The following is a 57,671-nucleotide window of genomic DNA, read 5'->3' as shown; positions in this document are numbered from 1 at the left end:
TCTCGAGACCGGCCTGCGCCGCGCCAACGTGACGGGGCTGCGGTGGTCGCAAGTCGACCTCGCGCGGCGCGTCGCGTGGATCCACCCGGACCAGGCGAAGGCGCGCAAGGCCATCACGGTGCCGCTTTCGGACACCGCGATCGCCGTGCTGCGCCGCCAGCGCGCGAACCCGCGGGCGCCGGCATGCGCGGACAGCGTGTTCACCTATCGCGGCAAGCCGGTCTACCAGACGGCCACGGCCGCCTGGGCCAAGGCGCTGCAGCGTGCCGGCCTGAGCGATTTCCGCTGGCACGACCTGCGCCACACGTGGGCGAGCTGGCACGTGCAGCGCGGCACGCCGCTGCAGGTACTCAAGGAGCTGGGCGGATGGGAGACGATGGAAATGGTGCAGCGGTACGCGCACCTGTCGGCCGACCACCTCGCGCAGTGGGTCACGCCGCTGACGGCCGAGCCCGAGCCCGTGACGGTGCCCGCTGCAATTCAGCTGCAACGAGACAATGCGACGAAGGGAGAAAACCGCTGAGAGCCTTGATAGGCTTGGCGCGCCCGGCTGGGATCGAACCAGCAACCCCTGCCTTCGGAGGGCAGTACTCTATCCATTGAGCTACGGGCGCCTGTGACAGTGAAGCGACCCCAATATACAGGCCACCCACGATTGGCAAGACGGCAAGGATACCCGGTTTCCCATGACGCGTCCACCTTGCCCGACGAATCCCCGCCGGGCCGGGCCGCGTGCGGGTAAACACGCGCCATCGCACCGCTCGCCGTGATGTAAACGTTCCGTCTATAATCGACCGGGCTTCATTGGACTGCCATTTGCCGTTGCACCGCGCTCACAATTCCTAATCACGGAGACGAGGCAAGCATGAGCGAAGCACCCCACGAATCTCCCGTCAAAACCCCCGGGCAACTGATTGCCGTCATCATCGCGTCGTTCGCGATTCCGATCATCCTGATCGTCCTGTTCGCCAATTATGCGAACCATGCGTTCCGTGCCGGCGCCGGCACGGACGCGCTATCCGACGAACAGGTCGCCGCACGTGTCGCCCCGCTCGCCAAGGTCGACGTGAAGGACGCTAACGCGCCCCGCACGTACAAGACCGGCGAGGAAGTCTACAAGGCCGTCTGCGTGACCTGCCACGGCACGGGCGCCGCCGGCGCGCCGAAGTTCGGCAACAAGGACGACTGGGCGCCGCGCATCTCGCAAGGCTTCGACACGCTGCTGAAGACGGCGCTGGCCGGCAAGGGCGCGATGCCGCCGCGCGGCGGCACGAGCCCCGACGACGTCAGCGACTATGAAATCGCCCGTGCGATCGTCTACATGGCGAACAACGACGGCGCGAACTTCCCCGAACCGGCCGCGCCGGCCGCCAACGCGGCGCAACCCGCCAGCGGCGCCGCAGCCGCGTCGGGCGCGGCGGACGCCGCCAGCGCGCAGGTCGCCGCGGCCCAGGCTGCGATCGCCGCGATCCCGAAGGCCGGCGAAGCGCCCGCGGCAGCAGCCGCCCCGGCCGGCGCCGACGCCGGCAAGGCGCTGTACACGTCGACCTGCCAGGCCTGCCACGCGGCGGGCGTGCTCGGCGCGCCGAAGTTCGGCAGCAAGGAAGACTGGGCGCCGCGCCTGAAGGACTCGATGGACACGGTCTACAACTACGCGTTGCACGGCAAGGGCGCGATGCCGCCGAAGGGCGGGTCGAACGCGTCGGACGCCGACGTGAAGGCCGCCGTCGACTACATGGTCAACGCGTCGAAGTAACCCCGCCCGGCCGTCAGTAAAAAACCCCCGCGACGCATACGCATCGCGGGGGTTTTGTTTTGTCGGCGGACCGCCGGATCGCCGGACCGCCGTGCGCGCGGCGGCGGCACCGCCAGGTCACTTCTGCAGCAACGCCTTCAGGCTCGCGAGCCGGTCCTTCGGCGACATCGGCGCCTCTTCCGGTGTGGGCGGCGGCGCATCGTCGAGCCCCATCTCCGGGATGAAGCGCGACGGTTCGCACACGACCGTCTCGCGCGCCCGCTTGCGTTTCTTGCACCAGTTCAGGTGCAGGCTGCGCTGCGCGCGCGTGATCGCGACGTACATCAGCCGGCGCTCCTCCTCGATCCGCTCGTTGTCGATCGGGCCGTCATCCTCGGAGCTGCCGCGGTGCGGCATGATGCCTTCCTCGACGCCGACCAGGAACACGTGCGGATACTCGAGCCCCTTCGACGCGTGGACGGTCGACAGCCGCACGGCGTCCGGATCTTCATCCTTGCCCTCGAGCATCGACATCAGCGCGACGGTCTGGATCAGGCCGAGCAGGTTCTTGCCCGTATCGGCCAGGCCGTCCGCGTTGTGGAAGCCTTCCGCCTCGCCGTCGACGGCCTCCTTCTCGGGCTTGGTGCCCTTGCGCTTCAGCCATTCGAGGAATTCGAGCACGTTCTGCCACTTCGACTGCGCCTGCCGTTCGTCGAACGCGTCGTACAGGTACGCCTCGTAGTGGATCGCCTCCATCATGTCGTCGAGCACAGCGGTGGCGGGATCCTTGTCCGCACGCTCGGTCAGGCGCTGGATGAAGTCGCAGAACATCCGCAGCGGCTCGACCTGGCGCGCGGACAGCCGCGCCTCGATCCCGCCCATGTACACGGCCTCGAACAGCGACACCTTCGCCTGGCCCGCGAACGAGCCGAGCGCTTCGAGCGTCGTGTTGCCGATCCCGCGGCGCGGCGTGGTGACCGCGCGGATGAACGCGGGATCGTCGTCGGCGTTCGCGATCAGCCGCAGGTACGCGCACAGATCCTTGATCTCGGCCTTGTCGAAGAACGACTGGCCGCCCGACAGCACGTACGGAATCCGCTCGCGGCGCAGCACCTGCTCGAAGATCCGCGCCTGGAAGTTGCCGCGATACAGGATCGCGTAGTCGCGGAACTGCGCGCGCCGCTCGAACTTGTGCGCGGACAGCCGGAACACGACCGATTCGGCTTCATGCTCCTCGTCGTTGCACGGCGTGACGGTGATCGAATCGCCCATCCCGTGCTCGGACCACAGCTTCTTCTCGAACAGTTTCGGGTTGTTCGCGATCACGTTGTTCGCGGCGGTCAGGATGCGCACCGTCGACCGGTAGTTCTGCTCGAGCTTGATCACGTGCAGCTTCGGGAAATCCTTGCCGAGCTGCGCGAGGTTCTCGAGCGTCGCGCCGCGCCAGCCGTAGATCGCCTGATCGTCGTCGCCCACCGCCGTGAACGCCGCGCGCGGGCCGGCGAGCTGCTTCAGCAGCTCGTACTGGCACGCGTTGGTGTCCTGGTATTCGTCGATCAGCAGGTAGCGCAGCTTGTTCTGCCAGCGGTCGCGCACGGGCTCGTTCTTCGCGAACAGCTCGGCGGGCAGGCGGATCAGATCGTCGAAGTCGACCGCCTGGTACGCATGCAGCGTCGCGACGTAGTTGCGGTAGACCAGCGCGGCCTGGTGCTCGTCCTCGTTGGCCGCGATCGTCATCGCCTCGTCGGGCATGATCAGGCCGTTCTTCCACAGCGAGATGGTGCTCTGGATCTTGCGGATCAGGCCCTTGTCGGTCGTGCCGATCTGCTCCTGGATCATCCCGAAGCAGTCGTCCGAATCCATGATCGAGAACTGCGGCTTCAGGCCGACGTGCTCGGCCTCCTGGCGCAGGATCTGCACGCCCAGCGAGTGGAACGTGCAGACGGTGAGCTGGTTGACGGGCACCTTGCGGCCTTCCTTGCCGGGCGTGGTGAGCGTCTTGCCCTCGAGCAGCTTCGACACGCGCTCGCGCATTTCGGCGGCCGCCTTGTTCGTGAACGTGACGGCAGCGATGTGGCGCGGCTCGAAGCCTTTCGCTTCGATCAGGTGCGCGATCTTCTGCGTGATCACGCGGGTCTTGCCGCTGCCCGCGCCGGCGAGCACGAGACAGGGACCGTCGAGGTAGCGCACCGCTTCGTTCTGGGCGGGATTCAGGCCTGCGGACATGATGGCGGATGGTGTTGCGGTTGACGGCGGAACGCCGGGAGGATGCCGTGCGCGGCGGGCTGGCGAAGCAAGCGGACACGCGGGCAGGACGCGCATGTTAACACGTCGGCGGCGCGCTTTTCGGGAGCGCCGCCGGACGGGGCTGCGCGGGCCGACCGGCCGGCCGCCCCCTGTCCGTCCGGCCAATCCGGCCCCTTTCGCGCACCGATCGGCCACAATATGCCCACTCCGGCGCCGCCCCGCGCCGGCCCGTTTGCGTCACCTGAATCGCCACCGGATCGACATCATGGGATACCCGTTCGCCACCGCCGCCCTCGGCCCGCTGCTGTTCGCGCAGGGGCGCTACGTGCGCCGCGTCACGCCGCGGCTGCCCGAGGCCGCCGGCCCGCGCGACGGCGTGGCGGGCGACGGCCCGCCGCTGCGCGTGCTGGTAGTCGGAGATTCGGCCGCCGCGGGCGTCGGCGTCGCGACGCAGCGCGACGCGCTGTCCGGGCAACTGGCGAGCGCGCTCGCGGCCACCCATCGCGTGAGCTGGAAACTGCTCGCGCGCACCGGCCTGACCACGCGGGAGCTCGTCGACTGGCTCGCCGCCGAGCCGGCCGAGCCGTTCGACGTGGCCGTCACGTCGCTCGGCGTCAACGACGTGACGGGCGGCGTGCCGCCGGCCCGCTGGCAGGCGCAGCAGGCCGAGCTCGTCCGGTTGCTCGCCGCGCGCTTCCGGGTCGGGCACGCGATCCTGTCGGCGGTGCCGCCGATGGAGCGCTTTCCGGCGCTGCCGCAGCCGCTCGCGTGGTATCTCGGGCTGCGCGCGAAGCGGCTCAACACGGCGCTCGCCGGGTGGGCCGCCACGCAGCCGCACTGCACGTTCCTGCGCGTCGCGCTGCCGCTCGAGCGCCACCTGATGGCCACCGACGGCTTCCACCCCGGCGCGACCGCCTGCGCGGTGTGGGCCGAGCAGGTCGCCGCCGCCATGCGGCAGCGCGCAACCGTATGACGCCGGGCGGCGCCCCGGCGGCAGCCGTTCACCGCACGGGCAGACAGGCAACCCCGCCCGCACGGCACACGGAACCGCGCAAAATGCCGGCTTTCCTTGCGCAAGCGCCGCATCGCACCGCGCATTTCGCCCGGACGCGCCGATGCAAGCGGCGGCGCCATGCCAAAATAGCCGGTCGTCTTCGCGCCGTCTCGGCGCGCCATCCTTTAGTTTCCTTCGCAGCCAGGAATTGCCATGTCGTCATTGCTCAGGATTGGTTTGATGGGTTTCGGTTTCGCCGGCGCGACGTTCCACGCGCCCGTGATCGCCACGAGCGGCCGCACTGAAGTCGCCGCGATTGCGACGGGTCAGCCCGATCGCGCGCAGGCTGCGTATCCGGGCGCGCGCGTCGTCCCCGACCTCGACGCGCTGCTCGGCCTCGACGACATCGAGTGCGTGGTGATCGCCACGCCGAACGACACGCACTTCGCGCTCGCGCGCCAGGTGCTCGAAGCCGGCCGCCACGTGGTCGTCGACAAGCCCGTCACGCTCACCGCCGACGAGGCGCTCGCGCTCGCGCGGCTCGCGAATGCGCGCAGCCGGCTGTTCGCGCCGTTCCACAACCGCCGCTGGGACGGCGATTTCCTCACCGTGCGTCGCATCGTCGAATCGGGCGAGCTCGGCCGGCTGACCTTTTTCGAGTCGCACTTCGACCGCTTCCGCCCGACGCCACGCACGCGCTGGCGCGAGGAGCCGGCCCGCGGCGGCGGCCTGCTGCTCGACCTCGGCCCGCACCTGATCGATCAGGCGCTCGCGCTGTTCGGCCTGCCGGAAACGGTGAGCGCGACCGTCAAGACGCGCCGCGACAACGGCACGGCGCCCGATTTCGTGCACCTGCAGCTCGGCTATCCGGACAAGGACGTCGCGCTGCATGCGAGCGCGCTGTCGGCGATCGAACCCGCGCGCTTCACGCTGCACGGCACGCGCGGCAGCTACCAGAAGTTCGGGCTCGACACGCAGGAAGACCAGCTCAAGGCCGGCCTCACCGCCGACGACGTCGAATTCGGCGGCGGCAACCCGCCCGGCCTGCTGCGCGTGCTCGACGGCGAAGTCGACGTCGAGGTCGAGCGCCCGGTGCCGACGCTCGATGGCCAGTACGCGGAGTTCTACCGCGCGCTCGCCGCATCGATCCGCGACGGCGCGCCGTTCCCCGTCACCGCGCAGGACGCCGTCGACGTGATGACGATCATCGAGCTCGCCGCGCAGAGCGAGCACGACGGCCGCCGGCTGCCGTTCGTGCGCCGCACGATCTGACACCGCGCGGCGGCCGGTGGCATCCGGCCAGCGCCGGTGCAGGGGATCAACCGGAACATTCGGTTACAAATGCCGGGGGAACGAAAGTCAGCGGCAGACTGGTCTGATGCGTTTCTCGAAAAAGTCGATCCGACACCAATCCGTCAGGAGAATGTTGATGCAACGGTTGATTCGCGCAGCAGTGTGCTGCGTGCTGGTTTCCTCGCTTGCGGCCTGTATCGTGCAGCCGCAGCAGCCGGTCCGCCCGGCGCCCCCGCCGCGGCCGAATCCGCAGGTCGTCGCGAACGAGCGGATGCAGCAGATCCAGGGCCGGATCGACAACCTGCACCGCCGCATCGATGCACGCGTGAACGGCGGCTACTACCCGCCGCCGTACGGCGCGCAGCTTCATCATCGCCTCGACGTGATCCGCCAGGAATCGAACGACATGTCCGCGCAGCACAGCGGCGGCCTGTCCGGCGACGAGCAGCGCGTGCTGAACCAGGAACTCGACACGGCCGCGCGCGCGATCGGCGAGTAACGCACCGGCGCCCGCCGGAGCGGAAAAGCGGCGGCACCGGCTGCCGCCGCTTGTCGCGAAGCGACATTCTTTTGCTCAAATTGACAAGGCCCACCCGCTCGCGTACAGTCGCCCGCACGCGTCGGGAGAGCGTGTAACCGGGCTGTTTCAGCCGGTTGCGCCGCCGAAGGGGCACACCCGCAAACTCTCAGGCAAAAGGACCGACCGCGTCGGGGAATCCCGTCCGCGCATTGCGCGGGCCACACTCTCCCCGCACTCTGGAGAGCGGCAGTAGCCCGCAGCGCATCCGCTGCGCGGGCAAGCTGCCCACCGAAGGGGCGCGCGTTCGCCAGGCCTGGCCGGCAGCGCAATCTCTCAGGTATCGAGGACAGAGGGGCATGTACCGGATCGCTCGCAGGCCATCGGCCGCGGTGGTCGGCACATGGCCGTTCTGATCCGCGCGCAAGCGCCTTGCCTGAGGCCTCGATGACTGCACTGAATCACACCCCGCTCAACGCCGCGCACCGCGCGCTCAATGCCCGCATGGTCGACTTCGGCGGCTGGGACATGCCCGTCAACTACGGCTCGCAGATCGAAGAACATGAAGCCGTGCGCACCGACGCCGGCATGTTCGACGTGTCGCACATGTGCGTCGTCGATTTCACCGGCAGCCGCGTGCGCGCATTCTTCGAGCATGCGATCGCGAACAACGTCGGCAAGCTCAAGACGCCCGGCAAGGCCCTCTACTCGTGCCTGCTCAATCCGCAGGGCGGCGTCATCGACGACCTGATCGTCTACTACTTCACCGAAGAATTCTTCCGCGTCGTCGTCAACGCCGGCACGGCCGAGAAAGACATCGCGTGGTTCAACCAGCTGAACGAGCAAGGCGGCTTCGGCGTCACGATCGCGCCGCGCCGCGATTTCGCGATCATCGCCGTTCAGGGCCCGAACGCCCGCGAAAAGGCCTGGACGACGGTGCCCGCCGCGCGTGCCGCCACCAGCGAACTGAAGCCGTTCAACGCCGCGCAGGTCGCCGGCACGCCGTTCGGCGATCTCACCGTCGCGCGCACCGGCTACACCGGTGAAGACGGTTTCGAAGTGATCGTCCCGGCCGTGCACGTCGAAGCGCTGTGGAACGCGCTGCAGCAAAACGGCGTGCGCCCGTGCGGGCTCGGCGCGCGTGACACGCTGCGCCTCGAGGCCGGCATGAACCTGTACGGCCAGGACATGGACGACACCGTCTCGCCGCTCGACGCGGGCCTCGCGTGGACGGTCGATCTCTCCACGCCGCGCGACTTCGTCGGCCGCGCCGCACTGGAAGCCAACGGCACCCGCGCCGCGTTCGTCGGCCTGATCCTGCAGAAGGAAAACGGCAAGGCAGGCGGCGTGCTGCGCGCGCACCAGAAAGTCGTCACGCCGCACGGCGAAGGCGAGATCACGAGCGGCACGTTCTCGCCGTCGATGCAGGAATCGATCGCGTTCGCGCGTGTGCCGGCCGCCGTCCAGATCGGCGACCTGGTCCAGGTTCAAATTCGAGACAAGAATCTTCCCGCGCGCGTGGTAAAACTGCCGTTCGTGCGCAACGGCAAGGTCCTCGCTGCGTAACGGCCGGGAGGCCCGCCTCCCGGGAAGCCGGGAGATGGCGCCCGGCGCAACACCACACCCGGCGCGCCCCGGCGGCGCGCCAGCAAAACGAACACACCCTTTTATCAGGAGCATCCGATGAGCAACGTCCCGGCCGATCTGAAATATACCGACGAACACGAATGGATCCGCACCGAGGCGGACGGCACGCTGACGATCGGCATCACCGATCACGCGCAGAACACGCTTGGTGACATCGTGTTCCTCGAGTTGCCGAAAGTCGGCACGCAAGTGAAGGCAGGCGACGCGATCGGCGTCGTCGAATCGGTGAAAGCCGCGTCGGACATCTACTCGCCCGTGACCGGCGAAGTCGTCGCGATCAACACGGACGTGGCCGACAGCCCGGAAGACGTGAATGGCGATGCGTATGACGCATGGCTGTTCAAGATCAAGCTCGCGGCCGGCGCGTCGACCGACAACCTGCTCGACGCTGCCGCCTACAGCAAGCTGATCGACTAACCCTCCCTGAATCGCGCGGGACGGGTCAGCCACCCTGCCCCGCGCGGAACCCGGGCCGGCGTCAAGGCGCCGCTCCGGGTCGACCGCAAAGCATGGGGCCCGAGTCGGCGCTGAAGCGCCAGCCTGGGCCGACCAAGGAACGCCATGAAGCTCGAACACCCGGACCGCCTGATGAACCGCACGCCCCTCTCGCTCGCCGCGCTCGAAACGCACGACGCGTTCGCCGAACGCCACATCGGCCCCGACGCCGCCAGCCAGCAGGCCATGCTCGACACGCTCGGCTTCCCGTCGCGCGCCGCCCTGATCGACGCCGTGATCCCGGCCTCGATCCGCCGCGCCGAAACGCTGCCGCTCGGCCCGTTCGCGCAGCCGAAGAGCGAAGCCGAAGCCCTCGCCGCACTGCGTGCGCTCGCAGACAAGAACCAGGTGTTCCGCTCGTATATCGGTCAGGGTTACCACGACACGCACACGCCGGCCGTCATCCTGCGCAACGTGCTCGAAAACCCGGCGTGGTACACGGCCTACACGCCGTACCAGCCCGAAATTTCCCAGGGTCGCCTCGAGGCGCTCCTGAACTTCCAGCAGATGGTCGCCGACCTGACGGGCCTCGCGATCTCGAACGCGTCGCTGCTCGACGAAGCCACCGCCGCCGCCGAAGCGATGACGCTGCTGCAGCGCACCGGCAAGCCGACGTCGAACGTGTTCTACGTCGCCGACGACGTGCTGCCGCAAACGCTCGAAGTGATCCGCACGCGCGCGCTGCCGGTCGGCATCGAGGTCAAGACCGGCCCGGCCGCCGACGCCGCGCAAGCGAATGCATTCGGCGTGCTGCTGCAGTACCCGGGCGTGAACGGCGACGTGCGCGACTACCGCGCGCTCACCGAAGCGATCCACGCGGCCGGCGGCCACGTGGTCGTCGCGGCCGACCTGCTCGCGCTGACCGTGCTCACGCCGCCGGGCGACTGGGGCGCGGACGTCGCGATCGGCAACACGCAGCGCTTCGGCGTGCCGATGGGCTTCGGCGGCCCGCACGCCGCCTATCTCGCGGTGCGTGACGAATTCAAGCGCCAGATGCCGGGCCGCCTCGTCGGCGTGACGGTCGACGCGCAGGGCAAGCCCGCGCTGCGCCTCGCGCTGCAGACGCGCGAACAGCACATCCGCCGCGAGAAGGCCACGTCGAACGTGTGTACCGCGCAGGCGCTGCTCGCGATCATGGCCAGCATGTACGCGGTCTACCACGGCCCGCACGGCCTGAAGACGATCGCGCTGCGCGTGAACCGCATCGCGGCGCTGCTCGCCGCCGGCGTGAAGCAGCTCGGCTTCGCGACCGTCAACGACACGTTCTTCGACACGCTGACGATCGACACCGGTGCGCGCACCGCGCAGGTTCACGAATACGCGAAGGCGAAGCGCATCAACCTGCGCCGCGTGAGCGACACGCAAGTCGGCGTGTCGGTCGACGAAACGACGACGCGCGACGACCTCGCCGATCTCCTCGCCGTGTTCGCGCAAGCCGCGGGCGGCACCGCACCGGCCGTCGACGCGCTGGACGCGGGCCTCGCCGGCGTCCCCGCGCTGCCGGCCGGCCTCGAGCGCACGAGCGCGTACCTGACGCACCACGTGTTCAACCGCCACCATTCCGAAACCGAAATGCTGCGCTACCTGCGCAGCCTGTCGGACAAGGATCTCGCGCTCGACCGCTCGATGATCCCGCTCGGCTCGTGCACGATGAAGCTGAACGCGACGTCGGAAATGCTGCCCGTCACGTGGCCCGAATTCGGCGGCATCCACCCGTTCGCGCCGGCCGACCAGACCGTCGGCTACCGCGAGATGATCGACCAGCTCGAGCAGATGCTCGTCGCGGCCACCGGCTACGCGGCCGTGTCGCTGCAGCCGAACGCGGGCTCGCAGGGCGAGTACGCGGGCCTGCTGATCATCCACGCTTACCACGCGTCGCGCGGCGAAGCCCATCGCGACGTGTGCCTGATCCCGGCGTCCGCCCACGGCACGAACCCGGCATCGGCGCACATGGCCGGCATGAAGGTCGTGGTCGTTGCATGCGACGCGCAGGGCAACGTCGACATCGCCGATCTGAAGGCGAAGGCCGACGCGCACGCGAAGGACCTCGCGGCAATCATGATCACGTATCCGTCGACGCACGGCGTGTTCGAGCAGAACGTCCGCGAGATCTGCGAGATCGTCCATGCGCACGGCGGCCAGGTGTACGTCGACGGCGCGAACATGAACGCGATGGTCGGCCTGACCGCGCCGGGCCAGTTCGGCGGCGACGTGTCGCACCTGAACCTGCACAAGACCTTCTGCATCCCGCACGGCGGTGGCGGCCCGGGCGTCGGTCCGGTCGCGGTCGGCGCGCACCTCGCGAAGTTCCTGCCGAACCAGCGTTCGACCGGCTACACGCGTGAAGAAGACGGCATCGGTGCGGTATCGGCCGCGCCGTACGGCTCGGCGTCGATCCTGCCGATCTCGTGGATGTACATCGCGATGATGGGCGCGAAGAACCTGACCGCGGCGACGGAAACCGCGATCCTCAACGCGAACTACATCGCGAAGCGCCTCGCGCCGCACTACCCGGTGCTGTATTCGGGCCCGGGCGGGCTGGTCGCGCACGAATGCATTCTCGACCTGCGTCCGATCAAGGAATCGAGCGGCATCACCGTCGACGACGTCGCGAAGCGCCTGATGGACTACGGGTTCCACGCGCCGACGATGAGCTTCCCGGTCCCGGGCACGCTGATGGTCGAGCCGACCGAATCGGAATCGCAGGAAGAACTCGACCGCTTCATTGCCGCGATGATCGCGATCCGCGACGAAATCCGCGCAGTCGAGGAAGGCCGTGCCGACCGCGAGGACAACCCGCTGCGTCACGCACCGCACACGGCGGCCGTCGTCACCGCGAACGAATGGCCGCACGCGTACTCGCGCGAGCAGGCTGCGTACCCGGTCGCCTCGCTGGGCACGAACAAGTACTGGCCGCCGGTCGGCCGCGCGGACAACGTCTACGGCGACCGCAACCTGTTCTGCTCGTGCGTGCCGATGTCGGATTACGCGTAACGCGCGCCAGGCCAGGAGCCGCCCGATGGTGACCGCACCGCACGCAACCCGGGTTGCGTGCGGTTTTTTTGTTCGCCGCTCGAACCGGTTCACGTTCGTCCGCCAATCCGGCTAACATCACACGCGATCCAGCCAATGAAGGAGTTCCGCATGGTGCGTCCGATGTTTCCGGGCCATGGTGCAATGCAAGGGCGGCCGCGCGCGCGCCGTGTCGTGCCGATGCTCGTCGCGTCGCTGTCGTTTGCCGCCGCCGGCCTCGGCGCGTCCGGCAGCGCGCGCGCGGCGATGAATTTCTGCGCGGCGCCGGCACTGCAGGCGAGCGAGACGACACAGGCCGAGCCGGGCATCCAGGCGCTGATCCGCAGCGTCGACGCGCGCATCGGCGAGCAGCCGAAGGCGATGGCGCGCGTGCACACCGAGGGCACGCTGCCGCACGAAGGCATCTACGACCAGAGTGCCGCCGCGCTGAAGGATCTCGACCTGATGCGCGATGCCGCGCTCGCGTGGCGCGTGACGAACGCGCCGCGCTACCTGCAGCTCGTCGACCGCTTCCTGTCCGCGTGGGTCGCGACCTACCAGCCGAGCTTCAACCCGATCGACGAGACGCGTTTCGAAAGCCTGATCGTCGCGTACGACATGACCGCGAGCGCGCTGCCGGTGAAGACCCGCAACGCGACGGCCGCGTTCATCGCGAAGCTCGGCGCCGGCTACGTCGCGCAGATCGACGCGCAGAAGCGTCCGCTCACGGGCACCTGGCGCAACAACTGGCAGAGCCACCGGATCAAGCTGATCGCGCTGTCCGCGTTCACGCTCGGCGACCGCAAGATGATGAACGCCGCGCAGCGGCTGTTCGTCGAGCATCTCGCCGACAACATCGGCCCGGACGGCAAGACCTGGGACTTCGAGGAACGCGATGCGCTGCATTACGCGGTCTACGACCTGCAGCCGCTGGTGACGGCAGCGCTCGCCGCGCGCCGCTTCAACCGCAACTGGCTGCGCGAACGGGGCGCGAACGGCGCGACGCTCGCGGCCGCGCTTGACTGGCTCGTGCCGTACGCGCTCGGCGAAAAAACGCACGAGGAATTCGTGAATTCGCCGGTGCCGTTCGATGCGAAGCGCCGCGAGGCCGGTTTGCCCGGCTACACGGGGCAGTGGGACCCGAAAAACGCCACCGAACTCTTTCATCTGGCCGCGCGGCTCGACGGGCGCTATGCCCGCGTCGCGCAGCAGCTTTCCCCAACGCCGCCCGCATGGCTCGCCGCGTGCCTGCCGTTGCAGGCGCGCTAGCAATATTCTTAAAGCAAGGCAGGAATCAATATGGCAGTCAGCGTCTTTGACCTCTTCAAGATCGGCATCGGTCCGTCCAGCTCGCATACGGTCGGGCCAATGCGCGCGGCGCTGATGTTCGTCCAGGGACTCGAGCGTGACGGGCAACTCGACGCCACGGCCCACGTGAAGGTCGAGCTGTACGGCTCGCTCGGCGCGACCGGCAAGGGCCACGGCACCGACCGCGGCGTGATGCTCGGCCTGCTCGGCGACGCGCCCGATACCGTCGATCCCGACACGATCGACGCGCGGCTGGAAGACGTCCGCAAATCGAAGCAGCTCGCGCTGCTGGGCACGCATCCGGTGCCGTTCGTGCTGAAGGAGAACATCGCGTTCTACCGCCAGGCGCTGCCCGAGCACCCGAACGGGATGAAACTGCGCGCGTCCGACGCGAGCGGCAACGTGCTGGTCGAGCGCACCTACCTGTCGGTCGGCGGCGGCTTCGTCGTGACGGCCGGCGCACCGAACACGAAGGTGCTGAGCGCGGCCGAGCAGATGACCCACCCGTTCCGCACCGGCGCCGAGCTGCTCGCGCTGACCGAGTCGACCGGCAAGTCGATCGCGCAGCTGATGTGGGAAAACGAGCGCGCGTGGCATACCGAGGAAGAGACGCGCGACGGCCTGCTGAAGATCTGGGCCGTGATGCAATCGTGCGTGTCGCGCGGCTGCGGGATCGGCAACCCGGAAGCCGACGGCAACCTGCCCGGCCCGTTCCAGGTCAAGCGCCGCGCGCCGCAGTTGTACCGCACGCTGACGGGCAGCCCCGAGCGCGCGCTGCAGGACCCGCTGTCGATGATCGACTGGATCAACCTGTACGCGATCGCGGTCAACGAGGAAAACGCGGCCGGCGGCCGCGTCGTCACCGCGCCGACCAACGGCGCGGCCGGCATCATCCCGGCCGTGCTGCACTACTACACGCGCTTCACGCCCGGTGCGAACGAACAGGGCGTGATCGACTTCCTGTTGACGGCCGCCGCGATCGGCATTCTTTACAAGCTCAACGCGTCGATTTCGGGTGCGGAAGTCGGTTGCCAGGGCGAAGTGGGCGTCGCGTGCTCGATGGCGGCCGGCGCGCTGGCGGCCGTGCTCGGCGGCACGCCGCAGCAGGTCGAGAACGCGGCCGAAATCGGGATGGAACACAACCTCGGCCTCACCTGCGACCCGGTCGGCGGGATGGTGCAGATCCCCTGCATCGAGCGCAACGCGATGGCGTCGGTGAAGGCAGTCAACGCGGCGCGCATGGCGCTGCGCGGCGACGGCTCGCACTATGTGTCGCTCGACTCCGTGATCAAGACGATGCGCGAAACGGGCGCCGACATGAAGACGAAGTACAAGGAAACGTCGCGCGGCGGGCTCGCGGTGAATATCGTCGAGTGCTGATGCGGGATCCGATGGTCATGGGGACACTCCGCGTCTCGCATGACCATCGGGTGCAAAATCACCCATCCTTGCGTTCGGCCTGCTTCTGGTCGCGATGCCCATCGGCCATGAAATCCGGCCCGAATTTCGCGAATTTCTCGAGCACATGGGTCAAAGGCCGTCGCACCGGCCGAATACGGATCTCGTCGCCGACGCGCTTGATTTCCAGCTCGATATCGCTGCGTTCATAGGCGAGGTCGGCAGGAATTTGCACGGCCTGCGCGTTGCCATTCCGAAATACCTTTGTGGTGTACATGTCTTTCTCCCACATCCGGATGTACCGGAGATATCCGTTAAATCATGCAGTCGATGATGTACGTCCAGGCGCGCGCATGGTCATCCACCCGGCATCGATTCGAAAACACACGCCGCCCCGGCAGTCTTCTCCGTTCCGGGCGTGGCCCCACCCACACCTGGTGAATCAGCCCGTGCAGATACCGCATCACGGCCACTGCCGTCGTGCATGCAACACACGAAGGATCTCCACGACGCCCTCGGCCGGCCGGATGCGATACACGACCACATAGTTCGGCGCGATCACCAGCTCGCGCGTGCCGGCCACCCACCCTTGCCGATACAACTCGGCGTGAGCCGGTAACGCCGCCGCCCTTTGTTCCAGCAGTTCGTCGAGTTCGAGCGCGGCCAGCGGGTCATTCTCGGCGATGTAGTCCATGATCGCGGCGCGATCCTCGTACGCCTTCGGATTCCAGTGCAGCTCGAGGGTCAAGAAGCATCCCCGCGCCTGCCCGCGAGTCGCTCACGCAGCGCCGCACGGCGCGACGCGAAGTCGGCGCTGACTTCGGCGTCGAGAATCGACGCACGCGGATCGTCCAGCGCCTGCTGAACCTGTTCGCGAAACCAGCGGTCGTGGGCTGCGGCCTCGTGCGCCGCCTTCAACGCGGCTGAACGATCGGGCCTGGCCGCCCGACCGGCCGCATCCGGATCGAACGTCGATGCATCCACGTCGAACCGGCTGATGCCGATGTCTCGCAGAAAGCCGACCAGCGTTTCGAAACGGCGAAACACCCGCACGTCGCCGCGCTTGGCCGACAGGAAGCGTTCGTTCGCACCGCAACGGGCCGACAGCGCCCAGCCGTTGCCGCAACCGACCACGCGGGCCGCGCACACCGCGCCGGCTTCGACCAACTCCGTTAGTGTCTTTTGATCGATCGTTTCGGTCGTCATGGCGATTCTCGCCCCCCTTTCTTCGCTCATTCTCTAAAATTTTACTATTGAATGGCATCCCATTTTATTGTTATTTGGGATGCCTGCGTACCGGATCGAGACAAGCGTCAGGTCTACGTCCCTGGCGCTCACTTTCCGCCGTCACGCAAGCGTGCACAAGCTGGCCAATCGGCCAGCCGACGCCGAACCGCTCACCGTTCCGACACTTTTCACCGGCCGGCATACCGACGCCCGGCCAACCGGCGTAAGCTGTACGTCCCGCTACCCAGGGAGACGGCAGCCCATGTCGCATTCCAAGGATCTCGAGCAGCCCGCCACCACCGGCGCGCGACTGCTCGTCGATGCGTTGCTCGCCAATCACGTCGAACGCGTGTTCTGCGTGCCGGGCGAGAGTTTCCTCGCCGTACTCGATGCGCTGGCGGACGACACCGCGCGCATCCAGACGGTCGTCTGCCGCCACGAGGCGGCCGCCGCGAACATGGCCGAGGCCGTCGGCAAGCTCACCGGCCGGCCCGGCATCGCGTTCGTCACACGCGGGCCCGGCGCGACCCACGCGTCGATCGGCGTGCACACCGCGTTCCAGGATTCGACGCCGATGATCCTGTTCGTCGGCCAGTGCGCACGCGAGCACCTCGACCGCGAAGCCTTCCAGGAAATCGACTATCGGCGGATGTTCGGCCAGATGGCGAAATGGGTCGCGCAGATCGACGACCCGCGCCGCATTCCCGAATACCTGAGCCACGCGTTCCATGTCGCGACGTCCGGCCGTCCCGGCCCGGTCGTACTCGCGCTGCCGGAAGACGTGCTGTCCGAAGCGTGCGCGCCGCAGCCGGTCGTGCCGGCCGCGAAACGCGTCGCGGCCGCGCCGTCGGCCGCGCAGCTCGATGAACTGCGCGAGCGGCTCGCGCGCGCGGAACGGCCGTTCGCGATCGTCGGCGGCAGCGGCTGGACACCCGACGCGTGCGCGAACCTGCGCACCTTCGTCGAGCGCTGGCAGTTGCCGGTGGCCTGCGCGTTCCGCTACCAGGACACGATCGACAACGCGCACCCGAACTACGCGGGCGACGTCGGGCTCGGGATCAACCCCGCGCTCGCGAAGCGCATCCGCGACGCCGACCTGCTGCTCGTGATCGGGCCGCGTCTCGGCGAAGCGACGACCGGCGGCTACACGCTGCTCGACATCCCGAAGACACGCCAGACGCTGATCCACGTGCACCAGGGTGCGGACGAGCTTGGCCGCGTGTATGCGGCCGACCTGCCGATCGTGTCGGGCATGCCCGAAATCGCCGCGCCGCTCGCCGCGCTCGAGCCGCTCGAACACCCCGCATGGGCCGGCACCGCTGCCGACGCGCATCGCGCGTATCGCGAATGGCATGCGCCGCTGCCGATGCCCGGCGACGTCCAGCTCGGCGACGTGATGGTGCAGCTGCGCGAGCGCCTGCCGCATGACGCGATCCTCACCAACGGCGCCGGCAACTATGCGATCTGGCTGCATCGCCACTTCGCGTACCGGCACTTCCGCTCGCAGCTCGCGCCGACCAGCGGCGCGATGGGCTACGGCGTGCCGGCCGCGCTTGCCGCGAAGTCGCTGTACCCGTCGCGCGCCGTCGTCGCGCTCGCGGGTGACGGCTGCTTCATGATGGCCGGCAACGAGCTCGCGACCGCGATGCAGTACGGGCTGAACATCGTCGTGATCGTCGTCAACAACGGGCATTTCGGCACGATCCGCATGCATCAGGAGCGCAACTACCCGGGGCGCGTGCATGGCACGGGGCTCACGAATCCCGATTTCGCCGCGTATGCGCGCGCGTTCGGCGCGCATGGCGAGACCGTCGAGCGCACCGCCGATTTCGCGCCCGCGCTCGAGCGCGCGCTGACCAGCGGGCTGCCTGCACTGATCGAGATCCGCATCCCGCAGGACGCCAGCACGCCGGCCGCGACGCTCGAACAGATCCGCGAGCAGGGCCGCCGCGCGCGCGGCGGATGACGGTGGACACGTACGCCGCGCCGCCCGGCGTCGCGCTGTCGCACGACGACGCACTCACGTTCCCTGGCACGCTGCTCGCGCCGGATGGCACGCTCGTCGCGCCTTATGACCTGGAGCACGGCGGCGCGCGTGCCGGCGGCAACGTGCCGGCCGCGCCCGCACGCGGCCTGCTGCACGCCGCGCACCGGCCGTTCAGGCTCGACTACGACAGCGCACGGCACGTACACGTGATCAACGGGATGGGTGTCACGCTCGGCGATTCAGTGATCGGGCTCACGGCCCTCGCCGCGCTGCGCGCCGCGCACCCGGGCCTGCACTTCACGCTGTATCGACCGGCCTGCGCGCCGGGTTATGTCGAGGCGCTGTATGCGCTCGCTGCCGACAGCGTCGCGCCGTCGCGCGCACTGCCGTACCCCGCCGGCGCGCTGCCGGCGGACGCGCCGTGCATCGACGTCGGCAATCACCTGTACTGGCCCGCGTTCGCGCGGCTGCCGATGATCGATTTCTTCCTCGACGCGCTCGGCGTGGAACCCGCGTCGGTGCCGGCGTCGGCCAAGCGCAACCGCTGGCTCGCGCAGTTGCCGCTGCCTGCGTTGCCTGCGCAATGGCAGCGCCCGTACGTGCTGTTCTGCGCGACCGCGAGCACCGCGTTGCGCAGCGTGCCGCCGGCACTGCAGGCAACGATCGTCGAGCAGCTCGTGCAGCGCTACGGGTTGCCGGTCGCCGGGTTCTGGCCCGTCGCGCATCCCGCGTATGTCGACGTGAGCGCCGATGCGGCCGGCGGTACGGCCCGGTTCATGGCATGGGTCAAGGGTGCCAGCCTGCTGTTCGCGCCCGACACGGCAGCGCTGCATCTCGCCGACGGTTTCGACGTGCCGACGCTCGCGTGCTTCACGACGATCGGGCCGGCGCTGCGCGTGCGCGACTATCCGCATTGCGTGCCGGTCGCGCTCGACGTGCCCGCCGAATTGCGCGGGATGCATCGCAGCGAGCGGCCGGCCGATCTCGCGGCGGTCGAGGCCGCCTATCGCGCGATCGACTGGGATGCGCTGGCGTGGCCCGCGCCGCGCGAAGCGGCGGCTACGGCCGAATAGGGAAACAGGGCGGCGGCGGCCGGTTGCGAGGCCGAAAGCGTCGCTGCTGCGTGTACGCGCCGCCTGAGCCTGAGCCTGAGCCTGAGCCTGAGCCTGAGCCTGAGCCCGAGCCTGAGCCTGAGCCTGAGCCTGAGCCTGAGCCTGAGCCTGAGCCTGAGCCTGAGCCTGAGCCTGAGCCTGAGCCTGAGTCGATGTCGATGTCGATGTCGATGTCAGTGCCGGTGCCTAAGCCGAACCAAGAACCGCTTCGACTACCGCCCCGCGCTCACCCCACCGCCACCATCACCGCGCGATCGCGCAGCGTCTCCGACGGCCGCTTGCCGAACAGCCGCCGGTAATCCGTCGCGAACTGGCTGAGATGCCAGAAGCCCCACGCCTCCGCCACGTCCTGCACCGAACCGGCCGCGCGGCCGCACAGGTCGCGCCGCGCGCCGTTCAGCCGCAACGTGCGCAGATAGGTCGCGGGCGCCATGCCGAGCACGTCCTGGAAGCAGTACTGCAGCGTGCGCCGGCTCACGTGCAACTGCTCGCACAGCTCGGGCACGCCGACCGGGCGCGTGCGGTGCGCAAGCACGTAGTCGCGTGCCTGCTCGACGATCCAGCGGCGCGTCGACGGCGCACGGCCGGCGTCGTCGTCGGCCGGTTGCGCGCACACGTCGAACAGCGCGGCCAGCACCTCGCCCTGCAGGTCGTCACGCTGCGCATCGGCCAGCGGGCCGGCCATCGCCACCGCACCGTCGAGCCGTCGGCCGAGCAGTGCGCACAGGCGCGCGAGCCGCGCATCGCCGACCTGCATCACGCGCTGCGTGAACAGCCGCTCGTCGAGCGCGCAGTGCTCGACCTCTTCCGCGTAGTGACGCAGCACGTCGCCGCGCACGACGACGCCGTAGATCGAGAACTGCGCGGGCGTCACCAGTTCGAACTCGACGTTGCCGGGCCGGAACGCGAGCGCACCCGGCCCGATGCGGCACGCATCGACGCGCGCGGTGCCGTCGCTCACGAGCGGGATGCCGAACCAGTACGCGTCGCCGCGCACCTCGCACGCCTGGCGCAGCAGGTGGCTCGTCGATTCGCGAAACAGCTTCATCGTGTCGAGCGGCAGCTCGGTCAGCGTGCCGACGAAGCGGCCGGCCGCGAGCTGGTCGTAGGTCTGCCGCCAGCCGATCAGGTTGCGCGCCTGCTCGTCGGCGTCATGCGCGACGCTGACGACCGCCTGCCCGGCCAGCGCATCGTCGCCCTGCGCGTTGCGCCGCGTGTCTTCGGCCGTCGGTTCTTTGCTGCACGCCACGTATTGATCCATCGTGTCCTCCTTCACCTGCCCGGAACCGCACCTGTCACGCAAGTCCCGTGCCGAACCGTGCGCGACCTGCGCAAAGCCCGTCATTCGGCGCCCGCGCGGCCTGCGCGCGCCATGTAGGCACATCCAAACGCCCAGCCGTACGCACTCCGCCAGTGCGGCACGCGCCACGCCGGCGCACCCGGTGCGCGCCGCCCATCCGGCGCGATACACGGCGGCCGGCTAGCCACCGTTCGCGGGCCGCAGCCGCACGACCCGCGTGCCGCAATTGCCGTACACCTGCGCGACCGCCAGCTCGACGATCGCGCAGCCGGCCGGCCACGGCGCCGCGTCCGCCTCGGACAGATCCGTCCGCAGCGTCGCGCGCCCGTTGATCCGGTAACGGATACCGCGCATGAAGTCGACGAACAGCAACCCGACGCCGCTGCCATTACACCGCGCCGCATCGATCCGGCCACCGTCGCCCTCGCCGTACACCGGCAGCACGAAGCGCAGCGTCTTCGTATCGATCACGCGCACGACCGGCAGCAGGTCGCCGTTCGCGTCGCGCCGGCTCTGCACGATGTCGCAGGTCACGCCCGCCTGGCCGCCGCACGCCGTGCCGACGAACATGAATGGCTGGGTCTCGATGAACTGCCGCACGCCGATGCTCAGCCGCGTCGTCACGACGTCGCTCATCCGCTCGGCCTCGTCGGCGACGCCGAAACGGTGTTGCGCGTCGAGTTCACCTGCGTGGAACACGGGATGGCGCGGATAGGATCGGGGCGGTTCTGACATGGGGTTTTACGGCCGGCGCGCCGGCTCGACTTGCCGCGGAAAACGAACGACCATCGGTATCGTTTCCGGCGAAGGCCGCGACAATGCGCGCCGGTACCAGGTTGCAAATGCGAATGGGCGGAAACGGTCAATCTCCGGATCACCGGTCGGCCGCGCGGCACGCATCCGCGCACCCGTGGTCGGCCAGGCAACCACCGTCGCCCGACACGACACGCACTCGACGACCCTCCGGTGTCCGAAGCTTTTCCGCTCAAGACGGCGCCCCGACCGGCCGACGCATACCGCGCCGCCAGCCGGTCAGGACGCGCACGCGGGATCAGAAGAACCCGAGCGCCTCGGCCTGGTAGCTCACCAGCAGGCACTTCGTCTGCTGATAGTTCGACAGCGCCATCTTGTGCGTCTCGCGGCCGATCCCCGACTGCTTGTAGCCACCGAACGCCGCATGCGCGGGATAAAGGTGATAGCAGTTGGTCCACACGCGGCCGGCCTCGACCTCGCGGCCCATCCGGTACGCACGCGTGCCGTTGCGCGTCCACACGCCCGCGCCGAGCCCGTAGAACGTGTCGTTCGCGAGTTCGATCGCGTCCTGCTCGTCCTTGAACGTCATCACCGACGCGACCGGCCCGAAGATCTCTTCCTGGAACACGCGCATCTTGTTGTTGCCGAGCAGCATCGTCGGTTTCACGTAGTAGCCCGTGCCGAGTTCCGCCGCCGGCGCCGTGCGCTCGCCGCCCGTCAGGCATTGCGCGCCTTCGCCGCGGCCGATGTCGATGTACGACAGGATCTTGTCGAGCTGCTGCTGCGAGGCCTGCGCGCCGATCATCGTCTGCAGGTCGAGCGGGTGGCCGGCCTTGATGCGCTCGACCCGCGCAACCGCCTTCTCGATGAACTTCTCGTAGATCGATTCCTGGATCAGGATCCGCGACGGGCACGTGCACACTTCGCCCTGGTTCAGCGCGAACATCGCGAGCCCTTCGAGCGCCTTGTCGAGGAACGCGTCGTCCTGGTCGAGCACGTCGGCGAAGAAGATGTTCGGGCTCTTGCCGCCCAGTTCGACCGTCGACGGGATCAGGCTGTCGGCCGCGGCGCGCAGGATGTGCTTGCCGACCGGCGTCGAGCCCGTGAACGCGATCTTCGCGATGCGCTTGCTGGTCGCGAGCGCTTCGCCCGCTTCCTTGCCGAAGCCGTTCACGATGTTGATCGTGCCGGCCGGGAACAGGTCGCCGATCAGCTCCATCAGCACCAGCACCGACGCGGGCGTCTGCTCGGCCGGCTTCATCACCACGCAGCAGCCGGCCGCGAGCGCCGGCGCGAGCTTCCATGCGGCCATCAGCAGCGGGAAGTTCCACGGGATGATCTGGCCGACGACGCCGAGCGGTTCGTGGAAGTGATACGCGACGGTGTTGTCGTCGATTTCGGAGATGCCGCCTTCCTGCGCGCGGATGCAGCCCGCGAAGTAGCGGAAGTGGTCGATCGCGAGCGGCAGGTCGGCCGCCATCGTCTCGCGCAGCGGCTTGCCGTTGTCGATCGTCTCGGCCACCGCCAGCAGCTTCAGGTTCTTTTCCATCCGGTCGGCGGCGGCGAGCAGCAGGTTCGCGCGCTCGGCGACCGACGTCTTGCCCCACTTGCGGCGCGCGGCGTGCGCGGCGTCGAGCGCGAGCTCGATGTCGTCGGCGCCCGAGCGCGGTATGTGACAGAACGGCTGGCCGTTGATCGGCGACACGTTCTCGAAGTACTCACCTTTCACCGGCGGAACCCACTTGCCGCCGATGTAGTTGTCGTATTGCTGACGGTACGGGTATTCGACGTCGAGGCCCAGTTGCTTCAGGTCAAACGGGTTCATACATGTCTCCTGTTCATCGTGCTTGTGTGAGTACAGCGCCGGTTGGCATTGCGCTGCCCTCGTTTACGCAACATGCGTGCCAAACAGGACGGAAACACGGTAACCCCGGCCGGCCCGCGTGCGCACCGTGCCGTGTTCACCGACGCAGCATGGCGGGTGTGCCGATTCTGAACAGCACGGTTGCGCAGCGCGCCGGGACGGTGTTCGAAATTTCCACAGTGCGCGAGCGCATCTGCGCGCGGAGGCAGGCCGCGCCGCGTGGCATGTCGCTTGCATGCGCCCTGCGCATTCCCACGCAACGGCGTGTGCGCCGACCGACACCATGAACGACCGCGGCCCCCTGACCGACGACGCCATCGCGTTCATCCGCGAGCAGGCGTTCCTGATCGTCGCGACCGCCGACGCGGCCGGCAACAGCGACTGCTCGTATCGCGGCCGCCAGCCACGCGCGGACGGCTCGTTCGAGCCGCTCGTCGACCTGCCCGACCGCCGTACGCTCGTGCTGCCCGACTTCGCGGGCAACAATCTGTTCAACACGATCGGCAACCTGCTCGTGAATCCGGTCATCGCGCTGCTGTTCGTCGACTTCGTGCGGCAGACGACCTGGCTCGTGCAGGGGCGCGCTACGATCGACGAGGATGCGGCAAGCCGCGCGCATCTGTGGCCCGATGCGCGGCGCCATGTGGTGGTTGAAGTGGAACATGCGCAGGCACGGGCGGATGCGGCACTGCCGCCGCTGGTGCTGGCGTGATGGGCGTGGCGGATCGTCAGCGTGCGAATGCAGCTGACGTAATGGAAACGACGCGCCGGCCGTCCAGCCCGACGCGCCCTGTGCGCGATGACGCGACGCTCAACGCCCGTGCGTCTCCGCACACGCTGCTTCGATCCGGCTGTGCACCGGCACGTCGGCATGCGCGTGCCCGTCGGTATCGTCGCCCGTTTCGGCAGCCACCCGCCGCCCGCCGAGAAACGCGAACACCACCCCTGCACACAGCACCGTCACGACCGCCAGCCCGATCAACAATCGATCGAACGCATGCGTGTAGCTCGCGAGCAGCGCCGCATGCCCGACACCCGGCAACACGGCCGCCGCGCCCGCGAGATCGCCGGTCGCGAGCCGCGCCGCCGCACGCAGCGTCGCGTCAGGCGTGCCGGCGGCACCCGCCGCCTGCGTCAGCCCGGTCCGCGCGAGCCCGGCCAGCACCGCACCGACGATCGCGAGCGCGATCCCCTCGCCGGCCACGCGCGTCGTGCTGAAAATCCCCGTCGCCATCCCCGCGCGCTCCTTCGGCACGACGCTCACCGACAGCCCGTCCATCAGCCCCCACGGCATCCCGGCCCCGACGCCGATCGTCACCATCGGCGTGATCGCCGCGAGCCCTGCGCCGCTGCGCAGCACGATGCCCAGCCACACGAGCCCGGCCGCCGCGATCAGGAGCCCGAGCCCCGAGATCACGCCCGCCGACAGCCAGCGCGTGAGCGTCGCCGCGATGAACGGCACGACCAGCATCGGCGCGGAAATCGCGAGCATCAGCCAGCCGGCGTCGATCTCGCTGAAGCCGTCGATGCCGATGAAGCGCAGCGGCAACACGACGAGCAGCACGATGTAGCAGCAGCAGGTCGACACCGGCAGCACCTGCACGCCGACGAAGCGCGCGATCCGGAACAGCGACAGGTCGAGCATCGGCCGCGCGACGCGCGTCTCGATCGCGACGAACGCACACGCGCCGAGCGCCGCGCCGGCCAGCAGCGCGATCACCAGCGGGCTCGACCAGCCGCGCGCGGGCGCCTCGATCACGCCGAACGTGAACAGCGTCAGCGCGGTGGTGAACGCGGCCGTGCCGGGCCAGTCGAGCCCCGTCGCGTGCGGGTCGCGCGACTCGTGCATGCGCGGCAGCCCGAATACGAGCGACAGCCCGCCGGCCACCGCGCTCGCCACGAAGATCGCGCGCCAGCCGACATGCCCGATCAGCGCGCCGGCGAGCACCGGCCCGAACGCGAGCCCGATGCCGAAGGTGGTGCCGAGCAGGCTGAAGGCGCGCGTGCGCGCCGCGCCGTCGAACTCCTGCGCAAGCGCGGCCGTGCCGCCCGCCAGCGCCGCGGCCGCCGCGAGCCCTTGGGCGGCGCGCAGCAGGTCGACCGCGAGCATCGACGGCGCGAACGCGAGCGCGATCGACATCAGCGTGAAGCCGCCGACGCCGATCGCGAACAGGCGCTTGCGGCCGAACTGGTCGGCCAGCGCACCGGCCGCCATCAGGAAACTGCCGAACGCGAGCATGAACGCGTTGGTGATCCAGTTCATCGCGACCGTCCCGCCGTGCAGGTCGCGGCCGATCGCGGGCGTCGCGACGGCGCCGCCCGAAAACGACAGCGGCAGCGCGACGGCGGCCATGCAGACGGCCGCCAGCACCCACGCGCGCCGGCGTGCCGACGGGTCCGAAGCGGCTGAAAAAGGGTGATCCATCATCGCTCCTCGAAAAGCCGGCGCGGATGCGCCGTCAGAGCGACAGAAGATAAATCCGATTCAATCGGCGAAAAACCACGCGAAGCTCCGCATATAACGGACTAGAATTCCGCAATTCACTTGGCCACGTGCGTCGACGCACGCCTTCGATTCGATGGACAACCTGACCGGCATCGTCGCCTTCGTCCGCACCGCCGAAGCCTTGAGCTTCGTCGCGGCCGGCCGCGCGCTCGGCATCTCGGCGTCGGCGGTCGGCAAGACGATCGCGAAACTCGAACAGTCGCTCGGCGTGCGCCTGTTCAACCGCACGACGCGGCGCGTCACGCTCACCGAAGAAGGGCGGCACTTCTACGAACGCTGCCAGCGGATCCTCGAGGATTTCCGCGACGCGGAAGCGACCGTGACGGCATCCGCGCAGCGCCCGCGCGGCAAGCTGCGCGTGAGCCTGCCGGTGATCGGCTACCGGTTCCTGCTGCCGGTGCTGCCCGAATTCCGGCAGCGCTACCCGGACGTCGAGCTCGATCTCGATTTCAACGACCGGATGGTGGATGTCGTCGAAGGCGGCTTCGACGCGGTGATCCGCAGCGGCCCGCTGTCGGATTCGAGCCTGATGTCGCGGCGGCTCGGCCCGTTCGCGTTCGTGCTGTGCGCGACGCCCGCGTATCTCGCGCAGGCCGGCACGCCGCGCACGCCGCGCGATCTCGAAGCGCACGACTGCGTGCGCTACTGCTTCCCGACCACCGGCAAGCTGCAGGACTGGGCGCTCGCGGCCGACGACGGCACGCCGCTGAAGCTGCGCACCGCGCTGACCTGCAACAACATGGAGGCGCTGCGCGGCACCGTGCTCGCGGGGCTCGGCATCGGCTACATGCCCGACTTCCTCGCGCGCGACGCGCTCGAACAGGGCGCGCTCGTTACCGTGCTCGACGACTACCGGATCGCGCCGGGGCAGTTCTCGATCGTGTGGCCGTCGAGCCGGCAGTTGTCGCCGAAGCTGCGCGTGTTCGTCGATTTTCTGTGCGAGCGGTTGTTCAGGTAGCATTCAGTCCGGCGCCAGTGAACCAGGAACGCCGATGCGACGTCATACCTCGTCGCTTCGGGCCGCGCGTATCTGCCGCTTCATCGCACGGTCGTACGCCTCAAAACGCTGCCACGCATCCGCTGTGCGCACATGGGGCCGTTCCCGATGTGAACTGATCCACCACGGCTTGCCTCGATGCTCATACCAGCGCCACACCGCCGCCTGCGCAATCTCGTGTTCCCGGTCAGGACACACGCCGTCGACGACATCCTCTATATGAAGGAAACATGCGAGATGCCGTCGCCATCGATCACACAGTTCGTCCGCGATCAGCCCCACCGTGAAGCTTAGAAAGATCAACGCATATTGCAGGGGGGGTTGCCGTACCCAGTACTTCCGACACATACCAGTAACTCGCAGTCATCCAGACGGCACACGCCAGCAGCGAGAGCCACCACAACGCCACGAACCGGGGAATGCTGAATTGCCGAAATGCGTTCATCGCTGCTTACCCGTATTGGCGCCACACGTCGTCGGCATAGAGCCGCTGTGCGAGGATGCGCCAGCCACCGCACACGATCACGACGACAACCATGACACTGGTGAACACCGTTTCGAACGTGCCCCACGCATTGTCGGGGGACAGCAGCATCCCGAATACCCACATCGCCACACACGCGACGAGTTCGACGGCTGGGAACAGGTTGTACTCATAGTCTGTCTTCCACGGCGCGTCCACGCTCGGCAGCTCCTTGACGACAAGATTGAGCGCGACGCCCTCCGCGTGAGGCAGTGCGACAAGCTGCGCCCCCTGACCATATAACGCCATCTTGCCGGCCAGCGCCTGAAGAACCCAGCGCGCGACCGGAGCCTGCGGACCAATCGCCGGATCAAGCGCATGTGCTTCAATCTTCAGATCGGCATCCCTGACCGCGCCCAGCGTCGCATGCTGCGCGAGTCCCTTGAGCCGGCTATGCCAGAAGTGACGGATTCGCTCGCGTGGCGCCTGCGCCGCGTTGAGCAGCAACGCTAGCGACCTGTCGACCTGATCGGCTTCCCCGACGACCTGACGAAGTAGCCAAGCCTGCCGCTTTAGCTCAGGTTTTTCCTGTATGAGCGCGCGCGAACCGAGCAGAAGCGCAACCGCTGCTTCCGATGTCGCCGGCGCAATGCCGGGGGCGTCATCATTCAAATGCCATGCGACAACAAGGCGATACCTCGGTGTTCCGTCAACTGCATAGTGGCTAGAGGCAAACGGCGAGTCGCTTTTGTCCGTGAACCAGTTCTCCGCAAAGTTCACGTTGCGGTCGTTGTCGATCCATCGAACACGGGGCCGCCCTGGCAACTTCAAGCACTCCCACACAGCCTTGACGTCCGTCGACCATTCCTGTCGGTCGCACTGCATCACGATTTCGAATGAGTTGCTGCGCGCCGCCTCAGCCAGCCGCGCCGCCAGTGGTGTCAAAAGGGTTTCCAGCAGGCTGCTGACGCGTGATGCGACGTGGGTTGCGTCGACGCCTCCAAGCAACATGACCTTCCCCGGATTCTCCGGTGGACTGCCTTCCAGTTTCAGCATGCGTTCGGCCAGGTCGGCTTCGGGCGTGAGAATGACACTGTCGAGCACGGCCATGCCTGCACGGCTGAGTCGCTGCCATCGGACCAGCAAATGCCAGCGCGCCGCATTCCTGACCGCTGCCTCAAACGCCAAGCCGTCGTAAAACGTCGAATAAAGCGCGGCGCAGATCGTGAGCCAAAAAGTAAGCGGGACCGTCAGCGCGGATCGCATGAATTCCGGCGAGCCAACCGGTTTGCCCGCCGGCCACGTTGTCACCGTATAGGCCAGGCACACGCCCTCGATCACGAGGAACAAGACGAGGTAGACCCATACAGGCGGCGGCTTAGGGTGCTGCCACTCGGGCGGCACGCGTTGATCCCAGCGAAATTTCATCGCGTCTCCGTGAATATCGCGTCACGCTTCGATCATCGAGTGGCGCTGCGATGCAATCAGCCGCGGCGAGGAATTGCACGCGCACCGGCAAAGGTCGTCTTCGAGCGCGGGCTGTTTGTCGCTCAGTTCATGGTCCGAGCGCTCACCGACCGGCTCGATCCGGCCAATGGTGTTGCACGCAGGACATTGGACCCGCGCGCCCACATGGCTCAACTTGCGATCGTCGAGTTCAACGTCATCGAGGCCGTCAAGCACGACGCCGTTCGCCGTCGTCCGGTCATGCTGATAGATCAGGGCACGTTCGCGCATTTCAGACTCCCACCCATTCCCATTCAGCGTTGCCGGCGTCGCTCGGAATCGACGGCATCGGCTGGCCGCGCCGCATCGTGACGATGCGGGACAGGTCATAGCGATATTCCGGCGTCGAGTAGTCGGCATTCGCGCGCACGCGCGCCACCCATCGGCCGCCACGCGGACACGGCGCGCCGGGCAAGCTGAACTGCTCCGTGCCTTCGACATAGGCGGACGAGAATGGCTTCGTGGGGGTCGGGGCACTGCCTTCCCATACCCATTGCACCGGCCCATCGAGATGGACGCCGTCCCCGGACTCCATCGGCATCGTCATGCTGTCGGTCGTGGCGATGTCGCCGGCCTTGAATGGCATCACCTGCAAGCTGCGGTAGCTGCCGCCGGAATTCAGACGTACGGCTCGATACAGGCCGTCCTCCGCGAACGTCTCACCGGGCTTCACCGCGTGATATGACATGTTTGCGCGATGCATGGCCTCCCACTGCTCACGCTCCTGTGGCGTTGAAGGATAGTCATGGTCGAAAGCTATTTGGCTTTTAATAGGACTGAAATCGACGTGCGTTGACAGCCCCCAGCCATAGCCCTCGTATTCTATTTTCATAAAAGCCACACCGGAAATCTCGTACACACCTTTTAAAATTTTATTATCCGGAACAGCCTCGATCTTCAAAATCCTACTTTCACCAGGATTGAGCACGACAAATCCATCAGGAAATTCTTTTTTATTTATCAGTGTTTTACCAGCCAAATTAAAGCCCCAATCATCGCGAGGCTGCATCTTCCCAAGCTCACTAAACGGCGCAACGGCAAGCCCCCCACCCCGAGTATTGCCAGGCAATAGATCTGGCGTTTTAAATTTAATCCATCGTTTGCCGGAATTGATAAATTTAATCGACACAGTGTAATGATCGCCCTTATGCTCGATACTCACCGTCTCGAAATCCAACTTGATGATCTTTTGACCATCCGAGCATGCCTGCTCGGATAGCCTGAGAGGTGCATCAAAAACCTGACGCCTGAAACGCTCTGGAATCAGACGCAATGAACCTGATCTCCGTACGGCTTTACCTTCGTCTTGGCAGATAACGCTAAATGTTGCGGCCGGATCATGGGTTTCTGGTCCGCCGGACTGAATATCCTTGTCACACAGAGTGTGAGCTACGTCTTTCAGTTGCCGCGCCTCTTTATTCTGCAGACTGAGAACGAAAACACCCACACCCGTTTGTGATTCGTCGTTGACAGTATCCCCTTTGGCAAAATAAAACCTTCCTTCGCCATCAAAAGTCATTTCTCTCGAACCATATTCAAGGCCACCGGACCACGAAAGGGAAAATGCACCAGGCTTCATGGCACTGTTGCCGAAATCATTCGCCATAACGAATCCACCCCCCATCCATACAAGAATTATCAACAGAGCCAGCTTTCGAACTGCGTTAGAAAACTGCAAATCACTCCTGCCCGACGAGAGTAGTCCCCATATTTGGGGCTCGTCTTTCGTTATCTGTTCATGCTTTCTTGACTGGCGCGTCATAGCCGACCCTCCACAACTTGTTGGTATGAGCGGAGAACCACCTACGGATGTATTCGAGGTAATACGGGGAGATCGTCGCCGTCGGCTGAAGACATCCACCGCCCATCAGATTGGTTTCAGTTTCAATAATCCAGAACGTATTCTTATCTTTATTTGCATCGGCAAGCGCAAAATCGATATTCACGCCATCCCCAACATAAATCGAGTGAACAAATCCCCCTTGCCGCCAGTATTCGTCAGGAAAATTAAAGAGATGCCCAATTTCATGTGCTTTTGTTTGCGTAACCCTTTCCGTATATCGCCCAGTTGCCACCTGCTTCTGATACTCTTTTTCCGGCCAATTCATAGCATCTGCCCGCTCAGTCGTCGGATACAGGCTAATGGTGATGTTCGGGTTGAGCGCTGGCGCGTCAGCTGCCCTTACCACCTGCACATCAGCACAGAATTTGACGGCGATTCGGCAACCGCAGGCACCCCCCTTCTGACAGCCATCAAGAATCAGCTTGTAATTACCTTGATTCAAGGTCTTTTCAATCTGGTTCTTGTAGGTTGAGGCGTCAACTTCCTTCGGATCACGTTCGACCTGTATCAAGCCATGCTCGGCAAACGATTTTCCGGAATTGGCTCCATTCCTGAACGTTTCATATTGCACTATAATGTACCGGTTATTTTCGTCGCGCGACGGCTCCCCTGTTGCCCGATTCATTTTCACCAGCAGTCGCGGCACCAATGCGGCAACGACCTTCGCCGTCAACATTTTATTACTCGCATCGTAGGTGAACTGGCATGTGGTGAGCGCTGTTCCGGCACACATAACCGGATCGTCACCATTTTTAAGTCGCTCAGTTCTCGTCCAACCGTATTTCTGGTATGTCGGTGTCTCCCGCATCATACTGACTGACTCACTAAAATCAGCCAGTTGCCAATTACACGGAGCGGGACTTAATAGCTGAATCGGATCAAGCCTAATGCACTTTTGTTGCTCATTGTCCGAATCGTTAACTGTCAGGCCGCGATTGCTTGACACTCCTGCTTTCGCACTTGATTTCCCACCAAAGATGCCCCCCAGAAATGATGGTGGCACTGTTGCGTCGGTATCTGACGCCGGGACGGGTGGCACGGCCCCAGTATTACCCTGTGCCCCCATTTGCGACGGGTTCGGCTCAAGTGCCAAGGCCGGCGCTTGTACAAAATTCGGGTTGGTACGCCAGACCTCACACTCCGTCTTGAACGGCACGAAAGCCGGCGCGAACGCCGCGCCGCTCAGGTCCAGTTGAGCCGGCCCGGTCTTCTTCAAGCCACTCGTCCTGAAGTGCACACGGCCGCGCGTGCCCATCTCGATCCCTTCCGGATTCACGCGGATATACGAGCCGCCGACGCTGAGCAGGATTTCCTTCGGCGACTTCACGTGCAAAACGCCATTGACCGTTTCGACCGTCATGTCTTCCTGCGCCGCAAGCTGCATGCGGCCTCGCTGGGCCTGCACAATGACCTCGCCGGCCGACGCGATCAGGCTCATGCCCTCCCGCGCGAACAGTGACAACAGACCGCCCGCAGCGGCGGTGATCCTCTTGAGCGCGCTGAAGTGGACTCCTTTCTTCGCGGTCCCGATGATCGAACCATCGGCGGCGAGTTGCACACCGTCGCCCGAGACCACGCCAACCGGTCCCGGTGCAGTCACGACCGCACCCGGCCTTTTCAATTCGTCCAGCCCGTCGCTGATCGCCTTTTGCGCCCGGGTATCCGCAGGCGATGCCTTCGACGCCTCGGCCGACTTCGCCAGCGATTCGGCTAGCGCCAACATTTCCTTGAGTTGCGCGACCGTCTCGGCCATATCAAGCTGCTTGCCCACGCCGCCCGGCCGGTCGTAGGCCGTCACCATCACGCCTGCGCCGCCTCGCGCAACCGCATGCCCTGAAGTCCGCAGTTCGGCACCCGCGCCTCGCTGGTTCAGTGCGCGGTCCACCATATGGCCGAGATGGAGTTGCGAGCGGCCGGAGTGCTCCGTACCGAGTTCGATGCCTTCCTGATTGTCCCAATCGTCCATCCAGAACTTGTTGCCGGATTGCGTTCGGATCTCGTTACGCGACATGCGCCGTCGTGACGAATTAATCAGGTCGGGGCGCTCGCTATTGTGGATAAAAGCCGCAATAAAGGGCTTGTTCGGATTGCCTTCGCGAAAGCCGATCAGTGCTTCGTCGCCGTCCAACGCGGGCATGTGCATGCCCGTATGGTTCCTGCTTGCGAACGGCTTGGCGAGCCGTAACGGAACGCTTTCCCCACCCTTGGGCCAGTTGCCGAAGTCGCAGTGAAACCGCGCAACGTACTCGCCTTTGTCGGTCAGGTAGGCGAATTTGTACTTGTCAGGCGACGTAATAGTCGCGCCTAGCGTGCCGGGAATTTTCGGCCACCGACGCTCGTCAATTTCCCGCCGGTACGGACGATCGGCCGGAATCGCCGTGAAGCTGTTCACGTAGCTCGCGTTCCGCGCGCCGCGATGCACAACCGTTGTCACAAACATTGCCGCGCCGGCATCCTCGAGCGCCCGATCAGACTGCACGATGCTGCCAGGCCGGATCGCCAGCACGGTCGACTCCACCGAGTAACGAATCTGGCTGGCACGTGCCGCTTCATGGCGCAACTGCGCCTCGCGTTTGGCCCCTTTGGCGTCGTCGTGATGCGTGCCCCAGAAATAGGGCTTGCCGATCATGGTCTCGTCGTCCGATACGGCGCGGTCCTCGGCACGGAAGCGCTCCCACGCCTGCTCGGGGTTGTAGTCGGCAACCACATAGGATTCCGGCACGACGCGCGAGCGGACCTTGAAGGAAAAAATCGCTTCCTCGAAGGTCGCCAGCCCGGCAGTGGGACGATCCAGCACAGGTATCGCGGGGCGCATATAGCCGTCAACGTCGTCCGCGATCACCAGCACGTCGCCGTGCTCGCCGGTCCTCGTGTAGCAGTACAGGCCCGCTTGCTCCATCTCGAGCTTGATGTAGTCCCAGTCGCCCATGTTGTACTGGAAGCGGAATGAGTGCCTGGGATGCTCGCGGCGCAGATTGAATTCGACCTGTATCCAGAAGCGGAGGTCGTAACGCGCCAAAATCTCCTTGATGATTTCCCACGAAGCCATTCCCTGGTACGTGGCGCAATTGCTCGGGCCGTCCATGACGGCCAGATGCTGGCGCATCACAATACGGTAGGTGTAACCATCACGGGATTCCGATACGGAGTCGAACTGCGTCACGAAGCCGGTAAATTCGCGCTTGGCGCGTCCGTCCTCGGGTTGAACCGAAAATTTCGCGAGTTGCCCGAGCACCATCTTTCTCGGAATCGCAATCGGTGCGGCAACTACCGCCTTGACGCTGTACGGCTCGCAGATCGCCTCGCGCACGACCCACGATACGACCGACACCGTGGGCATGGGAGGCAGTTCGCCCGTCTCCGGCTCGCGCTTCGACTTGCGCCGCATCAGCTTCAGATGCGCGGATTGCCGCCCCGTCAAATAACTTGTCACGCGATCGAATCCCGTCATTCTTACCCTCGTTATATCGGGCGCCAGCCATATCACATCGAAACGCGGCCGCTATCCATGGACAAACCATTGCGGAAAATCCGCAACAAATGAATTGAGACCAACCGAATCAACCAATCCGATTTAATCGCGCGTCAATCCAAGAATCGCTTTCGCCTTGGCATCACCCGGATGGTGCCGCTGGCCTTGGTCACGCGTGCAGCAAGTGAGCTGCTGGTGAAGGAACGATGGGGCGGGACATTCGACTCGTCACTCATCGGGTCTCCTTTCTCGACAAATCGGTGATGGTTGCGCCACACGAAATTTGCGCGAATGAGAAAGATGAATCAATCAGACGAATTCGAAATTCGCAATGCGAATTTTCGAGAGCGCTGACCGGCGTCAAATGCGCCAGTAGTCGCGCACTTTCAGGGCCGATGAGCCCGGAAGCCGTGCAAACGATCGAGGTAGTGGTTTGCCAGGTGCGCGAAACCTATTCGACGGACCGATCGAGACGGAGCGCAGCAATGCCAAGATGCGCGGCACTTGCAGCGCTCGCGCCGTCCCGCGTGCGGCAAGCAATCAACGTGTTGCGCCGAGCCGGCAGTTGTCGCCGAAGCTGCGGGTGTTTATTGACTTTCGATGCGAGTGGCTATTCACGCATCCCCGATCCGCTCCGCCTCCGCCTGCGGCAACAACGCATCACTGTCGTCCTTCAGCCCGACACCCGTCAGCCCGAGCCGGCGCGCGTGCGTCATCAGGTAATGCAGCTTGTGCGCGGCCCCCGCGTACGGCAGCCCTTCGGGCCGCACGTTCGAGATGCAGTTGCGCAATGCATCGTGGCAGCCGACCTTCGGCGCCCACGTCAGGTACACGCCGAGGCTGTCCGGCGAGCTGAGCCCCGGCCGCTCGCCGATCAGCATCGCGACGACCTTCGCGCGCAGCAGCTCGCCGATCTCGTCGCCGAGCGCGACACGCGCCTGCGTCGCGACCACCACCGGGCCGATCCGCCAGCCGTCCGCATCGAGCCGCGGCCGCACCGCCTGCAGCAACGGCAATGCCTGTTTCGCGGCCGCGAACGCCGACAACCCGTCGCCGACCACGAACACGACGTCAGGCCCATCGCCGCTCACCGCATCGCCGTGCGCAGCCAGCAGCGCGCGCCCTTCATCCGACAGCTTGCGGCCGAGGTCGGGCCGGCGCAGGTAATGCTGGCGATCGGGCGCCGCGCTCTGCACGCCGAGCGTCGCGAAGCCGGCTGCCTCGATCTCCCGCCGCAGCGCGTCCACGTCGAGCGGCTGGTGCACCGCGTCGCGCGCCTGCGCATGCGAGAGGTTGAACGCGAGCAGCGGCGCGGTCGGCAGGCTGTTGCCCGCGCGACCGAGCGCGATCCGTGCGTTCGTGAACGACTTCAGCTGCGCCCACGGGTTCTTTTCGACGGCGTCGCTCATGCCGAAATCCCCATCCAGTCGTTCGCGCCCGCGAGCAGCGGCACGCGCGACGTCGCCGCGCGCAACGCACCGTGCGCGTCGGCGATCTCCATCGTCTCCAGCCACTCCTCGAATTCCGGCGCGCGGCGCAGGCCGAGCACCTCGCGCACGTAGAGCTGGTCGTGGAACGACGTGCTCTGGTAGTTCAGCATCACGTCGTCCGCGCCCGGAATCCCCATGATGAAGTTGATGCCGGCCGCACCGAGCAGCGTCAACAGCGTGTCCATGTCGTCCTGGTCGGCTTCCGCGTGGTTCGTGTAGCAGATGTCGCAGCCCATCGGCACGCCGAGCAGCTTCCCGCAGAAGTGATCCTCGAGCCCCGCACGGATGATCTGCTTGCCGTCGTACAGGTATTCGGGCCCGATGAAGCCGACCACCGTGTTCACGAGGAACGGGTCGAATTTGCGCGCCACCGCATACGCGCGCACTTCGCAGGTCTGCTGGTCGACGCCGAAGTGCGCGTTCGCCGACAGCGCACTGCCTTGCCCCGTCTCGAAGTACATCAGGTTGTTGCCGACCGTGCCGCGCTTGAGCGACAACGCGGCCTCGCGCGCCTCGCCGAGCAGCGCGAGCGAGATGCCGAAGCTCGCGTTCGCCTTCTCGGTGCCCGCGATCGACTGGAACACGAGATCGACCGGCGCGCCCTTCTCGACCGCCGCGATCGTGTTGGTCACGTGTGTGAGCACGCACGACTGCGTCGGCACGCCGTAGCGTTCGCGGAACCCGTCGATCATCGCGAGCAGCTTCACGATCGCCGCGAGGCTGTCGGTGGCCGGGTTGATGCCGATCATCGCGTCGCCGCAGCCGTACATCAGCCCGTCGAGCATCGATGCGGCGATGCCCTTCACGTCGTCGGTCGGGTGGTTCGGCTGCAGCCGCACCGACATCCGGCCCGGCAGCCCGACCGTGTTGCGAAAGCGCGTGACGACGCGGCGTTTCCTCGCCGCCGCGATCAGGTCCTGGTTGCGCATCAGCTTCGACACGGCCGCGACCATCTCGGGCGTGAGGCCCGGCGCGATCCGTTCGAGCGCCGCGCCGTCGGCGGCCGGCGACAGCAGCCAGTTGCGGAAATCGCCGACGGTGAGGTGCGAGATGTCCGCGAAGGCAGCCGCGTCGTGATCGTCGACGATGAGGCGCGTGACCTCGTCGTCTTCATACGGGATCACCGCTTCGTTCAGGAATGCCTTCAGCGGCACGCCCGCGAGCGCGATCTTCGCGGCGACGCGCTCCTCCTCGCTCGCCGCCGCGACACCGGCGAGCTGGTCGCCGGAACGCAGCGGGCTCGCCTTCGCGAGCAGCGTCTTCAGGTCCGCGAAACGGTACGTGCGCGGGCCGATCGTCTCCGTATAGGACATCGTTCGAATCTCCTTGCCAAATGCCGACGGCGCGCCCGTTCGACGGGGCGCGCCGGATGCCGTCAGGAACGGCCTTTCACGTTCACCTTCACCCTGCTCATTCCTCCAGCAGCGCGTCGCCGGGCGCACTCGCACGCTGCGCACGCGTCGCGAGGAAGTACGCGTAGCCGAACGCGAGGAAGCCGAGGAACACCAGCGCGACCAGCCCGTTGAAGTACACCATCGTTCCGAGACAGACGAACGCGGCCAGGATCGCGAACGCCGGGAAGATCGGGTACAGCGGCGCGCGGAACGGCCGTGCCATGTTCGGCTGCGAGCGACGCAGCTTGAACAGCGACGCCATGCTCACGATATACATCACGATCGCACCGAATACCGACATCGTCACGATATTCGCGGTCAGCGTCTGCCCGCCGAACTGGATCAGCTCGTCGCTGTAGATCGCCGCGATGCCGACCACGCCGCCCGCGAGAATCGCGCGATGCGGCGTCTTGAAGCGGGGATGCACCTTGCCGAGCCATTCGGGCAGGTAGCCTTCGCGGGCCAGCGCGAAGATCTGGCGCGAATAACCGAGGATGATCCCGTGGAACGACGCGACCAGCCCGAACAGCCCCAGCCACACGAGCATGTGCATCCAGCCGCTGTTTGCGCCGACGATGTACTTCATGGCCTGCGGCAGCGGATCGTTGATATTCGCGAGCTTGGTCCAGTCGCCCGCGCCGCCGGCGAACACCATCACGCCGATCGCCAGTGCAACGAGGGTCAGGATCCCGGCCACATACGCGATCGGGATCGAGCGCTTCGGGTTCTTCGCTTCCTCGGCGGCCATCGCGACGCCTTCGATCGCGAGGAAGAACCAGATCGCGAACGGGATCGCCGCGAACATCCCGTGGAACGCGCCCATGCTGAAATGATCGGCGCCCGACCAGCCGCCCTTCATGAAATTGCTCCACGCGAAGCCCGGCGACACGACGCCCATGAACACCAGCAGCTCGAAGATCGCGAGCAGCGTGACGACCAGCTCGAAGGTCGCCGCGATCTGCACGCCGACGATGTTCAGCGCCATGAACACGAGATACGCGCCCATTGCCGCATGCTTGGGCTCGAGGCCCGGGAACTGCACGTGCAGGTACGCGCCGATCGCGAGTGCGATCGCGGGCGGTGCAAACACGAACTCGACGAGTGTCGCGGCACCGGCGAGATAGCCGCCGGTCGGGCCGAATGCACGGCGCGCATACGCGAACGGGCCGCCCGCATGCGGGATCGACGTCGTCAGCTCGGTGAAACTGAAGATGAAGGTGGTGTACATCGCCGCGACGAACAGCGCGGTGACGACGAAGCCCAGCGTGCCGGCGCTCGCCCAGCCGTAGCTCCAGCCGAAGTACTCGCCGGAAATCACGAGGCCGACCGCGATGCCCCACAGTTGCCAGGTCCCGAGCGTCTGCTGCAGCGCGGGCTGGCCGGACGACTTGGCGCCGGCGGCGGGCCGGCCATTCGACTCTGCTTTCATCGGACTCTCTCCTCAAAGGCGCCGGGCCTGGCGGCCTGCGCGACTGAGAATCGATGCTAGAGAGTCATTAAACGACGTGTTATCGAAATTCGGCAAAGATCGCGGCTGACATTTCGCTTGCAGAAATGCAGACCCGGAACGGCTGACGCAGCCGATACGCCGCAGGGGGCACAGCGACAGCCTTCGCCGACAGCCGGGCGCCGCCGGCGCCGCACGCGCGAACGCTGTCGCGTGCCGTTCTCGCCCGGCGGGATACACACGCAGCCGCCGTGCCGTCCGGCCATGCAGCGCGGCCGGACGGATGCTCGACGGTGGCTTTACTGGCCGCCGCCGCGCTGGTTGAACCAGCGGTCGAGCAGCTTGCCGGCCGCTTCGCGACCGCCGAGACCGAACGACAGCGCCACCGCCACCGCGATCGCGCCGAGCACGAGGCCGAATGCAAGCTGGACGATCTCGTTCGCGATGCCCATCGCACGCAGCCCCATCGCGAACACGAGGCCCAGGATCGCGAATTGCGCGATGCGCGCGAACAACACGCTGTGCTCGCGGTCGGCCTGCTCGATCACGCGGCGCGCGAGGCCCGCGAGCCACACGCCGATCACGAGGATCACGCCGCCCATCAGTACGTGGCCGCCGAATTCGATGAAGAGGGTGACGACGTCGCGCACCTGCGTGAAGCCGAGCCGGTTCGCGGCTTCGACCGACGCGAACAGCATCGCGAAGAACACGATCAGCCGCGCGACCAGCACCGACGGCTGCAGGATCCCCGAGAACACGCGCTCGACGCCGAGCACGGCCGGCAGCCCGTCGGCGCCCGCGGCTTCCAGCAGCTTCTGCGCGAGCGACGCGACGAAGCGCGCGAAGTAGAACGTCACCAGCACGATCACGATCGCCGCGACGATGTCCGGCACCGCGCCGAGGAACTGGTTCAGCATGTTGGTGGCCGGCACCGAGATCGCGTCGATCTTCAGCGCGTCGAGCGCGGAGATCAGCGTCGGCACGAACACGAACACGTAGACGATCGTGCCGACCAGGCTCGATACGCGCACGGGCGTCGGGCTGTCGAGGCGCTGCGTGAGGCGGTCGGCGCCGGCGGCGACGAGCAGGTTCGTCACGAGGCCGCGCAGCACGCGCGCGACGATCCAGCCGACGAAGCCGATCACCGCGGCCGCGAAAATGTTCGGCACGATCGCGAGCAGCTTGTCGACCATCCCCTGCACCGGCGACAGCAGCCCCGACAGCGCGAACGATCCGAGGATCGCCGGCAGGAACATCAGGATCACGAGCCAGAACAGCACGTCGCCGAGATAGCCGGTCATCGGCTGCATGCCGGCGCCTTCGGACAGCTTGTCGTCGATCTTGCTCGCCTTCAGCGCGCGGTTCGCGAGGCTGCGCAGCAGCGACGCGATGAGCCACGCGATCAGCGTCAGCGCCGCGCCGCCGATCAGGTTCGGCAGGTAGTTGACGATATGCGTGACGAGCAGCGAGAACGGGTTGGAGACCGCATACAGGTTGAGCACGTTGAAGATGCCCACCGCGGTGACCAGCAGCACGAGCCAGAACAGCCCGCCCGCGATGATGCGCTCGACGTAGGCGCCCTGGCCGGTGCTTTCGTTGATCCGCTGATCGACCTTCAGCGCGCCGAGCAGGCGCATCGCGCCGGCCCGCACCGCGACGGCGATCAGCCAGCCGATCACCAGAATGCCGATCGCGCCGGCAATCTTTGGCAGATACCCCCCTAGCGTGGTCTGCAGCGACGTGATGAAGCTGGAAGCATCCATTTCTTCTTCTCCCGAAAACGTGGTGTTGCGATTGAACATCGACGAACTACCTGCGTACTTCGAAAAACGTGCTGCCCCGACGGAGCAACTTACCCGAGAAAAATGACGCGATCACCCGATTTCACCGTCTTTAACTTTAGTTCTAGATCTCGGAGGGGCAAGACCCCATTTCGCCAAAATAAAAAGGGCTCGATTCGTTGGCCTCCTACGCATTTCCGCAAGATTTATCAAATCGGGCCGTGCTACCGTGACGTCGGTTCCTGCCCGGACACGCCGATGACCGTCGAAACGAAACCCGACCAGCCCGCCTGGATCCGCTACGCGGCGAGCGTGGCGCGTGTCCACGAATACATCCACGCACACCTCGACGGCCCGCTCGACCTGAACCGGCTCGCCGAAGTCGCGTGCCTGTCGCCGTATCACTGGCAGCGCGTCTATCGCGCGCTGTATGGCGAGTCGATCGTGCAGACGGTGCGGCGGATGCGGATCGTGCGCGCGTCCGAGGATCTCGTATGCACGGCGCGGCCGATCGACGAGATCGCGCGGCGTGCCGGCTACGGTTCGACGCACGCGTTCGCGCGGGCGTTTCGCGACGCCTACGGCGTGCCGCCCGTGCAGCACCGGCGCACGGGCAGCCACCGGCCCATCTATCCGTTACAGCGAGGAGAAGAAGACATGTTCAAGCATGAAGTCGAGATCCGGCGGCTGCCGGAATTACACGGCTATGCAGTGGCGCACACCGGGTCGTACCTGAAGGTCGGCGACGCGTTCGCTCGGATCGGTGCGTGGGCCGGTCCGCGCGGGCTGATCGGCCCGGGCGCGAAGATGATCGGCATTTTTTACGACGATCCGGACACGAAGCCCGAGGCGCAGCTGCGCGCAAAAGCCTGCTTCATGCCGGCCGATGGCGCACCTGACATCGAACCCGCGCCGCCGGTGGAGCGCACAACGGTGGCAGGCGGCGAATATGCGGTGCTGCTGCATACGGGGCCGTATGCGGATCTGAAGACGGCCTACCAGTGGCTCTACGGCGACTGGCTGCGTCACTCGGGCCGCGAAGCCGCCGACGCGCCGCCGTTCGAGCTGTACCTCAATACGCCGATGGATGCGGCGCCGGCCGATCTGCGCACGGAAATCTACCTGCCGCTGCGCTGATCGAAAGGCCGGTGCGCGCCGGCCCTGAAACGAAGCGCGCCGGCCGGCGTCCGCACGCCGCCGGCGCGGATGGCCGACACACCGACTTACGCAGCCTGCGTCCCGCACCCGGGACAGAACCGCGCGTCGGCCGCCAGCGCCGAGTGGCAGCGGCTGCAGGACTTGCCGCGTTGCGCGGCACCGCACTGCGCGCAGAAACGCGCGTCCGACGCATTGAGCGCGCCGCAGCCCGCACAGGCGAGCTGGCTCAACGGCACGTTGCCGCCACCCTGCGCGCCTCGGCTATCGGCCGGCGCCTGCCAGCCCCAGCCATGGCGATTGCGGCCCCGCGCATCGTGACCGCCATGCCCGTCCCGGCGCTGCCCGCCGTGATGCCCGCCACCGTGGCCGCTGTTGCCGTGCCCGCCGCCATGGCCACCGCCGTGGCCGCCCAGGATTCGTTTCAGAAAGCTCATCGCCTGCTCCTCAACGCCTGGCCCGCGCGCCGCCGAACGCCCCCGAGGACGACAGCAGCCGCAAACCGTTGGCCACGACGATCAGGCTTGCGCCCGCGTCGGCGAAGACCGCCATCCACATCGTGCCGAGCCCCGCGACCGTGAGGCCGAGGAACACGATCTTCACGCCGAGCGCGAAGCCGATGTTCTGCACCAGTACGCGATGCGTCGCACGCGACAGCCGCACGAACGCGGGAATCTTGCGCAGGTCGTCGTCCATCAGCGCGACGTCGGCCGTCTCGATCGCCGTGTCGGTGCCCATCGCGCCCATCGCGAAACCGATGTCGGCGCGCGCGAGCGCCGGTGCGTCGTTGATCCCGTCGCCGACCATCCCGACCGCACCCGCGCCGCCGGCCGACAGCTCCTCGACTGCCGCGAGCTTGTCTTCCGGCAACTGGTTGCCACGTGCGTCGTCGATGCCGGCCTGCTGCGCGATCGCCTGCGCGGTATGCGGGTTGTCGCCGGTCAGCATCGCGGTGCGGATGCCGAGCGCATGCAGATCGGCGATCGCTTCACGGCTCGTGTCCTTGATCGTGTCGGCCACCGCGAAGATCCCGAGCACGCGCGCTGCGTCGACCAGCACCACGACGCTCTTGCCCTGCCGCTCGAGCGCATCGAGCTTCGCTTCGAGGGCCGTCGAGCAGCGCTCGAGCTCCTCGACGAGCCGGTGGTTGCCGAGCCAGTAGCGCGTGCCGTCGATCGTGCCGCGCACGCCGCGCCCGACGATCGCTTCGAAGTCCTGTACATCGGCGAATGCCGTCGTACCGGCATCGCGGGCAGCCGTTGCGATCGCCTGCGACACCGGGTGATCGGAGCGCGCTGCGAGGCTCGCGCCGAGGTGCCGCACACGTGCGTCATCGGCGTCGGTCGCGTGCAGGTCGAAGTCGGTCTGCACCGGCTTGCCGTGCGTGATCGTGCCGGTCTTGTCGAGCGCGAGCCAAGCGAGCTTGCGCCCTTCTTCCAGGTACACGCCGCCCTTCACGAGAATCCCGCGTCGTGCGGCTGCCGCGAGCCCCGACACGATCGTCACCGGCGTCGAGATCACCAGTGCGCACGGGCACGCGATCACGAGCAGCACCAGCGCGCGGTAGATCCAGTCGTGCCACACACCGCCCATCAAGAGCGGCGGCGCCACCGCGACCAGCAGCGCGACCGCGAACACGATCGGCGTGTAGACGCGTGCGAACTGGTCGACGAAGCGCTGCGTCGGCGCCTTCGCGCCTTGCGCTTCTTCGACCGCGTGGATGATCCGCGCGAGCGTCGAGTTGGCCGCGACGGCCGTCACGCGATAGTCGAACGAGCCCGATTCGTTGATCGTGCCCGCGTACACGGCGTCGCCGGTCGTCTTTTCGACGGGCAGGCTCTCGCCGGTGATCGGCGCCTGGTTCACCGTCGAGCGGCCCGCGACGACTTCGCCGTCCAGCCCGATCCGCTCGCCCGGCTTCACGCGCACGACCGCACCGAGCGCCACCTGCGCAGCCTCGATCGTGCGCCACGACCCATCGGCGCCCTGCACGGTCGCGGTGTCCGGCGCGAGCTGCATCAGCCCCTGGATCGCATTGCGCGCCCGGTCCAGCGACTTCGCTTCGATCAGCTCGGCAATCGTGAACAGCACCATCACCATCGCAGCTTCCGGCCACTGGCCGATCGCCATCGCCCCCGTCACCGCGATGCTCATCAACGCGTTGATGTTCAGGTTGCCGTTGCGGATCGCGATCCAGCCCTTCTTGTACGTGGTGAGCCCGCACGCGAGCACCGCCGCGAGCGCAAGCGCCGCCGACAGCCACACGGGCAGGCCCGCCCAGGTCGCGCCTTCGGACGCGATCGCGGCGACACCGGCCAGTGCCAGCGGCCACCACGGCTTCGCGGGCGCGTCAGCGACGCGCGCGGCCGGCGCGCCGGGCGCTGCCGCCTCGGGCGTCATCCCGAGCGAGCGGATCGCGCCTTCGATCGCCGGCTGGGCGTCCGGCACGTGCTCGACCGTCAGCATCCGCTGCATCAGGTTGAATTCGAGCGCCGACACTTCGCTCATCGCGCCGAGCTTCTTGCGGATCAGCGTTTCCTCGGTCGGGCAGTCCATCTGCATGATCCGGAATGCGGAGCGCACGTGACCCGACGCGGTCGCCTGCGCAACCGGCAGCGGCGCGAGCGTCAGCGCGGCAGGCGCGCAGCAATCGCCTGCCGCGTGGTCGTGGTCGTGGTCGTGGTCGTGGTCGTGGTCGTGGTCGTGGTCGTGACCGGCATGGTCGTGCGCGGCGCTGCCGTGTGCACGGGCGGCGCCATGGACATGCCCGTCGCCGTGCTCGTGTGCATGCTCATGACCCTGGTCGTGGTCGTGTTCCCTGCCGCTGCCGTGGCTGCAACCGGCGCCATGGACGTGACCCTCTTCACGACCCGCGTGCCCGTGATCATGTTCATGATCGTGGCTGTTGGCACGCGACTGCGCGCCGCGCGCTGCAGCGACCTCGCCGTGCGCGTGCTCGCCGGCCGACGGCGCCGCATCGGCAACGGTCGCCGTATCCGTATCGTGCGCGTCGGCGCAGCACGGGGCGGCGCCGCCGGCATGACGGTGTCGTGGGTCGTGGGTACGCTGGGCGTCGGTCATGACAACCTCCTCAATGGCTAACGGTGTAGAGTTAACACCCTGAAGCCACTACAAGGTCAACCCTTGCACGGGAGAAAGGTATGAAGATCGGCGAACTGGCCAAAGCGGCCCGCTGCACACCCGAGACGATCCGTTTCTATGAGAAAGAGGGTCTGATGCCGGATGCGGAGCGCACCGACTCGAACTACCGCAACTACACCGACGTGCACGTCGAGCGGCTGCGCTTCATCCGCAACTGCCGCGCGCTCGACATGGCGCACGACGAAATCCGCGCGCTGCTCCAGCTCACCGACACGCCGGCCGACCCCTGCGATTCGATCAATTCGCTGCTCGACGAGCACATCGGGCACGTCGATGCGCGCCTCGCGGAACTCACGCACCTGCGCGACCAGCTCACCGAATTGCGCCGCCAGTGCGTCGGCGAACATTCGGTCGAGGATTGCGGCATCGTGCACGGTCTCGCGACGATGGAAACCGTTGCGCCGGCCGCGAAGCGCTCGCACCTCGGCTGAAACCCTTGTGAAATATGATAGTCTGGATGAGAATAGTTATATTCTTACTAGATATTGAATAACTATTCATGTCCACCAGTCGCCCGTCTCCGCTTGCGCTGGCCGTCCTCGCGACGCTCACCGAAACGCCGATGCATCCGTACGGGATGCTGCAGCAACTGAAGGCTCGCGGGTACGACGAAGTCGTCAACGTGCGCCAGCGCACGAGCCTCTACCAGACGATCGACCGGCTGCTGCGCGACGGGCTGATCGCCGTGCACGACACCGAGCGCGACGGCGCGTTTCCGGAGCGCACGCTGTATGCGCTGACCGAGGCCGGGCACACGGCCGGGCAGGCGTGGCTGCACACGCTGCTCGCGGAGCCCGCGCGTGAATTCCCGGCGTTCGGCGCCGGTCTCGCGTTCCTGCCGCTGCTCGACGCCGAAGATGCACGCCACCAGCTGGAGCTTCGAATCACGCGGCTCGACGCCGAGCGCGAGCGCCTCGAAACGCTGCGCGCCACCGCGCAGGCCGATCAGGTACCGCGCCTGTTCCTGCTGCAGAACGAGCATGCGCTCGTGCTGCTCAATGCCGAACTCGACTGGGCGCGCAGCGTCGTCGAACACCTGAAGATCGGTGCGCTGCGCTGGGTGGATGGTTGACGGATCGCGCAGGCCGATTCGCACGAACAACGGCGATCGGTCTCGTTAAAGCACTTTGCCGGGATTCAGGATGCCGCACGGATCCAGCGCGGCCTTCAGTCTTCGCATCAATCCGATTTCCGCGTCGCTGCGCGTATGCGCGAGATAAGCGCGCTTGAGCACGCCGATCCCGTGCTCGGCCGACACCGAGCCGCCCATGTCCCGCACCACCGCGTACACGCAGTGATCGAGCGCATCGAGGTCCGTGTCGGTCATCCCGGCCAGCGACACGCCGATATGCACGTTGCCGTCGCCGACGTGGCCGAAGAACAGGCACGTGGCGTCCGGCCAGCGCGCCCGCAGCGCCGCCTCGCAGCGCTCGGCGAACGCGCCGAGTTCGCCCGTCGGCAGGCTCACGTCGAAGTTGACGAGATGCGGCAGCGCGTCGATCGCGAGTCCTTCACGCAGCGTCCACAGGTCGCGCGCCTGCCGCTCCGACGTCGCGAGCACCGCATCTTCCACGAGCCCTGCGTCGAACCCCGCCGCGAGACCGGTTTCCAGCGCATGATGCGCGTCGCCGCCCGGCGCGCTCGTCGCGCATTCGATCAGCACCGCGAAGCCAGCGTCGCCGACAAACGGCGCCGAAACACCCGGCGTATGACGCGCGACGTAGTCGTAGAACGCCGGCCACATCGCCTCGAAGCTGACGACCTCCGGCAGCGTGCGCACGCGGTTCCACAGCGCGACCACCGCGTCGTAGTCGCGCACGCGGCAGAGCGCCGTGGCCGGCGCGGCCAGCAGCGGATGCAGCCGCAGCACCGCGCGCGTGACGACGCCGAGCGTCCCCTCGCTGCCGATGAACAGCTGCTTGAGGTCGTAGCCCGCATTGTTCTTCAGCATCCGGTTCATCGACGACACGACCGTGCCGTCCGCGAGCACCGCCTCGAGCCCGAGCACCTGCTCGCGCATCATCCCGTAGCGGATCGCGCGCGTGCCGCCCGCGTTGGTCGCGAGCATGCCGCCGATCTGGCATGAGCCGCGTGCGCCGAGATCGACGCCGAACGTGAAACCCGCCGCTTCCGCGGCTTCCTGCACCGTCTGCAGCGGCGTCCCGGCGCGCACGGTCATCGTGCCGGCCGCCGCGTCGAGCGCCTCGATGCCCGCGAAGCGCTCCATCGACAGCACCGCCTCGCCGCCCAGCGCGACCGCGCCGCGCGCGAGCCCCGTCAGGCCGCCCTGCGGCACGACTGGCTGGCCCAGACGCGTGCACAACGCGAGCGTGCGCGACACGTCGTCGATGCTGCGCGGGCGCACCAGTGCACGCGGCCGCGCGCCGGCCGGCTCGTTGTACGCGGTGAAGTAACGCGGATCGATGTCGGCCGAGCGGGTCACGAGCGCATCGCCCAGTTCGGCGACGAGCAGGGCTTCGACCGCATCACCCGACAGCGATGCGCCGCCCTGTTCGCCACCCGCGGCGGCCGTGTGCCGGTTCTGCATCGCGCGCGGCTCCGCTTACTTCGCCGAGATGTCGATATCGCCGAAATACTTCAGGCCGAGCGACTTCACCGTGCCGTCCGCCTTCAGCTTGTCGATCGCCGCATCGAGTTTCGCCTTCAGCGCGCTGTCGCCTTTACGCAGCCCGAATGCGATGCCATTGCCGAGAATCTTGTCGTCGCGCACGGGCTGGCCGACGAACGAGAAGCCCTTGCCGTCCGGACGCGACAGGAAGCCGCGCTGGCCGGACGGTGCGAGCACGAGCGTCGCGTCGAGACGGCCGGACACGAGATCCGCGTATGCCTGGTTCTGGTCCTGGTACGCGACGACCGCGACGCCGGCCGGCTCCCAGTGCGCCTTCGCGAAGGTTTCCTGGATCGACGCCTGCAGCACGCCGACACGCTTGCCTTTCAGCGATTCCGGCGTCGGCAGCAGGCCGCTGCCGGTGCGTGCGATCAGCTGGGTCGGCACGCGATAGATGATCGTCGTGAAGTCGATCGCCTGGCGCCGCTGCTCGGTCGCGTTCATCGCCGAGTTGATCGCGTCGAACTTGCGGCCCTGCAGCGCGGGGATCAGGCCGTCGAACGACGTCTCGACCCATTTGCACGACAGCTTCGCCGTCTGGCAGACCGCATTGCCGACGTCAATGTCGAAGCCCTGCAGGTCGCCGTTCGGCGCTTTCGATTCGAACGGCGGGTATTGCGCCTCGAGGCCGAAGCGCAACGTCTGCGCCTCGGCGAGCGCTGCGCCGGAGCCGATTGCGCACGCGAGTGCGAACGCGAGTTTCAGGGTGGCCGTGTGCTTCATCGTGATCTCCTGTGTCTGGTCGGTGCGACGCTCCCGTCGCCGGTTTTCCGTACGGGCCTTACAGCGAACGCAGCCGCCGCGCGCCTTCGACCAGCGTCGCGTCGTCCTTCGAAAAACTGAGCCGGATCACGCCGGCGTCGGTGCCGTCGGTATAGAACGCCGACAGCGGAATCGTCGCGACGCGCGCGTCGCGGATCAGGCGCAGCACGAAATCGCTGTCGCTTTCGTCCGAGAAGTGCCGGAAGCGCGCGAGCATGAAGAACGAGCCTTCGCTCGGCAGCAGCTCGAAACGCGAATCGGCCAGCTCGCGCGCGAGCAGGTCGCGCTTGGCCTGGTAGAACGCCGACAGGCCGAGATAGCTGTCCGGCCGCGCGAGGATCTCCGCGAATGCGACCTGCATCGGCGTGTCGGCCGCGAACACCATGAACTGGTGCACCTTGCGGATCTCGTCCATCAGCTCGGCCGGCGCGAGGCAATGGCCGACCCGCCAGCCCGTCACGTGGAACGACTTGCCGAACGACGACACGATCACGCTGCGCTCGGCCAGCTCGCGATGGCGCGCCATGCTCTGGTGCTGCGCGCCGTCGAACACGACGTGCTCATACACTTCGTCGGACAGGATCACGATGCCGGTATCGCGCGTGAGCTGCGCGAGCCGTTCGAGATCGTCGGCGGAAAACACGGTCGCGGTCGGGTTGTGCGGCGTGTTCACGATGATCATCCGCGTGCGCGGGTTGATCGCCGCGGCGACTTCGTCCCAGTTCACGCGGAAATGCTCCGGCGACAGCTTGATTGCCACCGGCGTCGCGCCCTGCAGCCGCACGATCGGCGCATAGCTGTCGAACGACGGCTCGAAGTAGATCACCTCGTCGCCCGGATGCACGAGCGCGCTGATCGCCGCGTAGAGCCCTTCGCTCGCGCTGGCAATCACCGTGATTTCCGTGGCCGGGTCGTAGTGCGCGCCGTACAGCGCTTCGGTCTTTTCAGCGAGCCGCTCGCGCAGCGCCATGACGCCGGCCATCGGCGCGTACTGGTTGTGCCCGTCGCGCATCGCGCGCGCAACGCCTTCGACGAGCGCCGGATCGGGCGCGAAATTCGGCGCCCCCTGCGACAGGTTCAACGCATCGTGCCGGGCAGCCAGTTGGCCGATCACCGTGAAGATCGTCGTCCCGACGTCGGGCAGTTTCGAACGGGGCGCGGTCGCGCTTCGCATGACTCCTCCTTCTGATGTCCTTCGGGCGGCCGCGCGCGACGCGCACGGCCTGCATCTGTCGCACGATTTAGCCCGAGCCAATATCGGTGGACAATCGAAAGTTCGTCATGGCGGCCATGCATTTTTCTCATGACTCGCGCAGAGGGGCGCGCAGCGGCAAGGCTAGCCTGTCGGGGCGACATGCGAATCAGGCATTTCCCCTAGGGAATGCTACCGGCCGGCTGCCGTCAGGTAGGCGAGCAGCACGGCCCGCAGTTCGTCGCGCAGCGCGGCGATGTCGAACGCGGGCCCGAGCGTCAGCAGCGCCTGCGAAAGCCCGCCGTAGCAGATCGTGTGCGCCATCCGCGCGAGCCCGTCGAGCCGTGCGGCCGGCGGCGGGTCGGCCGCGTGCGCGAGCGCGTCGCGCCACAGCGCGACGTACGCGTCGTAATGCCGGCGGTAGGCGGTGAGCGGCGACACCTGCCGCTCCAGCGCGAAGAGCGCGCCCCACAGCGCCGCGTCGGCGCCGATCGCCTCGACCTGCAGGTCGACGAGCGCGGCGGCGAGTTCGGCCCGTGGCGCGCCGCGCAGCCGCGCGATGGCGTCGCGCAGCCGGTCGGCCAACGCCTGTACGTGCCGGTGGATGCAGAGCGCCGCGAGGCTCTGCTTGTCGCCGAAGTATTCGTAGAAGGTGCCGATGCTGACGCCCGCGACCGCCGCGATCTCGCGAATCGTCGCCTTCGCGTAGCCGCGTTCGAGCAAAAGCTGAACGAACGCCTGCTGCAGCGCGTCGGAACTCGCCTGCGCGCGCGACTGGCGCGGCCGGCGACGCAAGGCGGGCGCGGGTTGCGCCGCCGGCTGGCCGGGCGGCGCCGGAACCTGAACATGTCGCGGCGGCATATTTGCTACTCTGGAAATCAGCAGGGCATGCGTTTTACCGGGGGCCGGAGCCGGCGCCGAGGCGTCATCCGTGCGGCATGACGCCGGCCGCCCGCGAAGCATGAGACCGGAGACCACCTCGATGACCGAATCGACTCACGCCGTCACGAACCAGTTCGACGAACTGGTCGACTATAACCTCTTCGCGACGGACATCGCGCTGCGCGACGCGCTCACCCGCGCGGGCGCCGACTGGGCCGTGCCGCAGCTCGACGCCTACGGCGCGCGGCTCGGCAGCGCCGACACCGCTCGGCTCGCCGACGAAGCGAACCACCACACACCGGAACTGCACACCTTCGACCGGCGCGGCCGGCGCATCGACCGCGTCGACTTCCACCCGGCCTGGCACACGCTGCTCGGCCAGTACCGCCACGAAGGCTTCGTGTCGCTCGCCTTCCGCGACACGCGCCGCGGCCGCTGGGCCGCGACCGCGGCCGGCTTCTACCTGCATGGCCAGATCGAGGCCGGCACGCTGTGCCCGGCGACGATGACGCAGGCCGCGATTCCCGTGCTGCAGAAGGAGCCCGCGCTGTGGGACCTGCTGCGCGACAAGCTCTACAGCAACGACTACGATCCGCGCGACGTGCCGGTCGCCGACAAGCGCTCGATCTGGTTCGGCATGGGCATGACCGAGAAACAGGGCGGCTCCGACGTGCGCGCGAACACGACGCTCGCGACCGCGGTCGGCGCGGGCGGACGCGGCGGCGAATACCGGCTGCGCGGCCACAAGTGGTTTTTCTCCGCGCCGATGTGCGATGCCCACCTCGTCGTCGCACGCACCGAAGCCGGCAGCCCGTCTTGCTTCTACGTGCCGCGCTGGCGGCCGGACGGCACGAAGAACGCGGTCGAGATCCAGCGGCTGAAGGACAAAGTGGGCAACCGCAGCAACTCGAGCAGCGAGATCGAGCTGAACGACGCGTGGGGCATCATGCTCGGCGACGAAGGTCGCGGCATCCCGACCATCATCGAGATGGCCACCACCACGCGCCTGAACTGCGTGCTCGGCAGCGCGGCGATGCTGCGCCAGGGCGTCGTGCAGGCGATCGCGTACACGCGCCAGCGCCATGCGTTCGGCCGCGCGCTCGCCGAGCAGCCGCTGATGCGTACCGTGCTCGCCGATCTCGCGCTCGAAAGCGAAGCCGCGCTGTCGCTGTCGATGCGTCTCGCCGACGCGTTCGAGCGCGACGACTCGCCGCGCGAACGCGCGTGGAAGCGGATCGTCACGCCCGCCGCGAAATTCTGGGTGTGCAAGCGCGCGGTCGAGCTGACCGGCGAGGTGATGGAAGTATTCGGCGGCAACGGCTACGTCGACGACGGCCCGATCGCGCGGTTGTTCCGCGAGGCGCCCGTCAACTCGATCTGGGAAGGCTCGGGCAACGTGATGTGCCTCGACGTGCTGCGCGCGATATCGCGCGAGCCCGACGCGGCCGCCGCGCTGTTCGCCGAACTCGCCGACCTCGGCGCGGGCGAACCGCGCATCCGCGCGGCGCTCGACGCGCTGCGCGCGACGCTCGCGGCGCCGGCCGACACGCTCGAAGCATCGGGTCGCGTGTTCGCGCAGCGGCTCGCGGTGGTCGCGCAGGCGTGCCTGCTGCGCCGCGATGCGCCGGCGGCCGTTGCCGACGCATTCGTCGCGACGCGGCTCGCCGCACCCGACTGGGGCCGCATCGCGGGCGGCTTCGACCCGCACGCGATCGACGTCGCCGCGCTGCTGCAGCGCGCGTACCCGGCCTGATGCCTTTTCGGACAACTTAGTACGACCCAGTTCGCCTTCGATCGCCCGCCCGGAGTCCCGATGAACCTCGTCGCCGCCCTCGACCGCGCCGCCCGTGCGACGCCCGACCAGCCGTTCCTCGTCAGCGAATCCGCGACGATCACCTATGCCGCCGCGCGCGAGCGCTCGCACCGCGCGGCAGCCGTGCTGAGCGCGCTCGGCGTCGCGGCCGGCGACCGTGTCGCCGCGATGTGCTTCAACACGCCGGCGTTCGTCGACCTGATGTTCGGCGCGTGGCGGCTCGGCGCGACGTTCGTGCCGGTCAACCACAAGCTGCAGGCGCCGGAAGTCGACTACCTGCTCGAACACAGCCGCAGCAAGGCGCTGCTGTTCGACGTGGCGCTCGCGCCGGTGGTCGAACGCCTCGTGCATCCCGCGCGGCAGCTCGTGACCGAAGGCGAACTCGACGGCGTGCCGTGCTTCGACACGCTGTGCGCGACGATGGACGGCCTCGCGGGCATCGAGCCGGCCGACGGCGACATCGCGCAGATCCTCTATACGTCCGGCACGACCGGCTACCCGAAAGGCTGCGTGCACAGCCACCGCACCGTGACGCTCGCGGCGATGCAGGCGGCGCTCGCAACCGGCATCGGCCGCCATGAGCGCACGCTGATGGCGATGCCGATCTGGCATTCGTCGCCGCTCAACAACTGGTTCGGCGGCACGCTGGTCGCGGGCGGCACCGTCGTGCTGCTGCGCGAATACCATCCGCTGCGGTTCCTGCAGACCGTCGAGCGCGAGCGCGTGACGCTGTATTTCGGCGCGCCGGTGTCGTACCTGCTGCCGCTCGACACGGTCGACGGCTTCGCGGCGTTCGACCTGTCGAGCGTGCGCGCCTGGCTGTCCGGCGGCGGCCCGATCGGCCCCGCGCAAGCCGAACGTCTCGCACGCGCGTATCGCAGCGATGCGTTCTTCCAGGTGTACGGCATGACGGAAGCAGGGCCGGCCGGCACGACGCTGTATCCGGACGAGCAGATCGCGAAGGCCGGTTCGATCGGCCGCACCGGCGGCCCGGGCGTTGACCTGCGCGTCGTGCGGATGGACGGCATCGACGCGCAGCCGGGCGAGACCGGCGAGATCTGGCTGAAGACCGACAGCATGATGCTCGGCTATCTCGACGATGCGGCCTCGACGCGCGCCGCGTTCGCGCCGGACGGCTGGTATCGCACCGGCGACATCGCACGGATCGATCAGGATGGCTACCTGTTCATCGTCGACCGGCTGAAGGACATGATCGTGACGGGCGGCGAGAACGTCTATTCGAAGGAAGTGGAGGACGTGCTCGGCGCGCACCCGGACATCGCCGAGGCGGCCGTCGTCGGCGTCCCGCATCCCGACTGGGGCGAGACGGTGGTTGCGCACGTGGTGCTGCGCGCGGGCACCGTGCCCGACGCGGATGCATTGCGCGCGTTCTGCGGCGAGCGGCTGGCCGCGTACAAGATCCCGCGCGAATTCACGTTTGCGCAGGCGCTGCCGCGCACGCCGACGGGCAAGCTGCAGAAGTTCCTGCTGCGCGTGCGTCGCGGAGACTAAGTACCCGGGATTAAGTCAGCGCACTTACAACCCACGCACTCATATTCTCCTTGCATAAGAAATTTCGGATAGCGAATCATACTTGTCCGATTGATCAACGGTTCTTATCTGGAATAGCGTCTCTGGGCAGGACATTCCGTTTACCGAGACAGGACCGTGGTTGAGCAACGGCGACTAGCAATCAACAATGCCGACAGCATTGCAGGACACGTAATTTACATGCTTAAATTTATTATCGGCCTATGCCTGATCACTTCCAGCCCGGCATTTGCATGCATCGCCAGCGAGAATTTCGACATCTACTTTTCGAGAGATAGCTCGCACATATCGAATTCCGAGATCGTCCGCATTGCAAAATGGGTAGCCGACCAAAAAATCAATTATGCAAATCACCTAACCAAAGAAACGACGCTGATCAGCGGCCATGCCGAGGAAAGCGAACCGGAGGCACCGGCCCTTGCGCAATCGAGATTGCAAACCGCGTATGCGCTGTTGGAGGAATTAGGTTTTTTACGCGGGACCATCAAGAAGAGCGCCCGCGTTTATTCGCATGGCGACGTGGACAATGGACGGCGTGTGGAAATTTCCTTCCTGCCCGACTGCCCTAACAAGTGCTGCGACGGCAAGTAACGTCATACTGCCGCCGGCCACGGCGATGCGGTATCGACGTACGCATGCGGCGCCCCCGCTGCACCGTGGCCTGCAAGATCCCTATGCCCTACCGGCCGTGGCTCACCAAAGAAAAAGCCACCAGACCAGACAGGCCCGGTGGCTCTTTCGCATGACGCGCGGGACGGCGCATTGCGCCGCCGCCCCGCGCGTCAGAACATCAAGACCGGCTGCTTACTTCCCGCCGATGCTCTTCAGCGGCTTCCACTCGCCCTTCTCGACCTTGTACATCGTGATGCCGCCGTTCTTCAGGTCGCCCTTCGCGTCATACGCGACGTGCGTCGACGTCACGCCGGCCATGTCGGTCTTCGCGAGCACCGGCAGATATTTCGCCGGATCGGTCGAATCGGCCTTCTTCATCGCGTTGAACAGCGCCATCGCGCCGTCGTACGCGTACGGCGAGTACGTCTGCACGTCTTCGCCGAAGCGCTTCTTGTACTTGTCGGCGTACGTCTTGCCGCCCGGCATTTCTTCCAGCGGGAGGCCTGCCAGCGAAGCGATCGTGCCGTCGGCCGCGTTGCCCGCGATCTTCAGGAACGTCGGCGTCTTCACCATTTCGCCGCTCATCAGCGGGGCGGTGATGCCGAGCGCCTTCATCTGCTTGACCATCGGTGCCGCCTGCGAATCCGCGCCGCCGTAGTAGACGAGATCCGGCTTCGCTGCCTTCAGCTTGGTCAGGATTGCCTTGAAGTCGACAGCCTTGTCGTTCGTGAATTCACGGTCGACGATCGATGCGCCGCCGGCCTTCGCGGCCTTCTCGAACTGGTCGGCGAGACCCTGGCCGTAGGCCGTGCGGTCGTCGACGATCGCGATCTTCTTCATGCCGAGATCCTTCGACGCGAACGTGCCGGCCACCGAGCCCTGCTGCGTGTCGGACGTCATCATGCGGAAGGTCGTCTTGTAGCCCTGCTGCGTGTATTCCGGTGCGGTCGCCATCGCGATCTGCGGAATGCCCGCGTTCGCGTAGATGCGCGAAGCCGGAATCGTCGTGCCCGAGTTGAAGTGGCCGAGCATGCCCTTGATGCCGTCGTCGACGAGCTTCTGCGCGACCGTCGTGCCGGTGCGCGGGTCAGCCTGGTCGTCCTGCGTGTCGAGCACGAACTTCACCGGCTTGCCGCCGATCTTCGGGCTCGTCGCGTTGAAATCCTCGATCGCGAGCGCGATCCCGTTCTGCATATCCTTGCCGTAGTGCGCCTGCGCGCCCGTCATCGGCCCTGCGTAACCAATCTTCACGTCATCCGCATGGGCCGTCCCCGCCAGCGACATGACAGCGACGAACGTCGCGCCTGCCACTTTTTTCATCGTGTGTTGCATAGCATCTCCTTGGTACCAGGGTAAATGGAGCGGCTTCGGGATCGCCTGGCCGCTTCCTTTGTTTGATCCGAACGGCAAGGATGATCAGCCGATCGTCATCAAATTCGCATTGCCGCCCGCCGCGGCCGTGTTCACGCTCACCGAGCGCTCCGTCAGCAGCCGTTCCAGCGCGTAATCTTCCGCATCGCCGTTCTCGAACGCGCCCACCGACACGCCCTGCACCGACACGATCGGGCCCGGCCGCTGCGCGACGTCCTTCACGAGCGTCTGCAGTTCGTCGCTGTCGCCTTCGAACAGCACCGCGTCGAACGGCGCGTCGGCCTGCTTGCGCACGGTCGCATGCGCCTTCAGCGATGCCGGCAGCGCGGCCACCAGCGCCTCGCCTGCCGCACCCGCGAACAGCGCGCGGTTACCGGTCGCCAGCACCGCCGCGAACTGCGCGCGCGCACCGCCCGGCGTCGCCGCGACACACAACACCGTGCCGCGCGGGCCGAGTGTATACGTGTTTCGCTCGCCCGTCGGACCGGTCAGCACCGCGGTCGCACCGGCCGGCACCTGGGCCAGATAGCCGTCGCAACGCGCGGCCAGCGCCGGCTCGCGCTGCTCGATCAGCCAGTCGCGCAGCGTCGTGAGCGCCGCCGCCGGGTTGCCGCGTGCGTCGCCTTCCACCGCGCCGTCCGCGATCAGCGTCTGCGCGAGCGAACGCGGCAGGCCCGACGGACGCGTCGCGAGCAGGCGCTGCAGGTACAGCGCGCCGCCGGCCTTCGGGCCGGTGCCCGACAGCCCTTCGCCGCCGAACGGCTGCACGCCGACCACCGCGCCGATCACGTTGCGGTTCACGTAGATGTTGCCGACGTGCGCATTCGAGATCACGTGCGCGATCGTCTCGTCGATCCGCGTGTGGATGCCGAGCGTCAGGCCGTAGCCGGTCGCGCGGATCTGTTCCAGCAGCTTGTCGAGCTGGCTGCGGCGGTAACGCACCACGTGCAGCACGGGGCCGAACACTTCGCGCTTCAGCTCGTCGATGCTGCCGATCTCGATCAGCGTCGGCGGCACGAACGTGCCGTGCGCGCAGGCGTCGGGCATCGGCAGCTGCGTGACGCCGTGACCCTTGTCCTTCATCGCCGCGACGTGCGTGTCGATCGTCTGCTTCGCTTCTGCGTCGATCACCGGGCCGACGTCCGTCGACAGCCGGTCCGGGTTGCCGAGCGCCAGTTCGTGCATCGCGCCCTTGAGCATCGTCAGCGTGCGGTCCGCAACGTCGTCCTGCAGACACAGAACGCGCAGCGCCGAACACCGTTGACCGGCCGAGTCGAACGACGACTGCATCACGTCCGCGACGACCTGCTCCGCGAGCGCCGACGAGTCGACGATCATCGCGTTCTGGCCGCCCGTTTCGGCGATCAGCGGGATCGGCTTGCCGTCCGGGTCGAGGCGCGCGGACAGCGTCTTGTTGATCAGGCGCGCCACTTCGGTCGAGCCGGTGAACATCACCGCACGCGTACGCGCGTCGGCCACCAGCGCCGCGCCGACGGTCTCGCCCGTGCCCGGCAGCAGTTGCACCGCACCGGCCGGCACGCCGGCCTCGCGCAGCAGGCGCACGGCCTGGGCAGCGATCAGCGGCGTCTGTTCAGCCGGCTTCGCGAGCACCGTGTTGCCGGCGGCGAGTGCCGCGGCGACCTGCCCCATGAAGATCGCGAGCGGGAAGTTCCACGGGCTGATACAGACCACGGGGCCCAGCGGGCGGTGCGTGTCGTTCGAGAATTCGTCGCGGATCTGTGCGGCGTAGTAGCGCAGGAAGTCGACCGCTTCGCGGATCTCGGCGATCGCGTTCGGCAGCGATTTGCCGGCTTCGCGCACGATCAGGCCCATCAGCGTGTGCATCTGCGCTTCGAGCAGGTCGGCCGCGCGCACCAGGCAATCGGCACGCGCATCGACCGGCGTCGCCTGCCAGATCGGCGCGGCGGCCACCGCGTGCGCGAGCGCCGCGCTCACGTGTTCGGCCGTCGCTTCGCTGACCGTGCCGACCAGGTCGCGCTGGTCGGCCGGGTTGCGCACGTCGCGGGCCGGTGCGTCGGCGAGCGCGTCGTCGGCGAGCATCGGCGCCGCGCGCCACGGGAAATGTGCACTCGCGAGCAGCGCGGACGACAGCGACGCGAGGCGGTGTTCGTTCGACAGGTCGAGGCCCATCGAGTTGGGTCGCTCGTCGCCGTACAGGTTGCGCGGCAACGGGATCTTCGTGTGCGGCGCGCCGAGCGGCACGACCTTCGATGCCTCGTCGACCGGATCGGCGACCAGCTCCTTCACCGACACGGTTTTATCCGCGATGCGGTTCACGAACGACGTGTTCGCGCCGTTCTCGAGCAGGCGGCGCACCAGGTACGCGAGCAGCGTCTCGTGCGTGCCGACCGGTGCGTACACGCGGCACGGACGGTTCAGCTTGTCGCGGCCGGTGACTTCCTCGTACAGCGGCTCGCCCATCCCGTGCAGGCACTGGAATTCGTACTGGCCCGGGTAATAATTCTGGCCCGCGAGCTGGTAGATCGCGGCCAGCGTGTAGGCGTTGTGCGTCGCGAACTGCGGGTACACGGCGTCCGGCGCCGCGAGCAGCTTCTTCGCGCACGCGAGGTACGACACGTCCGTGTAGATCTTGCGCGTGTAGACCGGATAGCCTTCGAGGCCGTCGACCTGCGCACGCTTGATCTCGGTATCCCAGTACGCGCCCTTCACGAGGCGGATCATCAGGCGGTGACGGCTGCGGCGCGCGAGATCGATCAGGTAGTCGATCACGAA

General features: G+C 67.0%; 45 protein-coding genes, 1 tRNA gene and 2 riboswitches (2 of these 48 only partly in view). Of the genes, 21 read left to right on the top strand and 25 right to left on the bottom strand.

Annotated features, from left to right (window positions below):
• Positions 1 to 523, top strand: the end of a protein-coding gene (locus tag CFB50_RS00810) for a tyrosine-type recombinase/integrase (protein ID WP_231937761.1). The gene continues 554 nt to the left of window position 1, outside the view; 523 of the gene's 1,077 nt are visible here — the last part of the coding sequence; its start codon lies off the left edge, out of view; the stop codon is at positions 521 to 523.
• Between the two features lie 15 nt (positions 524 to 538).
• Here CFB50_RS00810 and CFB50_RS00805 read toward each other — a convergent pair.
• Positions 539 to 614, bottom strand: a tRNA-Arg gene (locus CFB50_RS00805).
• Between the two features lie 251 nt (positions 615 to 865).
• Here CFB50_RS00805 and CFB50_RS00800 point away from each other — a divergent pair.
• The gene (locus CFB50_RS00800) at positions 866 to 1,756 is read left to right on the top strand and encodes a c-type cytochrome (protein WP_069246815.1); all 891 of its coding nucleotides are present in this window, start codon (positions 866 to 868) and stop codon (positions 1,754 to 1,756) included.
• Positions 1,757 to 1,873: 117 nt separating this feature from the next.
• Here the strand turns inward: CFB50_RS00800 and CFB50_RS00795 are convergent, their stop codons facing one another.
• The gene (locus CFB50_RS00795; RefSeq protein ID WP_069246814.1) at positions 1,874 to 3,961 is read right to left on the bottom strand and encodes a UvrD-helicase domain-containing protein; all 2,088 of its coding nucleotides are present in this window, start codon (positions 3,959 to 3,961) and stop codon (positions 1,874 to 1,876) included.
• A 286-nt stretch (positions 3,962 to 4,247) separates the two neighbouring features.
• Here CFB50_RS00795 and CFB50_RS00790 point away from each other — a divergent pair, with 286 nt between their 5' ends.
• From CFB50_RS00790 to CFB50_RS00755, 8 genes are all read left to right on the top strand, one after another.
• Positions 4,248 to 4,955 (top strand): SGNH/GDSL hydrolase family protein, encoded by a 708-nt coding sequence (locus CFB50_RS00790; RefSeq protein ID WP_069246813.1) that lies wholly within the window; start codon positions 4,248 to 4,250, stop codon positions 4,953 to 4,955.
• Between the two features lie 234 nt (positions 4,956 to 5,189).
• A complete protein-coding gene (locus CFB50_RS00785) occupies positions 5,190 to 6,248 on the top strand; it encodes an oxidoreductase (RefSeq protein WP_069246812.1) in 1,059 nt (352 codons plus the stop codon).
• A 157-nt stretch (positions 6,249 to 6,405) separates the two neighbouring features.
• Complete coding sequence (locus tag CFB50_RS00780; RefSeq protein WP_069249198.1) at positions 6,406 to 6,768, top strand: hypothetical protein; 363 nt, start codon at positions 6,406 to 6,408, stop codon at positions 6,766 to 6,768.
• Positions 6,769 to 6,880: 112 nt separating this feature from the next.
• Positions 6,881 to 6,981, top strand: a riboswitch (glycine riboswitch).
• Positions 6,982 to 7,015: 34 nt separating this feature from the next.
• Positions 7,016 to 7,149: riboswitch (glycine riboswitch) on the top strand.
• 84 nt (positions 7,150 to 7,233) lie between these two features.
• The gene (gcvT, locus tag CFB50_RS00775; RefSeq protein ID WP_069246811.1) at positions 7,234 to 8,352 is read left to right on the top strand and encodes a glycine cleavage system aminomethyltransferase GcvT; all 1,119 of its coding nucleotides are present in this window, start codon (positions 7,234 to 7,236) and stop codon (positions 8,350 to 8,352) included.
• 117 nt (positions 8,353 to 8,469) lie between these two features.
• A complete protein-coding gene (gene gcvH / locus CFB50_RS00770) occupies positions 8,470 to 8,850 on the top strand; it encodes a glycine cleavage system protein GcvH (RefSeq protein WP_069246810.1) in 381 nt (126 codons plus the stop codon).
• A 144-nt stretch (positions 8,851 to 8,994) separates the two neighbouring features.
• Entirely contained in the window at positions 8,995 to 11,922 is a 2,928-nt protein-coding gene (gene gcvP / locus CFB50_RS00765) for an aminomethyl-transferring glycine dehydrogenase (protein ID WP_069246809.1), read from the top strand.
• Between the two features lie 150 nt (positions 11,923 to 12,072).
• Positions 12,073 to 13,209: an alginate lyase family protein gene (locus CFB50_RS00760; protein ID WP_071335544.1), complete on the top strand. Its 1,137-nt coding sequence runs from the start codon at positions 12,073 to 12,075 to the stop codon at positions 13,207 to 13,209.
• A gap of 30 nt (positions 13,210 to 13,239) precedes the next feature.
• Positions 13,240 to 14,628 (top strand): L-serine ammonia-lyase, encoded by a 1,389-nt coding sequence (locus CFB50_RS00755; protein WP_047851476.1) that lies wholly within the window; start codon positions 13,240 to 13,242, stop codon positions 14,626 to 14,628.
• A 58-nt stretch (positions 14,629 to 14,686) separates the two neighbouring features.
• Here the strand turns inward: CFB50_RS00755 and CFB50_RS00750 are convergent, their stop codons facing one another.
• The 3 genes from CFB50_RS00750 to CFB50_RS00740 all read right to left on the bottom strand — a co-directional run bounded on the left by CFB50_RS00750 (position 14,687) and on the right by CFB50_RS00740 (position 15,852).
• The gene (locus CFB50_RS00750; protein ID WP_069249196.1) at positions 14,687 to 14,923 is read right to left on the bottom strand and encodes an antitoxin; all 237 of its coding nucleotides are present in this window, start codon (positions 14,921 to 14,923) and stop codon (positions 14,687 to 14,689) included.
• 186 nt (positions 14,924 to 15,109) lie between these two features.
• Positions 15,110 to 15,394, bottom strand: coding sequence for a type II toxin-antitoxin system RelE/ParE family toxin (locus CFB50_RS00745; protein ID WP_069246808.1), 285 nt, complete (start codon positions 15,392 to 15,394; stop codon positions 15,110 to 15,112).
• Positions 15,391 to 15,852 carry a hypothetical protein gene (locus tag CFB50_RS00740; protein ID WP_069246807.1) on the bottom strand — a complete coding sequence of 154 codons (462 nt, stop codon included), beginning with the start codon at positions 15,850 to 15,852 and terminating at the stop codon, positions 15,391 to 15,393. Before CFB50_RS00740 ends, CFB50_RS00745 begins: the two co-directional genes overlap by 4 nt.
• 283 nt (positions 15,853 to 16,135) lie before the next feature.
• Here CFB50_RS00740 and CFB50_RS00735 point away from each other — a divergent pair, with 283 nt between their 5' ends.
• Together CFB50_RS00735 and CFB50_RS00730 are read left to right on the top strand one after the other, a co-directional pair.
• The gene (locus CFB50_RS00735; RefSeq protein WP_069246806.1) at positions 16,136 to 17,839 is read left to right on the top strand and encodes a thiamine pyrophosphate-binding protein; all 1,704 of its coding nucleotides are present in this window, start codon (positions 16,136 to 16,138) and stop codon (positions 17,837 to 17,839) included.
• Positions 17,836 to 18,933 carry an ADP-heptose--LPS heptosyltransferase gene (locus CFB50_RS00730; protein WP_069246805.1) on the top strand — a complete coding sequence of 366 codons (1,098 nt, stop codon included), beginning with the start codon at positions 17,836 to 17,838 and terminating at the stop codon, positions 18,931 to 18,933. The genes CFB50_RS00735 and CFB50_RS00730 overlap by 4 nt, the downstream gene beginning before the upstream one ends.
• Before the next feature lie 265 nt (positions 18,934 to 19,198).
• Here the strand turns inward: CFB50_RS00730 and CFB50_RS00720 are convergent, their stop codons facing one another.
• The 3 genes from CFB50_RS00720 to exaC form a co-directional block, all read right to left on the bottom strand.
• The gene (locus CFB50_RS00720) at positions 19,199 to 20,233 is read right to left on the bottom strand and encodes a helix-turn-helix domain-containing protein (RefSeq protein ID WP_069249195.1); all 1,035 of its coding nucleotides are present in this window, start codon (positions 20,231 to 20,233) and stop codon (positions 19,199 to 19,201) included.
• A 219-nt stretch (positions 20,234 to 20,452) separates the two neighbouring features.
• Entirely contained in the window at positions 20,453 to 21,007 is a 555-nt protein-coding gene (locus CFB50_RS00715) for a hypothetical protein (RefSeq protein ID WP_069246804.1), read from the bottom strand.
• 316 nt (positions 21,008 to 21,323) lie between these two features.
• Positions 21,324 to 22,850 carry an acetaldehyde dehydrogenase ExaC gene (exaC, locus tag CFB50_RS00710; protein ID WP_069246803.1) on the bottom strand — a complete coding sequence of 509 codons (1,527 nt, stop codon included), beginning with the start codon at positions 22,848 to 22,850 and terminating at the stop codon, positions 21,324 to 21,326.
• 274 nt (positions 22,851 to 23,124) lie between these two features.
• Between exaC and CFB50_RS00705 the strand changes: the two genes are divergently transcribed.
• On the top strand, positions 23,125 to 23,601 hold the full coding sequence (locus CFB50_RS00705) for a pyridoxamine 5'-phosphate oxidase family protein (protein WP_089444742.1): 477 nt from the start codon (positions 23,125 to 23,127) through the stop codon (positions 23,599 to 23,601).
• Positions 23,602 to 23,700: 99 nt separating this feature from the next.
• Here CFB50_RS00705 and CFB50_RS00700 read toward each other — a convergent pair whose 3' ends face one another.
• A complete protein-coding gene (locus tag CFB50_RS00700; RefSeq protein ID WP_069249194.1) occupies positions 23,701 to 25,314 on the bottom strand; it encodes an MFS transporter in 1,614 nt (537 codons plus the stop codon).
• 154 nt (positions 25,315 to 25,468) lie between these two features.
• Between CFB50_RS00700 and CFB50_RS00695 the strand changes: the two genes are divergently transcribed.
• Positions 25,469 to 26,353, top strand: coding sequence for a LysR family transcriptional regulator (locus CFB50_RS00695; protein WP_069246801.1), 885 nt, complete (start codon positions 25,469 to 25,471; stop codon positions 26,351 to 26,353).
• A gap of 490 nt (positions 26,354 to 26,843) precedes the next feature.
• On the opposite strand, the gene CFB50_RS00690 is transcribed toward CFB50_RS00695, so the two are convergent.
• The 8 genes from CFB50_RS00690 to CFB50_RS00655 form a co-directional block, all read right to left on the bottom strand.
• Complete coding sequence (locus tag CFB50_RS00690; RefSeq protein ID WP_069246800.1) at positions 26,844 to 28,283, bottom strand: hypothetical protein; 1,440 nt, start codon at positions 28,281 to 28,283, stop codon at positions 26,844 to 26,846.
• A 21-nt stretch (positions 28,284 to 28,304) separates the two neighbouring features.
• Complete coding sequence (locus CFB50_RS00685) at positions 28,305 to 28,592, bottom strand: PAAR domain-containing protein (RefSeq protein ID WP_069246799.1); 288 nt, start codon at positions 28,590 to 28,592, stop codon at positions 28,305 to 28,307.
• A gap of 1 nt (position 28,593) precedes the next feature.
• Entirely contained in the window at positions 28,594 to 29,967 is a 1,374-nt protein-coding gene (locus tag CFB50_RS38450) for a hypothetical protein (protein ID WP_144020615.1), read from the bottom strand.
• Positions 29,968 to 30,097: 130 nt separating this feature from the next.
• Positions 30,098 to 33,655, bottom strand: coding sequence for a type VI secretion system Vgr family protein (locus CFB50_RS00675; RefSeq protein WP_089444741.1), 3,558 nt, complete (start codon positions 33,653 to 33,655; stop codon positions 30,098 to 30,100).
• A 635-nt stretch (positions 33,656 to 34,290) separates the two neighbouring features.
• Positions 34,291 to 35,085 (bottom strand): ethanolamine ammonia-lyase subunit EutC, encoded by a 795-nt coding sequence (gene eutC, locus CFB50_RS00670; protein WP_069246796.1) that lies wholly within the window; start codon positions 35,083 to 35,085, stop codon positions 34,291 to 34,293.
• A complete protein-coding gene (locus CFB50_RS00665; protein WP_069246795.1) occupies positions 35,082 to 36,479 on the bottom strand; it encodes an ethanolamine ammonia-lyase subunit EutB in 1,398 nt (465 codons plus the stop codon). The genes eutC and CFB50_RS00665 overlap by 4 nt, the downstream gene beginning before the upstream one ends.
• Before the next feature lie 97 nt (positions 36,480 to 36,576).
• Positions 36,577 to 37,989, bottom strand: a complete 1,413-nt coding sequence (eat, locus tag CFB50_RS00660) for an ethanolamine permease (RefSeq protein ID WP_069246794.1) — start codon at positions 37,987 to 37,989, stop codon at positions 36,577 to 36,579.
• A gap of 317 nt (positions 37,990 to 38,306) precedes the next feature.
• Complete coding sequence (locus CFB50_RS00655) at positions 38,307 to 39,770, bottom strand: mechanosensitive ion channel (RefSeq protein WP_069249193.1); 1,464 nt, start codon at positions 39,768 to 39,770, stop codon at positions 38,307 to 38,309.
• Between the two features lie 276 nt (positions 39,771 to 40,046).
• Here CFB50_RS00655 and CFB50_RS00650 point away from each other — a divergent pair, with 276 nt between their 5' ends.
• A complete protein-coding gene (locus tag CFB50_RS00650) occupies positions 40,047 to 40,925 on the top strand; it encodes an AraC family transcriptional regulator (RefSeq protein ID WP_069246793.1) in 879 nt (292 codons plus the stop codon).
• An 86-nt stretch (positions 40,926 to 41,011) separates the two neighbouring features.
• Here the strand turns inward: CFB50_RS00650 and CFB50_RS00645 are convergent, their stop codons facing one another.
• Positions 41,012 to 41,380 (bottom strand): zinc ribbon domain-containing protein, encoded by a 369-nt coding sequence (locus CFB50_RS00645; RefSeq protein WP_069246792.1) that lies wholly within the window; start codon positions 41,378 to 41,380, stop codon positions 41,012 to 41,014.
• Between the two features lie 10 nt (positions 41,381 to 41,390).
• Positions 41,391 to 43,499: a heavy metal translocating P-type ATPase gene (locus CFB50_RS00640; protein ID WP_231937736.1), complete on the bottom strand. Its 2,109-nt coding sequence runs from the start codon at positions 43,497 to 43,499 to the stop codon at positions 41,391 to 41,393.
• 27 nt (positions 43,500 to 43,526) lie between these two features.
• Between CFB50_RS00640 and CFB50_RS39845 the strand changes: the two genes are divergently transcribed.
• The 3 genes from CFB50_RS39845 to CFB50_RS00630 all read left to right on the top strand — a co-directional run bounded on the left by CFB50_RS39845 (position 43,527) and on the right by CFB50_RS00630 (position 45,177).
• The gene (locus tag CFB50_RS39845) at positions 43,527 to 44,045 is read left to right on the top strand and encodes a hypothetical protein (protein WP_256978642.1); all 519 of its coding nucleotides are present in this window, start codon (positions 43,527 to 43,529) and stop codon (positions 44,043 to 44,045) included.
• Between the two features lie 59 nt (positions 44,046 to 44,104).
• Positions 44,105 to 44,536 (top strand): Cd(II)/Pb(II)-responsive transcriptional regulator, encoded by a 432-nt coding sequence (gene cadR / locus CFB50_RS00635; protein WP_011350541.1) that lies wholly within the window; start codon positions 44,105 to 44,107, stop codon positions 44,534 to 44,536.
• A 68-nt stretch (positions 44,537 to 44,604) separates the two neighbouring features.
• On the top strand, positions 44,605 to 45,177 hold the full coding sequence (locus CFB50_RS00630) for a PadR family transcriptional regulator (RefSeq protein WP_069246790.1): 573 nt from the start codon (positions 44,605 to 44,607) through the stop codon (positions 45,175 to 45,177).
• Positions 45,178 to 45,222: 45 nt separating this feature from the next.
• Here the strand turns inward: CFB50_RS00630 and CFB50_RS00625 are convergent, their stop codons facing one another.
• The 4 genes from CFB50_RS00625 to CFB50_RS00610 form a co-directional block, all read right to left on the bottom strand.
• Positions 45,223 to 46,653, bottom strand: coding sequence for an FAD-binding oxidoreductase (locus tag CFB50_RS00625; RefSeq protein WP_069246789.1), 1,431 nt, complete (start codon positions 46,651 to 46,653; stop codon positions 45,223 to 45,225).
• A 15-nt stretch (positions 46,654 to 46,668) separates the two neighbouring features.
• A complete protein-coding gene (locus CFB50_RS00620; protein WP_069246788.1) occupies positions 46,669 to 47,457 on the bottom strand; it encodes an ABC transporter substrate-binding protein in 789 nt (262 codons plus the stop codon).
• A gap of 58 nt (positions 47,458 to 47,515) precedes the next feature.
• A complete protein-coding gene (locus tag CFB50_RS00615; RefSeq protein WP_069246787.1) occupies positions 47,516 to 48,670 on the bottom strand; it encodes a pyridoxal phosphate-dependent aminotransferase in 1,155 nt (384 codons plus the stop codon).
• 210 nt (positions 48,671 to 48,880) lie between these two features.
• On the bottom strand, positions 48,881 to 49,549 hold the full coding sequence (locus CFB50_RS00610) for a TetR/AcrR family transcriptional regulator (protein ID WP_069246786.1): 669 nt from the start codon (positions 49,547 to 49,549) through the stop codon (positions 48,881 to 48,883).
• A 121-nt stretch (positions 49,550 to 49,670) separates the two neighbouring features.
• Here CFB50_RS00610 and CFB50_RS00605 point away from each other — a divergent pair, with 121 nt between their 5' ends.
• From CFB50_RS00605 to CFB50_RS00595, 3 genes are all read left to right on the top strand, one after another.
• A complete protein-coding gene (locus tag CFB50_RS00605) occupies positions 49,671 to 51,323 on the top strand; it encodes an acyl-CoA dehydrogenase family protein (protein WP_089444739.1) in 1,653 nt (550 codons plus the stop codon).
• A gap of 60 nt (positions 51,324 to 51,383) precedes the next feature.
• Complete coding sequence (locus tag CFB50_RS00600; RefSeq protein WP_069246784.1) at positions 51,384 to 52,895, top strand: class I adenylate-forming enzyme family protein; 1,512 nt, start codon at positions 51,384 to 51,386, stop codon at positions 52,893 to 52,895.
• A 156-nt stretch (positions 52,896 to 53,051) separates the two neighbouring features.
• Complete coding sequence (locus tag CFB50_RS00595) at positions 53,052 to 53,525, top strand: hypothetical protein (protein ID WP_231937734.1); 474 nt, start codon at positions 53,052 to 53,054, stop codon at positions 53,523 to 53,525.
• A gap of 213 nt (positions 53,526 to 53,738) precedes the next feature.
• On the opposite strand, the gene CFB50_RS00590 is transcribed toward CFB50_RS00595, so the two are convergent.
• Positions 53,739 to 54,878 carry a branched-chain amino acid ABC transporter substrate-binding protein gene (locus CFB50_RS00590; RefSeq protein ID WP_069246782.1) on the bottom strand — a complete coding sequence of 380 codons (1,140 nt, stop codon included), beginning with the start codon at positions 54,876 to 54,878 and terminating at the stop codon, positions 53,739 to 53,741.
• An 84-nt stretch (positions 54,879 to 54,962) separates the two neighbouring features.
• Positions 54,963 to 57,671, bottom strand: the 3' portion of a protein-coding gene (gene putA, locus CFB50_RS00585) for a trifunctional transcriptional regulator/proline dehydrogenase/L-glutamate gamma-semialdehyde dehydrogenase (RefSeq protein ID WP_069246781.1). It continues 1,221 nt past the right edge of the window; the window shows 2,709 of its 3,930 coding nt (coding positions 1,222–3,930); the start codon falls outside the window, past its right edge — the gene reads right to left on this strand; its stop codon occupies positions 54,963 to 54,965.

It is taken from the genome of Burkholderia sp. AU33423 (assembly GCF_002223135.1).
GTDB lineage: Bacteria > Pseudomonadota > Gammaproteobacteria > Burkholderiales > Burkholderiaceae > Burkholderia > Burkholderia lata_D.
The sequence above is the reverse complement of the archived record's forward strand: the minus strand, read 5'-3'. Positions and strand labels throughout refer to the sequence as shown.

Coding starts and splice junctions, on each gene's coding strand:
- CFB50_RS00800 (WP_069246815.1), top strand. CDS start 866: ATGAGCGAAGCACCCCACGAATCTCCCGTCAAAACCCCCGGGCAACTG.
- CFB50_RS00795 (WP_069246814.1), bottom strand. CDS start 3,961: ATGTCCGCAGGCCTGAATCCCGCCCAGAACGAAGCGGTGCGCTACCTC.
- CFB50_RS00790 (WP_069246813.1), top strand. CDS start 4,248: ATGGGATACCCGTTCGCCACCGCCGCCCTCGGCCCGCTGCTGTTCGCG.
- CFB50_RS00785 (WP_069246812.1), top strand. CDS start 5,190: ATGTCGTCATTGCTCAGGATTGGTTTGATGGGTTTCGGTTTCGCCGGC.
- CFB50_RS00780 (WP_069249198.1), top strand. CDS start 6,406: ATGCAACGGTTGATTCGCGCAGCAGTGTGCTGCGTGCTGGTTTCCTCG.
- gcvT (WP_069246811.1), top strand. CDS start 7,234: ATGACTGCACTGAATCACACCCCGCTCAACGCCGCGCACCGCGCGCTC.
- gcvH (WP_069246810.1), top strand. CDS start 8,470: ATGAGCAACGTCCCGGCCGATCTGAAATATACCGACGAACACGAATGG.
- gcvP (WP_069246809.1), top strand. CDS start 8,995: ATGAAGCTCGAACACCCGGACCGCCTGATGAACCGCACGCCCCTCTCG.
- CFB50_RS00760 (WP_071335544.1), top strand. CDS start 12,073: ATGGTGCGTCCGATGTTTCCGGGCCATGGTGCAATGCAAGGGCGGCCG.
- CFB50_RS00755 (WP_047851476.1), top strand. CDS start 13,240: ATGGCAGTCAGCGTCTTTGACCTCTTCAAGATCGGCATCGGTCCGTCC.
- CFB50_RS00750 (WP_069249196.1), bottom strand. CDS start 14,923: ATGTACACCACAAAGGTATTTCGGAATGGCAACGCGCAGGCCGTGCAA.
- CFB50_RS00740 (WP_069246807.1), bottom strand. CDS start 15,852: ATGACGACCGAAACGATCGATCAAAAGACACTAACGGAGTTGGTCGAA.
- CFB50_RS00735 (WP_069246806.1), top strand. CDS start 16,136: ATGTCGCATTCCAAGGATCTCGAGCAGCCCGCCACCACCGGCGCGCGA.
- CFB50_RS00730 (WP_069246805.1), top strand. CDS start 17,836: ATGACGGTGGACACGTACGCCGCGCCGCCCGGCGTCGCGCTGTCGCAC.
- CFB50_RS00720 (WP_069249195.1), bottom strand. CDS start 20,233: ATGGATCAATACGTGGCGTGCAGCAAAGAACCGACGGCCGAAGACACG.
- CFB50_RS00715 (WP_069246804.1), bottom strand. CDS start 21,007: ATGTCAGAACCGCCCCGATCCTATCCGCGCCATCCCGTGTTCCACGCA.
- exaC (WP_069246803.1), bottom strand. CDS start 22,850: ATGAACCCGTTTGACCTGAAGCAACTGGGCCTCGACGTCGAATACCCG.
- CFB50_RS00705 (WP_089444742.1), top strand. CDS start 23,125: ATGCGCCCTGCGCATTCCCACGCAACGGCGTGTGCGCCGACCGACACC.
- CFB50_RS00700 (WP_069249194.1), bottom strand. CDS start 25,314: ATGGATCACCCTTTTTCAGCCGCTTCGGACCCGTCGGCACGCCGGCGC.
- CFB50_RS00695 (WP_069246801.1), top strand. CDS start 25,469: ATGGACAACCTGACCGGCATCGTCGCCTTCGTCCGCACCGCCGAAGCC.
- CFB50_RS00690 (WP_069246800.1), bottom strand. CDS start 28,283: ATGAAATTTCGCTGGGATCAACGCGTGCCGCCCGAGTGGCAGCACCCT.
- CFB50_RS00685 (WP_069246799.1), bottom strand. CDS start 28,592: ATGCGCGAACGTGCCCTGATCTATCAGCATGACCGGACGACGGCGAAC.
- CFB50_RS38450 (WP_144020615.1), bottom strand. CDS start 29,967: ATGGCGAATGATTTCGGCAACAGTGCCATGAAGCCTGGTGCATTTTCC.
- CFB50_RS00675 (WP_089444741.1), bottom strand. CDS start 33,655: ATGACGGGATTCGATCGCGTGACAAGTTATTTGACGGGGCGGCAATCC.
- eutC (WP_069246796.1), bottom strand. CDS start 35,085: ATGAGCGACGCCGTCGAAAAGAACCCGTGGGCGCAGCTGAAGTCGTTC.
- CFB50_RS00665 (WP_069246795.1), bottom strand. CDS start 36,479: ATGTCCTATACGGAGACGATCGGCCCGCGCACGTACCGTTTCGCGGAC.
- eat (WP_069246794.1), bottom strand. CDS start 37,989: ATGAAAGCAGAGTCGAATGGCCGGCCCGCCGCCGGCGCCAAGTCGTCC.
- CFB50_RS00655 (WP_069249193.1), bottom strand. CDS start 39,770: ATGGATGCTTCCAGCTTCATCACGTCGCTGCAGACCACGCTAGGGGGG.
- CFB50_RS00650 (WP_069246793.1), top strand. CDS start 40,047: ATGACCGTCGAAACGAAACCCGACCAGCCCGCCTGGATCCGCTACGCG.
- CFB50_RS00645 (WP_069246792.1), bottom strand. CDS start 41,380: ATGAGCTTTCTGAAACGAATCCTGGGCGGCCACGGCGGTGGCCATGGC.
- CFB50_RS00640 (WP_231937736.1), bottom strand. CDS start 43,499: ATGGACTGCCCGACCGAGGAAACGCTGATCCGCAAGAAGCTCGGCGCG.
- cadR (WP_011350541.1), top strand. CDS start 44,105: ATGAAGATCGGCGAACTGGCCAAAGCGGCCCGCTGCACACCCGAGACG.
- CFB50_RS00630 (WP_069246790.1), top strand. CDS start 44,605: ATGTCCACCAGTCGCCCGTCTCCGCTTGCGCTGGCCGTCCTCGCGACG.
- CFB50_RS00625 (WP_069246789.1), bottom strand. CDS start 46,653: ATGCAGAACCGGCACACGGCCGCCGCGGGTGGCGAACAGGGCGGCGCA.
- CFB50_RS00620 (WP_069246788.1), bottom strand. CDS start 47,457: ATGAAGCACACGGCCACCCTGAAACTCGCGTTCGCACTCGCGTGCGCA.
- CFB50_RS00615 (WP_069246787.1), bottom strand. CDS start 48,670: ATGCGAAGCGCGACCGCGCCCCGTTCGAAACTGCCCGACGTCGGGACG.
- CFB50_RS00610 (WP_069246786.1), bottom strand. CDS start 49,549: ATGCCGCCGCGACATGTTCAGGTTCCGGCGCCGCCCGGCCAGCCGGCG.
- CFB50_RS00605 (WP_089444739.1), top strand. CDS start 49,671: ATGACCGAATCGACTCACGCCGTCACGAACCAGTTCGACGAACTGGTC.
- CFB50_RS00600 (WP_069246784.1), top strand. CDS start 51,384: ATGAACCTCGTCGCCGCCCTCGACCGCGCCGCCCGTGCGACGCCCGAC.
- CFB50_RS00590 (WP_069246782.1), bottom strand. CDS start 54,878: ATGCAACACACGATGAAAAAAGTGGCAGGCGCGACGTTCGTCGCTGTC.